Annotated in this window: 50 protein-coding genes and 7 tRNA genes (1 of these 57 cut by a window edge); 10 read left to right on the top strand and 47 right to left on the bottom strand. The window is 63.3% G+C overall.

The window, feature by feature from the left end:
- The 14 genes from purF to leuC form a co-directional block, all read right to left on the bottom strand.
- On the bottom strand, positions 1-580 hold the beginning of the coding sequence (purF, locus tag NY023_RS08260; protein WP_013971613.1) for an amidophosphoribosyltransferase. It extends 926 nt beyond the left edge of the window; the window shows 580 of its 1506 coding nt (coding positions 1-580); its start codon is at positions 578-580; the stop codon falls past the left edge of the window.
- Positions 581-622: 42 nt separating this feature from the next.
- On the bottom strand, positions 623-1180 hold the full coding sequence (locus NY023_RS08255; RefSeq protein WP_013971612.1) for a CvpA family protein: 558 nt from the start codon (positions 1178-1180) through the stop codon (positions 623-625).
- 288 nt (positions 1181-1468) lie between these two features.
- Positions 1469-2134: an SPOR domain-containing protein gene (locus NY023_RS08250; protein ID WP_013971611.1), complete on the bottom strand. Its 666-nt coding sequence runs from the start codon at positions 2132-2134 to the stop codon at positions 1469-1471.
- Positions 2118-3425, bottom strand: a complete 1308-nt coding sequence (gene folC / locus NY023_RS08245; protein ID WP_038409134.1) for a bifunctional tetrahydrofolate synthase/dihydrofolate synthase — start codon at positions 3423-3425, stop codon at positions 2118-2120. Before folC ends, NY023_RS08250 begins: the two co-directional genes overlap by 17 nt.
- Positions 3425-4318, bottom strand: coding sequence for an acetyl-CoA carboxylase, carboxyltransferase subunit beta (gene accD, locus NY023_RS08240; RefSeq protein ID WP_013971609.1), 894 nt, complete (start codon positions 4316-4318; stop codon positions 3425-3427). The genes folC and accD overlap by 1 nt, the downstream gene beginning before the upstream one ends.
- Before the next feature lie 221 nt (positions 4319-4539).
- Positions 4540-5160 (bottom strand): phosphoribosylanthranilate isomerase, encoded by a 621-nt coding sequence (locus NY023_RS08235; RefSeq protein ID WP_013971608.1) that lies wholly within the window; start codon positions 5158-5160, stop codon positions 4540-4542.
- 61 nt (positions 5161-5221) lie between these two features.
- The gene (truA, locus tag NY023_RS08230) at positions 5222-6082 is read right to left on the bottom strand and encodes a tRNA pseudouridine(38-40) synthase TruA (RefSeq protein ID WP_031325625.1); all 861 of its coding nucleotides are present in this window, start codon (positions 6080-6082) and stop codon (positions 5222-5224) included.
- A 195-nt stretch (positions 6083-6277) separates the two neighbouring features.
- Positions 6278-9004, bottom strand: coding sequence for a FimV/HubP family polar landmark protein (locus NY023_RS08225; protein ID WP_013971606.1), 2727 nt, complete (start codon positions 9002-9004; stop codon positions 6278-6280).
- Between the two features lie 71 nt (positions 9005-9075).
- The gene (locus NY023_RS08220) at positions 9076-10080 is read right to left on the bottom strand and encodes an aspartate-semialdehyde dehydrogenase (protein WP_038409132.1); all 1005 of its coding nucleotides are present in this window, start codon (positions 10078-10080) and stop codon (positions 9076-9078) included.
- A gap of 629 nt (positions 10081-10709) precedes the next feature.
- On the bottom strand, positions 10710-11822 hold the full coding sequence (gene asd / locus NY023_RS08215; RefSeq protein WP_023660790.1) for an aspartate-semialdehyde dehydrogenase: 1113 nt from the start codon (positions 11820-11822) through the stop codon (positions 10710-10712).
- A gap of 63 nt (positions 11823-11885) precedes the next feature.
- The gene (gene leuB / locus NY023_RS08210; RefSeq protein WP_013971603.1) at positions 11886-12968 is read right to left on the bottom strand and encodes a 3-isopropylmalate dehydrogenase; all 1083 of its coding nucleotides are present in this window, start codon (positions 12966-12968) and stop codon (positions 11886-11888) included.
- A 54-nt stretch (positions 12969-13022) separates the two neighbouring features.
- The gene (locus tag NY023_RS08205) at positions 13023-13787 is read right to left on the bottom strand and encodes a class I SAM-dependent methyltransferase (RefSeq protein ID WP_013971602.1); all 765 of its coding nucleotides are present in this window, start codon (positions 13785-13787) and stop codon (positions 13023-13025) included.
- Positions 13788-13936: 149 nt separating this feature from the next.
- Positions 13937-14581: a 3-isopropylmalate dehydratase small subunit gene (gene leuD, locus NY023_RS08200; protein ID WP_015269431.1), complete on the bottom strand. Its 645-nt coding sequence runs from the start codon at positions 14579-14581 to the stop codon at positions 13937-13939.
- Positions 14578-16011 carry a 3-isopropylmalate dehydratase large subunit gene (gene leuC, locus NY023_RS08195; protein ID WP_013971600.1) on the bottom strand — a complete coding sequence of 478 codons (1434 nt, stop codon included), beginning with the start codon at positions 16009-16011 and terminating at the stop codon, positions 14578-14580. The genes leuD and leuC overlap by 4 nt, the downstream gene beginning before the upstream one ends.
- Positions 16012-16142: 131 nt before the next feature.
- On the opposite strand from leuC, the gene NY023_RS08190 reads away from it, so the two are divergent.
- Both NY023_RS08190 and NY023_RS08185 read left to right on the top strand, forming a co-directional pair.
- Positions 16143-17021 (top strand): LysR family transcriptional regulator, encoded by an 879-nt coding sequence (locus tag NY023_RS08190; protein ID WP_003260272.1) that lies wholly within the window; start codon positions 16143-16145, stop codon positions 17019-17021.
- Positions 17022-17083: 62 nt separating this feature from the next.
- On the top strand, positions 17084-20380 hold the full coding sequence (locus NY023_RS08185) for a PAS domain S-box protein (RefSeq protein WP_044046923.1): 3297 nt from the start codon (positions 17084-17086) through the stop codon (positions 20378-20380).
- 93 nt (positions 20381-20473) lie between these two features.
- Here NY023_RS08185 and NY023_RS08180 read toward each other — a convergent pair whose 3' ends face one another.
- The gene (locus NY023_RS08180; RefSeq protein ID WP_003260273.1) at positions 20474-20917 is read right to left on the bottom strand and encodes an Hsp20 family protein; all 444 of its coding nucleotides are present in this window, start codon (positions 20915-20917) and stop codon (positions 20474-20476) included.
- Between the two features lie 199 nt (positions 20918-21116).
- Between NY023_RS08180 and NY023_RS08175 the strand changes: the two genes are divergently transcribed.
- A complete protein-coding gene (locus NY023_RS08175; protein WP_013970710.1) occupies positions 21117-22364 on the top strand; it encodes an IS256 family transposase in 1248 nt (415 codons plus the stop codon).
- 157 nt (positions 22365-22521) lie between these two features.
- On the opposite strand, the gene NY023_RS08170 is transcribed toward NY023_RS08175, so the two are convergent.
- The 11 genes from NY023_RS08170 to gltX all read right to left on the bottom strand — a co-directional run bounded on the left by NY023_RS08170 (position 22522) and on the right by gltX (position 28225).
- Positions 22522-23493, bottom strand: a complete 972-nt coding sequence (locus NY023_RS08170) for a tRNA dihydrouridine synthase (RefSeq protein ID WP_013971597.1) — start codon at positions 23491-23493, stop codon at positions 22522-22524.
- 51 nt (positions 23494-23544) lie between these two features.
- Complete coding sequence (locus tag NY023_RS08165; protein WP_013971596.1) at positions 23545-23979, bottom strand: acyl-CoA thioesterase; 435 nt, start codon at positions 23977-23979, stop codon at positions 23545-23547.
- A gap of 141 nt (positions 23980-24120) precedes the next feature.
- Positions 24121-25002, bottom strand: coding sequence for an alpha/beta hydrolase (locus tag NY023_RS08160; RefSeq protein ID WP_044046922.1), 882 nt, complete (start codon positions 25000-25002; stop codon positions 24121-24123).
- Between the two features lie 15 nt (positions 25003-25017).
- Positions 25018-25557 carry a TetR/AcrR family transcriptional regulator gene (locus NY023_RS08155; protein WP_013971594.1) on the bottom strand — a complete coding sequence of 180 codons (540 nt, stop codon included), beginning with the start codon at positions 25555-25557 and terminating at the stop codon, positions 25018-25020.
- 173 nt (positions 25558-25730) lie between these two features.
- Positions 25731-25806, bottom strand: a tRNA-Glu gene (locus NY023_RS08150).
- A gap of 42 nt (positions 25807-25848) precedes the next feature.
- Positions 25849-25924: transfer RNA gene (locus NY023_RS08145), tRNA-Ala, on the bottom strand.
- A gap of 60 nt (positions 25925-25984) precedes the next feature.
- A tRNA-Glu gene (locus NY023_RS08140) sits at positions 25985-26060 on the bottom strand.
- 41 nt (positions 26061-26101) lie between these two features.
- A tRNA-Ala gene (locus NY023_RS08135) sits at positions 26102-26177 on the bottom strand.
- A gap of 53 nt (positions 26178-26230) precedes the next feature.
- Positions 26231-26306 (bottom strand) — tRNA-Glu (locus NY023_RS08130).
- Between the two features lie 72 nt (positions 26307-26378).
- Positions 26379-26454: transfer RNA gene (locus NY023_RS08125), tRNA-Ala, on the bottom strand.
- A gap of 289 nt (positions 26455-26743) precedes the next feature.
- Positions 26744-28225 (bottom strand): glutamate--tRNA ligase, encoded by a 1482-nt coding sequence (gltX, locus tag NY023_RS08120; RefSeq protein ID WP_013971593.1) that lies wholly within the window; start codon positions 28223-28225, stop codon positions 26744-26746.
- 143 nt (positions 28226-28368) lie between these two features.
- Here gltX and NY023_RS08115 point away from each other — a divergent pair, with 143 nt between their 5' ends.
- Both NY023_RS08115 and NY023_RS08110 read left to right on the top strand, forming a co-directional pair.
- On the top strand, positions 28369-29424 hold the full coding sequence (locus NY023_RS08115) for an HlyD family secretion protein (RefSeq protein ID WP_013971592.1): 1056 nt from the start codon (positions 28369-28371) through the stop codon (positions 29422-29424).
- On the top strand, positions 29414-30964 hold the full coding sequence (locus NY023_RS08110; protein ID WP_024086525.1) for an MDR family MFS transporter: 1551 nt from the start codon (positions 29414-29416) through the stop codon (positions 30962-30964). Before NY023_RS08115 ends, NY023_RS08110 begins: the two co-directional genes overlap by 11 nt.
- Before the next feature lie 132 nt (positions 30965-31096).
- On the opposite strand, the gene uvrB is transcribed toward NY023_RS08110, so the two are convergent.
- Entirely contained in the window at positions 31097-33112 is a 2016-nt protein-coding gene (gene uvrB / locus NY023_RS08105) for an excinuclease ABC subunit UvrB (RefSeq protein ID WP_013971590.1), read from the bottom strand.
- A gap of 288 nt (positions 33113-33400) precedes the next feature.
- Here uvrB and NY023_RS08100 point away from each other — a divergent pair, with 288 nt between their 5' ends.
- From NY023_RS08100 to NY023_RS08090, 3 genes are all read left to right on the top strand, one after another.
- Positions 33401-34597, top strand: coding sequence for an amino acid aminotransferase (locus NY023_RS08100; RefSeq protein ID WP_013971589.1), 1197 nt, complete (start codon positions 33401-33403; stop codon positions 34595-34597).
- 62 nt (positions 34598-34659) lie between these two features.
- Positions 34660-34735 (top strand) — tRNA-Asn (locus tag NY023_RS08095).
- A 114-nt stretch (positions 34736-34849) separates the two neighbouring features.
- The gene (locus NY023_RS08090; RefSeq protein ID WP_023661446.1) at positions 34850-36136 is read left to right on the top strand and encodes a cytosine deaminase; all 1287 of its coding nucleotides are present in this window, start codon (positions 34850-34852) and stop codon (positions 36134-36136) included.
- Here NY023_RS08090 and NY023_RS08085 read toward each other — a convergent pair.
- From NY023_RS08085 to NY023_RS08005, 17 genes are all read right to left on the bottom strand, one after another.
- On the bottom strand, positions 36109-36525 hold the full coding sequence (locus NY023_RS08085; protein ID WP_013971587.1) for a cupin domain-containing protein: 417 nt from the start codon (positions 36523-36525) through the stop codon (positions 36109-36111). The two genes, NY023_RS08090 and NY023_RS08085, sit on opposite strands and share 28 nt — an antisense overlap.
- A 155-nt stretch (positions 36526-36680) precedes the next feature.
- Positions 36681-37241 (bottom strand): DUF1285 domain-containing protein, encoded by a 561-nt coding sequence (locus NY023_RS08080; RefSeq protein ID WP_023661447.1) that lies wholly within the window; start codon positions 37239-37241, stop codon positions 36681-36683.
- A 10-nt stretch (positions 37242-37251) separates the two neighbouring features.
- A complete protein-coding gene (locus NY023_RS08075) occupies positions 37252-37857 on the bottom strand; it encodes a DUF4823 domain-containing protein (RefSeq protein ID WP_013971585.1) in 606 nt (201 codons plus the stop codon).
- 66 nt (positions 37858-37923) lie between these two features.
- On the bottom strand, positions 37924-38892 hold the full coding sequence (locus NY023_RS08070; protein ID WP_013971584.1) for a GTP 3',8-cyclase MoaA: 969 nt from the start codon (positions 38890-38892) through the stop codon (positions 37924-37926).
- 153 nt (positions 38893-39045) lie between these two features.
- Positions 39046-39681: a TetR/AcrR family transcriptional regulator gene (locus NY023_RS08065; RefSeq protein ID WP_013971583.1), complete on the bottom strand. Its 636-nt coding sequence runs from the start codon at positions 39679-39681 to the stop codon at positions 39046-39048.
- 411 nt (positions 39682-40092) lie between these two features.
- Entirely contained in the window at positions 40093-40875 is a 783-nt protein-coding gene (locus NY023_RS08060) for a TatD family hydrolase (protein ID WP_013971582.1), read from the bottom strand.
- 30 nt (positions 40876-40905) lie between these two features.
- Entirely contained in the window at positions 40906-41892 is a 987-nt protein-coding gene (locus NY023_RS08055) for a DNA polymerase III subunit delta' (protein ID WP_013971581.1), read from the bottom strand.
- A complete protein-coding gene (tmk, locus tag NY023_RS08050; protein WP_013971580.1) occupies positions 41885-42517 on the bottom strand; it encodes a dTMP kinase in 633 nt (210 codons plus the stop codon). Before tmk ends, NY023_RS08055 begins: the two co-directional genes overlap by 8 nt.
- A 9-nt stretch (positions 42518-42526) precedes the next feature.
- Complete coding sequence (gene mltG, locus NY023_RS08045; RefSeq protein WP_013971579.1) at positions 42527-43729, bottom strand: endolytic transglycosylase MltG; 1203 nt, start codon at positions 43727-43729, stop codon at positions 42527-42529.
- Between the two features lie 4 nt (positions 43730-43733).
- Complete coding sequence (gene pabC / locus NY023_RS08040; RefSeq protein WP_013971578.1) at positions 43734-44549, bottom strand: aminodeoxychorismate lyase; 816 nt, start codon at positions 44547-44549, stop codon at positions 43734-43736.
- On the bottom strand, positions 44549-45793 hold the full coding sequence (fabF, locus tag NY023_RS08035; protein ID WP_044046921.1) for a beta-ketoacyl-ACP synthase II: 1245 nt from the start codon (positions 45791-45793) through the stop codon (positions 44549-44551). The genes pabC and fabF overlap by 1 nt, the downstream gene beginning before the upstream one ends.
- A gap of 188 nt (positions 45794-45981) precedes the next feature.
- Complete coding sequence (acpP, locus tag NY023_RS08030; RefSeq protein ID WP_013971576.1) at positions 45982-46218, bottom strand: acyl carrier protein; 237 nt, start codon at positions 46216-46218, stop codon at positions 45982-45984.
- 203 nt (positions 46219-46421) lie between these two features.
- On the bottom strand, positions 46422-47162 hold the full coding sequence (fabG, locus tag NY023_RS08025) for a 3-oxoacyl-ACP reductase FabG (RefSeq protein WP_003247160.1): 741 nt from the start codon (positions 47160-47162) through the stop codon (positions 46422-46424).
- 15 nt (positions 47163-47177) lie between these two features.
- Entirely contained in the window at positions 47178-48116 is a 939-nt protein-coding gene (gene fabD / locus NY023_RS08020; RefSeq protein ID WP_023661404.1) for an ACP S-malonyltransferase, read from the bottom strand.
- A 252-nt stretch (positions 48117-48368) separates the two neighbouring features.
- On the bottom strand, positions 48369-49379 hold the full coding sequence (gene plsX, locus NY023_RS08015) for a phosphate acyltransferase PlsX (protein ID WP_023661403.1): 1011 nt from the start codon (positions 49377-49379) through the stop codon (positions 48369-48371).
- 3 nt (positions 49380-49382) lie between these two features.
- Positions 49383-49565 (bottom strand): 50S ribosomal protein L32, encoded by a 183-nt coding sequence (rpmF, locus tag NY023_RS08010; RefSeq protein WP_003247154.1) that lies wholly within the window; start codon positions 49563-49565, stop codon positions 49383-49385.
- A gap of 13 nt (positions 49566-49578) precedes the next feature.
- A complete protein-coding gene (locus NY023_RS08005) occupies positions 49579-50106 on the bottom strand; it encodes a YceD family protein (RefSeq protein WP_012313431.1) in 528 nt (175 codons plus the stop codon).
- Between the two features lie 96 nt (positions 50107-50202).
- Here NY023_RS08005 and NY023_RS08000 point away from each other — a divergent pair, with 96 nt between their 5' ends.
- Positions 50203-50781, top strand: a complete 579-nt coding sequence (locus NY023_RS08000; protein WP_013971573.1) for a Maf family protein — start codon at positions 50203-50205, stop codon at positions 50779-50781.
- Between the two features lie 136 nt (positions 50782-50917).
- Here the strand turns inward: NY023_RS08000 and sppA are convergent, their stop codons facing one another.
- Genes sppA through rluC form a run of 3 tightly spaced genes read right to left on the bottom strand, consistent with a single transcriptional unit; the run spans position 50918 to position 53548 of the window.
- A complete protein-coding gene (gene sppA / locus NY023_RS07995; RefSeq protein ID WP_013971572.1) occupies positions 50918-51907 on the bottom strand; it encodes a signal peptide peptidase SppA in 990 nt (329 codons plus the stop codon).
- Between the two features lie 6 nt (positions 51908-51913).
- Positions 51914-52588, bottom strand: coding sequence for an HAD family hydrolase (locus NY023_RS07990; RefSeq protein WP_013971571.1), 675 nt, complete (start codon positions 52586-52588; stop codon positions 51914-51916).
- A 3-nt stretch (positions 52589-52591) separates the two neighbouring features.
- Complete coding sequence (gene rluC / locus NY023_RS07985; protein ID WP_013971570.1) at positions 52592-53548, bottom strand: 23S rRNA pseudouridine(955/2504/2580) synthase RluC; 957 nt, start codon at positions 53546-53548, stop codon at positions 52592-52594.
- 799 nt (positions 53549-54347) lie between these two features.
- Between rluC and rne the strand changes: the two genes are divergently transcribed.
- Positions 54348-57584, top strand: coding sequence for a ribonuclease E (gene rne / locus NY023_RS07980; RefSeq protein ID WP_044046920.1), 3237 nt, complete (start codon positions 54348-54350; stop codon positions 57582-57584).
- Positions 57585-57671: the final 87 nt, after the last annotated feature.

Below are 57671 nucleotides of genomic sequence, written 5' to 3'. Positions count from 1 at the left end.
GGCCGAACACCACCGGGCGGATGCCGTTGGGGTCACGGAAGCCGACGATGCCGTAGCCGGTGATCATCGCCACCACGGCGTAACCGCCAACGCAGCGGCTGTGCACGTGGGAAACCGCGGCGAACACGTCTTCTTCGGTCGGCTGCAGCTTGCCACGCACCGCCAGCTCATGGGCGAACACGTTCAGCAGTACTTCCGAGTCGGAGTTGGTGTTGACGTGGCGCAGGTCGGACTCGTAGATTTCCTTGGCCAGCTGCTCGACGTTGGTCAGGTTGCCGTTGTGTGCCAGGGTGATGCCATACGGCGAGTTGACGTAGAACGGCTGCGCCTCGGCCGAGGTCGAGCTGCCCGCCGTCGGGTAGCGCACGTGGCCGATACCGATGCTGCCGACCAGGCGCTGCATGTGGCGCTGCTGGAACACGTCGCGCACCAGGCCATTATCCTTGCGCAGGAACAACCGGCCGTCATGGCTGGTCACGATACCGGCAGCGTCCTGGCCGCGGTGCTGGAGGACCGTAAGCGCGTCATACAGCGCCTGATTGACGTTCGACTTACCGACGATACCGACGATGCCACACATGCGACGCAACCCCTACTTTGACGAAACTTGAGTGAATAGTGCTCAGGGCTTTGCCGGCCCGAGCAACTGTTCCTTGAACGGAAGATCAGCTGGAGTGCCGATCAGCCCACTAGGTGTCCACTGGCCGGTAAAACCCAGGATCAGGTTTTTCGACCAGTCGGCGACCAAGAGAAATTGTGGTATCAGGCGTGATTCCTGCCACCAGGTGTCTTGTTGAACCGGCCCCAGGCTGATCAGCCCGATGGCCACCACCACCAGCAAGGCCCCGCGCGCGGCGCCGAAGGCCATGCCCAGGAAACGATCGGTGCCGGACAGCCCGGTCACGCGAATCAGCTCGCCGATGAGGAAGTTGATCATGGCCCCCACCAGCAAGGTGGCGACGAAAAGAATGGCGCAGCCGGCGATGACGCGCATCGACGGCGTCTGGATGTAGCTTTCAAGATACACCGAGAGCGAACCGCCGAACATCCAGGCAACCGCACCGGCAATGATCCAGATGAGCAAGGACAAGGCTTCCTTGACGAAGCCGCGCTTGAGACTGATCAGTGTGGAGACGGCGATGATCGCGATGATCGCCCAATCAACCAAGGTAAATGCCACGGTGCTGCCTGCAGACGTTTGAGGCGGCGCATTTTAACAGAGCGGCGGGGGCTTGGGTAAGCGGAATGTCAGGTGATTAGCGCTACCCGGGCTTACGCGATCTTTGTGGGAGCGGCCTTGTGTCGCGAAAGGGCCGCAAAGCGGTCCCGGCGATTCTGGCTGTGTCGTTGAGATCTTGGGGCCGCTTCGCGGCCCTTTCGCGACACAAGGCCGCTTCCACATGGACCGCGCCGCTGCAAGACCTATAAAGAACCCGCGAATGAGCGGCAAAGCCGCCCCCCCGGGTTATCAGCTGCGCTCAGGCTGGAAGCGCACCACGAAGCCCTTGAGGCTGTTCTGGCGGTTGATGGCGTCGCGCACGCGCTCGGCCTCGGCCCGCTCGATCAGCGGCCCCACGTACACCCGGTTCATGCCACCCGCCGAGCGGATATAGGCGTTGTAACCCTGGCTACGCAAGGTTTGCTGCAGCTTTTCGGCCCCGGCACGGTTGGACAGGCTGGCCAACTGGATCGACCAGCTGACCGGCAGGCCATTGACGTCGATCTTCGATGGCGCCGCCGGTGCGGCCGGCTTGGCTGCCGGCTGAGGCTCGACCTTGGCCACAGGCGCCTGCGGCTTGGCAGGCTGAGGCTGGGGCTGCACCTGCACTTGAGGCTGGGTCTGCGGTGACGGTGTAATCGGCTGGCTGGGCGTGCTCGCCGGCGCGGTGGACTCGTCCACCACCACCGGTGGCTGTTGCGGCTCTTGCGCAATGGCCTGCGGCTCCGGCACCGCGACCGGCTCCACCTTCACTTCCGGCAGGCTTGGCATGGCCGGCGCCTGCGGGGCATCGACGCGCACCTGACGCATCTCGTCCTCGCGGGTGAACAGCATCGGCAGGAAAATTACCGCCAGCGCCACCAGCACCAACGCACCCACCATGCGCTGTTTCATCCCTTTATCCAGCACTGCCATCTACTCCACCCTCCTGGGCGTGCCGCTCCAGCCATTCCAGTGCCTGGGCAACACAGAAAAACGAACCGAACAGCAAGATCTGGTCATCCGCCGTTGCCTGCGCGCATTGCCCTTCAAGGGCAGCATCGACGCTGGCATAAGACTTCACCGCGGCGCCGACGTTCGTCAAGGCCGTGGCCAGCTCCGCAGCCGGGCGGCTGCGCGGGGTATCCAGTGGCGCCACTGCCCAGTCGTCGACCAGCCCCTGCAGCGGCGCGACAACACCTTCCAGGTCCTTGTCGGCGAGCAGGCCGAACACCGCCAGGCGGCGCCCCTTCAGCGGCCGGGCCGCCAGGCGCCGGGCCAGATACTCCGCGGCGTGCGGGTTGTGCCCGACATCCAGCAACAGTTCCACCGGCTTGCCCTGCCAGCTCAGCTGACGACGGTCGAGGCGACCCGTGATGCGGGTATCCAGCAGCGCCTGGCGAATCTGCCCGGCGTCCCAGGGCAGCCCCATCAGCAGGTAGGCCTGCAGGGCCAGCGTGGCGTTTTCCATGGGCAGGTCGAGCAAAGGCAGGCCAAGCAGCTCTACCGGCGCTCCATCAGCCGCAGTACCCCGCCAGTTCCAGCTGCCATCGGCAATGGCCAGGTCGAAGTCACGACCACGCAGGAATAGCGGCGCAGCCAGTTCGGCGGCCTTATCCAGCAGCGGCTGAGGCGGATCCAGGTCACCGCACAGTGCCGGCTTGCCCTGACGGAAGATGCCTGCCTTCTCGAAGGCCACCAGCTCGCGGGTATCACCCAGGTAATCGACATGATCGACGCCGATGCTGGTCACCAGGGCCAGGTCGGCATCCACCACGTTCACGGTGTCCAGGCGGCCACCAAGCCCCACTTCCAGTACCACGGTATCCAGCTGCGACTGGTAGAACAACCAGAACGCGGCCAGAGTGCCCATCTCGAAGTAGGTCAGGGAAATTTCGCCCCGCGCCGCCTCGACGGCGGCGAAGGCTTCGCACAGGCGCTCATCGCTGGCCTCTTGGCCATCGATCAGCACCCGCTCGTTGTAACGCAACAGGTGCGGCGAGCTGTACACGCCAACCTTCAACCCCTGGGCACGCAGCAGCGAGGCCACGAAGGCACAGGTCGAGCCCTTGCCGTTGGTGCCGGTCACCGTTACCACACGTGGCGCCAGCTTGCCCAGCGCCAGCCGGGCAAGCACCTTCTGCGACCGCTCCAGGCCCATGTCGATGGCCGAGGGGTGCAACTGCTCGAGGTAGGCGAGCCATTCGCCCAGGGATCGTTGTTTCATCACGCGACGGCAGCCGCCTCACGCGCTTGCTCCGGGGTTTCCTGGCCGGTCATCTGCGCCAGCAGGCGGGCCAGACGCGGGCGCAGCTCGCCACGAGAGATGATCAGGTCAATGGCGCCGTGCTCCAGCAGGAACTCACTGCGCTGGAAGCCTTCCGGCAGCTTCTCGCGCACGGTCTGCTCGATCACGCGCGGGCCGGCGAAGCCGATCAGTGCCTTCGGCTCGCCGACGATCACGTCACCGAGCATGGCCAGGCTGGCGGAAACACCACCGTATACAGGATCGGTCAGTACCGAGATGAACGGGATACCTTCTTCGCGCAGGCGCGCCAGCACGGCCGAGGTCTTGGCCATCTGCATCAGCGAGATCAGCGCTTCCTGCATGCGTGCACCGCCCGAGGCGGAGAAGCAGACCATCGGGCAGCGGTGTTCCAGGGCATAGTTGGCCGCGCGCACGAAGCGCTCGCCGACGATGGCACCCATGGAGCCGCCCATGAACGAGAACTCGAAGGCGCTGACCACGATCGGCATGCCCATCAGGGTGCCGCTCATGGAGATCAGGGCGTCCTTCTCGCCGGTTTGCTTCTGCGCGCCAGCCAGGCGGTCCTTGTACTTCTTGCCATCACGGAACTTCAGGCGGTCGACCGGCTCCAGGTCGGCGCCCAGTTCGGCACGGCCATCGGCGTCGAGGAAGATGTCGATGCGCGCACGTGCGCCGATGCGCATGTGGTGGTTGCACTTGGGGCAGACATCCAGGGTCTTTTCCAGCTCCGGACGATACAGCACGGCCTCGCAGGCCGGGCATTTGTGCCACAGGCCTTCAGGCACCGAGCTCTTCTTCACCTCGGAACGCATGATCGAAGGGATCAGTTTGTCGACTAACCAGTTGCTCATGCTTTCTTTCTCCAGTATTGGCAGGCGTGGTCCGGTGTCGCCGGCCCTACCCTGCCCTTGAGCTCAAAATCTTTATGAAACGATGATGGACCGGCCGCCGGGACTACCAGCGCGCCACCCCACCGCTAATGTGTTGTGTTGCCGCCACAGGCTCAGGCGGCTGCCCCGCAGGGCTGCGAAAGCTATGGACGATGGCGCGCAGCCAGCCGTCACATCTGCCATCACGCCTGTTTCACCGCACGCATGAAGGCCTCGATCTTCGCCGCGTCCTTGATGCCCTTGGCTTGCTCCACGCCGCCACTGACATCCACCGCGTATGGCCGCACCTGGGCGATGGCCTGGCCGACATTGTCGGCAGACAGCCCGCCGGCCAGGATGATCGGCTTGCTCAGGCGCGCAGGCACCAGCGACCAGTCGAACGCTTCACCGGTGCCTCCGGGTACGCCCGGCACGTAGGTGTCCAGCAGAATGCCGCGGGCACCAGCGTAAAGCCGGCAGGCCGCCTCCAGGTCGTCGCCCGGGCGTACGCGCAGGGCCTTGATCCAGGGGCGGTGGTAGCCTTCGCAGTCCTGTGGGGTTTCGTCGCCGTGGAACTGTAGCAGGTCCAGCGGAACCACTTCGAGGATCTCGTTCAGCTCGCAGCGCGAAGCATTGACGAACAAACCGACCGTGGTCACGAACGGCGGCAGCTCGGCAATGATCGCCCGCGCCTGGCGCACGTCCACGGCGCGCGGGCTCTTGGCATAGAAGACGAAGCCGATGGCATCGGCCCCCGCTTCGGCAGCGGCCAGTGCGTCTTCGATGCGGGTAATCCCGCAGATCTTGCTGCGAACATTGCTCATGGACAGCGAACCCTGCTTGTTACGGTGAAAGGCCGGATGTTAGCAAATGACTTTTCGCCCGTCAGTCTGCCAATGCTTCGTAACCGGTCAAAAAGTGTGGACCGATGTAACGCTTGGGCAGCGCGTACTCCTCGGGGTACTCCACCTGTACCAGGTAGAGGCCGTATGGGTGCGCCGTGACCCCACCTTCGCGGCGGTTGCGCCCTTCCAGCACCTCACGCGCCCAGGTGACCGGGCGCTCTCCGGCACCGATGGTCATCAGTACACCGGCAATGTTACGCACCATGTGGTGCAGGAAAGCCGTGGCGCGCACGTCCAGCACGATCATCTGGCCATGGCGGGTGACGCGCAGATGGTAGATGTGCTTGATCGGCGACTTGGCCTGGCACTGGCTGGCGCGGAAGGCACTGAAGTCATGGGTACCAAGCAGGTACTGCGCGGCTTCGGCCATGCGTTCGACATCCAGCGGGCGGTGGTTCCAGGTGACTTCCTCGGCCAGGTGGGCCGGGCGGATCGGGTCGTTGTAGATGACGTAGCGGTAACGCCGGGCGCAGGCCTTGAAGCGGGCATGGAAGTCGGCCGGCATCGGCCGCGCCCAGACCACGCTGATGTCATGGGGCAGGTTGAAGTTGGTGCCCATGGTCCAGGCGCGCTCATCGCGCACGGCGCGGGTGTCGAAGTGCACGATCTGCCCGCAGCCATGCACACCGGCGTCGGTGCGCCCGGCGCAGATTACCGAGATGGGCTCGTTGGCCACCTTGGACAGCGCCTGCTCCAGGGCCTGCTGGACACTGGGCACGCCACTGGCCTGGCGCTGCCAGCCACGGTAGCGCGCGCCTTTGTATTCCACGCCCAGGGCGATGCGGGAGTAGCCTTCGGCCGCGGACTCGGCGGCGGCGGTGTCGATGATGTCCAAGAGCATGAAACCTGTGGGGGTGTACGGAATGGCGGGGATTATAACGACAACGGCAGCCGTGTAGGGCTGCCGTTGAATATGCACCGCATTTGAGGGCCTCTTCGCGGGCTCGCCCGCTCCCACAGGTTACTCACAAGGTCGAAAATGTGTGGAGATCCTGTGGGAGCGGGCAAGCCCGCGAAGAGGCCGGCCCTGCTTACATCAGACCAACCGGGAGAGCATGTCCTCGGCCTCCTGACGCTGGCTGTCGTCGCCATCCTTGACCACTTCATCGAGGATGTCGCGCGCGCCCTGGTTGTCGCCCATGTCGATATAGGCGCGGGCCAGGTCAAGCTTGGTGGCCACTTCGTCGCTTCCGGAGAAGAAGTCGAAGTCCAGGTCGTCCAGTGGCTCGGGCTCGGGCTGGGCAGCCGCATCCTCGCTGGTGAAATGCGGCTCCAGCGACGGTGACTCGAGGCTCTGCGACAGCTTGTCCAGCTCAGCGTTGACGTCGTCCAGCTCCGAGGTAAAGCTCTTGGCTGCCGGCGAATCGTCTTCCAGCGACAGCGAAAGATCGAAGTCGGATGGCAGATCGAACTCGGAAAGCGGGTCGAACGCTGGCTCGCTGTCGAAGGCAGCCAACTCGGCGGCGACATCTACCGGGGTTTCGTCGACCGCAGCCGGGGCTGCCGGGGCAACCGGCTCGCTGATGTCGAGGTCGAAGTCGGACAGGTCCACAGCGGGCTGTGGCTCGGCCTGTGCCAGCATGGCCTCGAATTCGGCGTCAGCGTCGGCCTGTAGCTCGGCGTCCACCGCAAACGGCTCGTCTTCCGGCTGAACCGATTCCAGCACAGGTTCATCCAGTACCGGCTCTTCGACTACAGGTTGCTGGGCCACAGATTCGTCCAGCAGCGGCGCTGCCAGCGGGTCTTGCTCGGGCAGGTCGTCACCCAGGCTCAGGTCGAAGGCACTGTCCAGGTCCTGCTCGTCCAGGCCCGGCGCATCGAGGGTCGGCACTTCATCGAAGGCATCCAGCTCAGCATCCAGATCAACTTCGGGTTCGAGCGCTGCTTCAGGTTCCGCCAAGGCAACGGCCTCTGGTTCAATAGCCACCTCTGGCTCGACCGCCGGCACTTCCTCCGGCGCCACGTCGGCAACCACTGGCGTATCAGGCTGATCCTGCAACAGCTCCTGCACGTACTGCTCATCCATCTCGGCAGCCAGGGCCGCCGCGCCCAGGCCGACAGCGGCCAGGCCGAGCATGGCCGGGTAGCGCTCTTTCAGCCCGGCAACCGCTTCACTGTTCTGCTCACTGGCCGGCAACTTGCGCTCCTGCTCGACGAACGCGCTCTGGTCACCCTGGCGGGCGTACACATCCATCAGTTTCAGGCGCAGGTCGTCACGCTGCGGCGCGGCGGCCACGGCAGGTTCCAACAGGTCGGTAGCGCGGTTCAGGCGGCCTTCGGCCACGCATTGCTCGACTTCCGCCAGCAGCGCGGCATGGGGGTCGGCTTGCGGTTCAGGTTGCGCTTCGGAGGCGGGTGCCGCCGTTTTTTCCGCGGCGGTGGCGGCGGCAGCCGAAGCGGCGACCACGGCCGGCGACAGGGTCACGCTCGGCGCCGAGACTTCTACGCCATCGAAGCTTGCGCTATCGCTGTCAAAGCCTGCGCCCTGCTCTTCTTCCAGCGCCCGCGCCATGCGCAGGTGCTTTTCAGCCTCCTGCTGGGCCTTGCGCTTGCGCGCCAGCAACAGCAGCAGAAGCAACAGTACGAGGAAGGCACTACCGGCAATCAGCCCGAGCAGCAGCGGGTTGCCCATGATTTCGTCGACGACGCTACCTGGCTGGCCGGCGGCAGGTGCAGCTTCGGCGGCAGACACCGGTTTGGGTGAGGTATCGACGGTGTCAGGCGCAGGCTTAACGACCGGTTCGGCCGGTGCAGCCGCCCCCTGCGCTTCAAGGCGGGCCAGCTGGTTGTTCTTCAACTCGATCAGACGCTGCAGCTTGTCCAGCTGGCTCTGCAGGTCGGCCATACGGCTCTTGAGCTCTTCGTTGTCGCGACGACTGGTGTCCAGGCTTTCCTGGGCCACCGCCAGCTTGTCATTGAGGGCCTTGGCCTGGCCAGCACCGGCCTGGTTGCCCGGGCTGACCAGGCGCAGGTTGTCGCCCTGGGCGATACGCGCCGGAGCTGCCTCGGCGGCACCGCGGCGAGTGGCGTCCAGCTGGCGGGCACGCGGGCCCAGGCGACGGCCTTCACGCCAGGCAGCATACTGCTCGGCCACCTCGGCGGTCGCCTCGCCCTGCGGGATGTTCTGGATCTGCTGCTGGTCGGGCAGGCGCAACACCTGGCCAACCTTCAGCTGGTTGATGTTATTGCCGATGAACGCGTCCGGGTTCAGGGCCTGAATCGCGATCATGGTCTGCTGGATCGAGCCGCCCTGGGTATTGCGCGCGGCAATCTGCCACAGGGTGTCCCGGCGCTGGGTGGTATAGCTGCCGGCAGCGGTCACCGCTGGCGCGACATTGCCTGCCGCAGGCTTGTCGCCCTGGGCCTTGGCCTGGTCGAGCAACACGCTGTAGTCACGCAGCAGGCGGCCCTGCGGCCACATCACCTGGACCAGGAACTTTACCACCGGCTCCGGTAGCGGCTGGCTGGAGGTAACACGCAGCACGCTCTTGCCGTTGGGGTTGATCACCGGTGTGAAGGTTAGGTCTTCAAGGTAGGTTGGGAATGCCACCCCGGCCTTGCTGAAATCTTCCGGCGGCGCCAGGCTCGGTGCCACTTCGGCAGCGGTGAGGTCGCGCACGTCGAGCAGTTCGATCTCGGCGTCCAGGGGCTGGTTCTGTGCCGATTTGAGGGTCAGTTCCCCCAGGCCCAGGGCATTCGCCATGCCCGACGACAGCGCCGATGCTGCAGCCATGGCCAGAACCAGTTTGCGAATTCGAAGCATGACCTCTTCCCTTGTATGAAGCGTCCTGAAACCTGCATGCGGAGCAGGACAATAGTGCTCGCCAGTATCTTTTACGGCATGTGTTTAATCAACAATTGCGCCACTTGCACGGCATTGAGCGCGGCGCCTTTGCGCACGTTGTCGGTGGTCAGCCAGAGGTTGAGCTGCTGGTCTTCATCAACACCATGCCTTACACGACCAACATAGACCACGTCCTGGCCTACTGCGTCGCCTACCGGAGTCGGATAATCGTCGCGCTCCACCAGTTCGACGCTGTCAGCCGCCTCGAGGGCCTGGTTGACCGCCTCCAGGTCGACCGGGCGACGGCTCTGTACCGCCACACTGAAGCTATCGCCGAAAAACACCGGGACTTGAACGCAGCTCACGGAAATCTTCAGTTCAGGCAGGCCCAGCAGCACACGCAGCTCGCCGACCAGGCGGCGCTCCAGGGCGGTGTGGCCTTGCTCATCGGCGGCACCGACCTGCGCCAACATGTTGAACGCCACCTGGCGATCGAAGAAGCGCGGTTCCAGGGGCCGGGCATTGAGCAGCTCGGCAGTTTGCCGGGCGAGTTCGTTGACAGCTTCCCGACCTTGTGCGGACACCGCCAGCGCGGCCATCACCTGCACCCGTTCGATATCCAGCAGGCGCTTGAGCGGTGCCAGAGCAACGGCCAGGGCAACCGCGGCCGAGCACGGGCTGACGATGCGCGCGGGCAATGCCAGGTCAACCAGGCGTTCGGCGTTGGCTTCGGGCACCAGGGCCAGGGCGTCGTCCAGACCAGCGGACAGGTCGATGACCGTGCAACCTGCCTGCAGCGCCTTGCTGGCAAAGCTTCGGCTTACTGCGGCGCCTGCGGCGAAAAAGGCCAGCTTGGCCTGGGCAAAGTCGAAGCTGTCCACCTCACGTACCTTCAGCTTCTTGCCGGCGAACATCACGCTACTGCCCGCCGATTCCATGCTGGCCAGCAGGTGCAGGGTGGCAACCGGGAAATCCAGCTCTTCGAGGATCTGCACCAGGGCTTCACCGACGCTGCCGGTGGCGCCGACGACGGCGATGTCCAAAGGGTGTGTCATGGAAGGGATCCTTTTGCTGAAAACGGCGGGGGGCGGCACTTTACTCGGATTGTAGAGTTTTGTCTGTGCTGGCCCAAACATAGAGCTGCGCTGCGCTGCGCCGCTCTTGCTCTTGCTCTTGATCTTGCTCTTGATCTTGATCTTCGCGACTTCAGGAGGCCGAGCAGAGGTCTTGCGGAGGGAGGTGACGGGCACGGATGCCCGTCAAGCGCTGAGGCCCCATGGATGGGGCCTGCAGCGCGTACTCCCGGGAGCAAGGCCGGCGCGAGGGAACCCCGGAGCGCAGCGTAGGGGCCGGATGATGGGAGCGCAGCGTTTTTTGGTTACTTTTTGCCGCGTTTGGCAAAAAGTGACTGGCCGTAAGGGCGAAAAGGTGAGTCAGCGTCACCATCGCAAACGGACTGTTCGCCATATCAAAACCGTCGCTTAAGCTTTTTGGCTTTTTGGCCTTTTGGATGTGGGCATTCACATCGAGAAGGCATTCATTCGCGACGGCGGCACCTGAACTATCGCGCGCCTAGAAGCAAAAGCGAAAGCGAAAGCAGAGAAGAGCCGGGCCGGCCGGGATGGATCGGAAATAAAAAAACCCGCGCTGTCGCCAGCGCGGGTTTTCGGTCAGACCGGAGCGATCAACGCTCCAACAGAATCCGCAGCATGCGGCGCAGCGGCTCGGCCGCGCCCCACAGCAGCTGGTCACCTACGGTGAACGCGCCCAGGTACTGGGACCCCATGTTCAGCTTGCGCAGGCGGCCAACCGGGATGTTCAGGGTGCCGGTAACCTTGGTCGGTGTCAGCTCCTGCATGCTGATTTCACGCTGGTTAGGTACCAGCTTCACCCAAGGGTTGTGCTGGCTGATCATGCCTTCGATATCGGCCAGCGGCACGTCCTTGTTCAGCTTGATGGTCAGCGCCTGGCTGTGGCAACGCATGGCGCCGATGCGCACGCAGATGCCGTCGACCGGGATCGGGCTCTTGAAGCGGCCGAGGATCTTGTTGGTCTCGGCCTGGGCCTTCCACTCTTCACGGCTCTGGCCGTTCGGCAGTTCCTTGTCGATCCACGGGATCAGGCTGCCAGCCAGTGGCACGCCGAAGTTCTCGGTCGGGAACGCTTCGCTGCGCATGGTCTCGGCAACCTTGCGGTCGATGTCGAGGATGGCGCTGGCCGGGTTGGCCAGGTCATCGGCGACGGCAGCATGGGTAGCACCCATCTGCTTGATCAGCTCGCGCATGTTCTGCGCACCGGCACCCGAGGCCGCCTGGTAGGTCATGGCGCTCATCCACTCGACCAGGCCGGCTTCGAACAGGCCACCCAGGCCCATCAGCATCAGGCTGACGGTGCAGTTGCCGCCGATGTAGTTCTTGGTACCCGCGTCCAGCTGCTGGTCGATGACCTTGCGGTTGACCGGGTCGAGGATGATCACCGCGTCATCCTGCATGCGCAGGGACGAGGCGGCGTCGATCCAGTAACCCTGCCAGCCGGCTTCACGCAGCTTGGGGAAGACCTCGTTGGTGTAGTCGCCGCCCTGGCAGGTCAGGATAACGTCGAGGGTCTTGAGTTCTTCGATCGAATAAGCATCCTTGAGCGGAGCTGTATCCTTGCCCACGTTCGGGCCCTGGCCGCCAACATTGGAGGTGGTGAAGAACACCGGCTCGATGAGGTCGAAATCCTGCTCCTCCAGCATCCGCTGCATGAGCACGGAACCGACCATACCGCGCCAACCGATCAGACCTACACGTTTCATCGCAACTACACCTTTGCTAAAAGTGGGCCGCCACCGGGAATTTTGGGTGGCGGGCCAGAGAGATTACAGATTCCGCAGCGCTGCGACTACTGCGTCGCCCATTTCCTGCGTACCAACTTTGCGGCAGCCTTCCGAGAAGATGTCGCCGGTGCGCAGCCCCTGGTCCAGGACCAGGCTCACGGCCTTCTCGATCGCCTCGGCGGCAGCCGACTGATTGAAGCTGTAACGCAGCATCATCGACACCGACAGGATGGTCGCCAGCGGGTTGGCGATGCCAAGGCCTGCGATGTCCGGGGCCGAGCCGTGGCACGGCTCGTACATGCCCTTGTTGTCGGCATCCAGCGACGCCGAAGGCAGCATGCCGATGGAACCGGTCAGCATGGAAGCTTCATCCGACAGAATGTCACCGAACATGTTGTCGGTCACCATCACATCGAACTGCTTGGGCGCACGCACCAGCTGCATGGCGGCGTTGTCGACGTACATGTGGCTCAGTTCAACATCCGGGTAGTCCTTGGCCACGTCCTCGACCACTTCACGCCACAGCTGGCTGGAAGCCAGGACGTTGGCCTTGTCCACCGAGCACAGCTTCTTGCCGCGCACGCGGGCCATGTCGAAACCGACACGGGCAATGCGGCGCACTTCGCTTTCGCTGTACGGCAGGGTGTCGTAGGCCTGGCGCTCGCCGCCTTCCAGCTCGCGCTGGCCACGCGGGGCACCGAAGTAGATACCGCCGGTCAGCTCACGGACGATGAGGATGTCCAGGCCGGAAACGATCTCTGGCTTGAGCGACGAGGCATCGGCCAGTTGCGGGTAGAGGATGGCCGGGCGCAGGTTGGCGAACAGGCCCAGTTGCGAACGGATTTTCAGCAGGCCGCGCTCGGGGCGAATGTCACGCTCGATCTTGTCCCACTTCGGCCCGCCCACGGCGCCCAGCAGCACGGCATCGGCCTTGCGCGCACGCTCCAGGGTCTCGTCGGCCAGCGGCACGCCGTGCTTGTCGATGGCGGCGCCACCGATCACATCGTGCTCCAGGCTGAAGCCGAGCTGGAACTTGTCGTTGGCCAGCTCCAGCACCTTGACCGCCTCGGCCATGATTTCCGGGCCGATACCGTCACCTGGGAGAATCAGAATCTGCTTGCTCATGCTTTCCTCTATCCAATCACGCGGTGCGGCCAAGCGGGCCCCACCGAAAAGTTCTTAACGCTCGGCCCACAACACCAGCACATCGGTGCTGAACGAACCATCGGCCTCGATCTGGTAATACTGCCGTACTTCTTCACCCATGGCTTGCTGCAATTGGCGAATTGCCACGCGCATTGGCTCGGGGGTGCGCATGCGCTCGACCCAGCTGGAAAACTCCAGGCGCAGCGGCTGGCGAGTGTGGCTGCGCACATGCAGGCCAGCCTCGCTGACCTGGCGTTGCCATTCGGCAGCGGAATAATCGCGCACGTGGCTGGTATCGCGCAGTACTTCGACCGTTTGCAGGTAGGTGTCGAGCAGAGGGCTGCCCGGCGACATGACGTCGATGAACGCCGCCACGCCCCCCGGCTTGAGCACTCGGCGCACTTCGCGCAGGGCCAGGCCCAGGTCGCTCCAGTGGTGGGCCGAGTAGCGGCTGAAGACGAAGTCGAACGAGGCGTCGGCGAATGGCAGGCGTTCGGCAACACCGCGCTCGGTGGTGATATTGGCCAGGCCGCGCTCGGCGGCGGCACTGGCGACCACGTCGAGCATGGCTTGCGAGAGGTCGTAGGCGACCACTTCGGCAACCAGAGGGGCGACATGGAAACTGACATGACCGGCACCGCAGCCAAGGTCGAGCACGCGGGCATGGCCCCGCCCTGCCAGCGCGTCTTGCAGCAGGCCGAATTCACTGCCTTGGGCGTGCACGGCGCTGCTGAGATAGGCGCTGGCCTGTTCGCCGAACTGGCGTTGGACCACATCGGTGTGCTGGGTGCTGGTCATGTCTCGATCCTTTTGGTCTTTCTGCTGCCTGTACCGGCCCTTTCGCGGGTAAACCCGCTCCCACAGGACCTCTACAGGTTTCGAATCCTGCGCTGTACCCGTGGGAGCGGGCGTGCCCGCGAAGAGGCCGGTACTGTCACCTGCAAACTTCAGGCATCACGGAACAGCCAAGGCTGCCCGGCGCGATGCTTGCCCTCGAAGGCCTTGATCGCATCGCTGTCCTGCAGGGTCAGGCCGATGTCGTCCAGGCCGTTGAGCAGGCAGTGCTTGCGGAACGCATCGATCTCGAAGTGCAGCACCTTGCCATCCGGACGGGTCACCGCCTGCGCCTGCAGGTCGATGGTCAGCTGATAGCCCGGGATGGCTTCGACCTGCTTGAACAACTCGTCGACTTCCTCGTCGCTGAGGATGATCGGCAGCAAGCCGTTCTTGAAGCTGTTGTTGAAGAAGATGTCGGCAAAGCTCGGCGCGATCACGCTGCGGAAGCCGTACTCGTCCAGCGCCCATGGGGCGTGCTCACGGCTGGAGCCGCAACCGAAGTTCTCGCGCGCCAGCAACACGCTGGCACCCTGGTAGCGTTCGTGGTTGAGCACGAACTCCTTGTTCAGCGGGCGCTTGCTGTTGTCCTGGTAAGGCTGGCCCACATCCAGGTAACGCCACTCGTCGAACAGGTTGGGGCCGAAGCCGGTGCGCTTGATCGACTTCAAAAACTGCTTGGGGATGATCTGGTCGGTGTCGACGTTGGCACGGTCCAACGGTGCGACGAGGCCAGTGTGCTGGGTAAAGGCTTTCATGCTGCGCTCCCTTGGATCAACTCGCGGACATCGATGAAGTGGCCGGTCACCGCGGCGGCGGCGGCCATGGCCGGGCTGACCAGGTGGGTACGGCCACCGGCACCCTGACGGCCTTCGAAGTTGCGGTTGGAGGTGGACGCGCAGTGCTCGCCGCTCTCCAGGCGGTCCGGGTTCATCGCCAGGCACATCGAGCAGCCTGGCTCACGCCATTCGAAACCGGCCTCGAGGAAGATCTTGTCCAGGCCTTCGCGCTCGGCCTGGGCCTTGACCAGGCCCGAGCCCGGCACCACCAGCGCCTGCTTGACGTTGGCAGCGACTTTGCGGCCCTTGGCGATTTCGGCGGCAGCGCGCAGGTCTTCGATACGCGAGTTGGTGCACGAACCGATGAAGACGCGGTCGAGCTTGATATCGGTGATCGCCTGGTTGGCGGCGAGGCCCATGTACTTGAGGGCACGCTCGATCGAACCACGTTTGATCAGGTCAGGCTCGGCAGCCGGGTCCGGCACGCGCTGGTCGACAGCGAGGACCATCTCCGGCGAAGTGCCCCAGCTGACCTGCGGCTTGATTTGCGCAGCGTCGAGCTCGACCACGGTGTCGAACACCGCGTCAGCGTCGGAGACCAGGCCTTTCCAGGCTTCGACCGCCTGCTTCCACTGCTCGCCCTTCGGCGCGTACGGGCGGCCTTCGACATAGGCAACAGTGGTGTCGTCCACCGCCACCAGGCCTACGCGGGCACCGGCTTCGATGGACATGTTGCAGATGGTCATGCGGCCTTCCATCGACAATTCGCGGATGGCGCTGCCAGCAAATTCCATGGCGTGGCCGTTACCACCGGCGGTACCGATCTTGCCGATCACGGCCAGGACGATGTCCTTGGCGGTTACGCCGGCAGGCAACTGGCCTTCCACGCGCACCAGCATGTTCTTCATCTTCTTGGCGACCAGGCACTGGGTAGCGAGCACGTGCTCCACTTCGGAGGTGCCGATGCCGTGGGCCAGGGCACCGAAGGCGCCGTGGGTAGAGGTGTGCGAGTCACCGCAGACCACAGTCATGCCAGGCAAGGTGGCACCCTGCTCCGGGCTGATGACGTGGACGATGCCTTGACGCTCGTCATTCATCTTGAATTCGACGATGCCGTATTCGTCACAGTTCTCGTCGAGGGTCTGCACCTGCAGGCGCGACACCTGGTCGACGATGGCCTCGATACCGCCCTTGCGCTCTGGCGTGGTCGGCACGTTGTGGTCAGGCGTGGCGATGTTGGCGTCGATGCGCCAAGGTTTGCGGTTGGCCAGGCGCAGGCCTTCGAAGGCCTGGGGCGACGTCACTTCGTGGATGATGTGACGGTCGATGTAGATCAAGGACGAGCCGTCATCACGGCGCTTGACCTCATGGGCTTCCCAGAGTTTGTCGTAGAGCGTTTTGCCAGCCATCAGACTGTTCCTCATCAGCGTCTTTCTATGCCAAAGACCCCTTGGCTTGTGCGGTCGATGCTAGGGGGTTAGATTGAATAACTCAAATTCATAATTTTTATGCTTTGGATAACCAACAGGAATGCGACCCCATGGATCTGGCCAACCTTAGCGCCTTCATCGCGATTGCCGAAACCGGTAGTTTTTCCGGGGCGGCCGACCGCCTGTTCCTGACTCAACCGGCCGTCAGCAAACGCATCGCCGGACTGGAACAGCAACTGGATGTGCGCCTGTTCGACCGGCTGGGCCGCGAGGTGACCCTGACCGAGGCGGGCCGCGCCCTGCTTCCCCGCGCCTACCAGATCCTCAACGTCCTCGATGATACCCGGCGCGCGCTGACCAATTTGACCGGGGAAGTGAGTGGTCGGCTGACCCTTGCCACCAGCCACCATATCGGCTTGCACCGCCTTCCCCCGCTGCTGCGGGCCTTCACCCGGGAATACCCTGCAGTGGCGCTGGATATTCAGTTCATGGATTCGGAAGCGGCCTACGACGAAATCCTCCATGGCCGCGCGGAGATTGCCGTTATCACCTTGGCACCCGAGCCGCACCACTTGGTCAAGGCCGTGCCGGTATGGGACGACGCCCTGGACTTCGTCGCCGCTCCCGAGCACCCGCTGGCCAACAACCAAGCGGTCAGCCTGGCCGACGTCGCCCGCCACCCGGCCGTGTTCCCCGGCGGCAACACTTTTACCCACCACATTGTTCAGCGCCTATTCGAAAGCCAGGGCCTGACGCCGAACATCGCCATGAGTACCAACTATCTGGAAACCATCAAAATGATGGTGTCCATCGGCCTGGCCTGGAGCGTGCTGCCGCGCACCATGCTCGACGAACAGGTTGCACCCATCGCATTGCCGGGCATACAGCTGTCTCGCCAGCTAGGCTACATTTTGCACACGGAGCGTACGCTTTCGAACGCGGCCAGGGCATTCATGGCCCTGCTCGACAGCCACGCGGGGCCCGCTTGACCGGTCGTCAGCCCGGTATTGCCACCTCCAAGGACGCGTCATACGCCAAAGGTCTGGTACCGATGCCCAAATCAGCGAATCGCTTTTTGCGCCTGCCGCGCATACCAGCGGCCGACCCTCAGGAGTCGGAACAGGCCTGGCAGAACGCCCCACAGTTGCTGGCCGCACTCAACGGCGCGCGGCTGGGTGCCTGGCTATGGGATATCGACAGCGGCCGGGTGAGCTGGTCACGGGGCACCCAGGCCCTGTTCGGCTTCGACCCGCAGCGCCCGCTCCCCGCGGATATCGACTACCTCGACCTGCTGCCGGAGGAAGACCGTGCGCGCACACGCCAGGTGTTCCAGGCAGTGTTCAACGGCGAACCGGTGGAACAGGCCATGCGCCACCGTATCCGCTGGCCGGACGGCAGCCTGCACTGGCTGGAGATCAACGGCAGCCTGACCCACGACCCGAACGGCCGGCCGCAGATGATCGGGGTGATCCGTGAAATCACCCGCCAGCGCGAGCGGGAAACGGCGTTGATCAATTCGGAAAAACGCTTCGCTACCCTGTTCCACCTCAGCCCCAATGCCATTTTGCTCACCCGACGCCACGACGGCATGATCTTCGAGGTCAACCAGCACTTCGAAGACATGTTCGGCTGGCCCGGCAGCCAGGTGATCGGCAAGACCAGCCTGGAGCTTGGCCTGTGGGCAAACCCCGAACAGCGCCACCAGTTGCTGGAGTCGACCCGTGGCAACACTGGGCCTTTGATAATGGAAGTACAGTTCCGCGCTACCAGCGGCAAGGTGCATGACGGCATCCTCTGTACCCAGGGCATCGAACTGGAGGGCGGGACCTTCCTGCTCAGCACCTTTATCGATACCACCGAGCGCAAGCGTGCCGAGCAGGCCTTGAAGGACAGCCAGGAGCGCCTGGACCTGGCCCTGGATTCGGCACAGCTGGGCACCTGGGACTGGCATATTCCCAGCGGCATGCTGTACGGTTCGGCGCGCGCCGCACAGCTGCACGGCCTGCCGCCCATCCCGTTTCACGAATCGTTCGACGCGTTTTTCGAAGGGGTCCCGGAGCAAGAGCGCAATTCGATGCGCCAGGCCTACCGTAGCCTGCGCGAAGGACCTGCCGGCAACTACCAGATCACCTACCGGGTACAGCTGGAAAAAGGCATTTCGCGCTACATCGAAAGCCGCGCCCGGCTGTACCGCGACGAGCAGGGCAACCCGCTGCGCATGGCTGGCACTTTGCTCGACATCACCGACCAGGTGGAGCGCGAACAGCGCCTGAGCGCTTCGGAAGAGAAGTTCGCCAGCCTGTTCCAGGTAAGCCCCGACCCAATCTGTGTCACCCGCCAGGACACCGGGCAGTTCATCGAGATCAATCCGGCGTTCACCCAGACCTTCGGCTGGAGCACCGAGCAGGTGATCGGCCGCACCGCCGAGGAAATCGGCCTGTGGGCGGAGTCCATCGAGCGCGCGCAACGCATAGAGCGGGTAATCCGCGAACAGGCCCTTAGCAACGTCGCCGTAGTGGTCAACCACCGCAATGGGGCACCGCTGACCTGCGTGATTTCCAGCCGCCTGATCACCGTCGATGACCAGCCTTGCAGTGTTACCACCCTGCGTGACATCACCCAGCAGCAGCGCGCCGAGGCGGCGCTGAAGTCCAGCGAGGAGAAGTTTGCCAAGGCCTTCCACTCCAGCCCTGACGCCATCACCATCACCGAACGCTACAGCGGTCGCTACCTGGAAATCAACGACGGTTTCTGCCGCCTGACCGGCTACAACGCCGCCGACGTGGTCGGCCGCACGGTGTACGAGATCGGCATCTGGGCCGACGACAAGCAGCGCAGCGCCCTGCTGGCCGAGTTGCGCGAGCGTGGCCGGGTGCATCATCGCGAGATGCTCGGGCGCAACAAGCGCGGCGACATCCTCACCGTGGAAGTGTCGGTGGAGCCGATCACCCTCAATGAGGTGGACTGCCTGCTGGTGACCGCCCGCGATGTCAGCCAGCTGAAAAACGCCCAGGCACAGATTCGCCACCTGGCCTACCACGACCCGCTGACCAACCTGCCCAACCGCGCCCTGCTGATGGACCGCCTGAGCCAGCAGATCGCCCTGCTCAGGCGCCACAACCTGCGCGGCGCCCTGCTGTTCCTCGACCTCGACCACTTCAAGCACATCAACGACTCGCTGGGCCACCCGGTGGGCGACACGGTGCTGAAGATCATCACAGCGCGGCTGGAAGCCAGTGTGCGCCTGGAAGACACCGTGGCGCGCCTGGGTGGCGATGAGTTCGTGGTATTGCTCAGCGGCCTGGAAGGCAGCCGCGAGCTGGTCGAAGAGAAAGTCCGCGGGCTGGCCGATACCCTGCGCGAACTGCTGGCCGAGCCGATGTCGCTAGATGGCCAGCGCCTGCAGGTAACACCCAGCATCGGCGTGGCGCTGATCCCTGACCACGGCGCCACCCCGGCCGACCTGCTCAAGCGTGCCGATATCGCCCTGTACCGTGCCAAGGATTCCGGGCGCAACACCACCCAGCTGTTTCATACCACCATGCAGAAAGCTGCCAGCGAGCGCCTGCGCATGGAGAACGACCTGCGCCTGGCCTTGGCCCGCGGCGAGTTGGCGCTGCACTTCCAGCCGCAGGTGGATGCGCGCGACAACCGCATCGTCGGTGCCGAGGTGCTGCTGCGCTGGCATCATCCGCAACTGGGTCAGCAACCACCGGCGCAATTCATTCAGGTGCTGGAAGAAAGCGGCCTGATCCTGGAGGTTGGCAGCTGGATCCTCGACGAAGCTTGTGATGCCTGCGCGCGCATGCTCGGCGACGGGCTGATCGACGCCGATGATTTCAGCTTGTGCGTGAACATCAGCCCACGGCAGTTCCGCCAGAACGACTTTGTCGGGCGGGTGCTGCGCAGCCTGGACGATTACCGCCTGCCACGGCGAATGCTGACGCTGGAAATTACCGAAGGCATCGTCATCCAGAACTTGGAGGACACCATCAGCAAGATGCGCGAGCTGAAGCGCTACGGGGTGAGCTTTGCCATGGATGACTTCGGCACCGGTTATTCCTCGCTGACCTACCTGAAACGCCTGCCAGTGGATGCGCTGAAGATCGACCAGACCTTCGTGCGCGATGCGCCGGAAGACCCCAACGACGCCGAAATCGTCCGCGCCATCGTCGCCATGGCTCGCAGCCTGGATCTGACGGTGATTGCCGAAGGGGTGGAGCTGACCGAACAGCTGGAGTTCCTTGAACGGCTGGGGTGCCACCTGTACCAGGGGTACTTGCACAGCCGACCGCTGCCGTTGCCGGAATTCCGGCAGATGTTGCTGGAAGCGCCGGCAGATTACTGAAACCGATGCAGATGCGATTCCTGTGGGAGCGGCCTTCAGGCGATCACAATAAAAAGGGCACCCCTGGGGGTGCCCTTTTTCACATCTACACGATCAGTTCAGCGCTGGCTTGTCGCCGTTGATCGGAATGCGCTTGGCCTTGGCCTCTTCAGGCACGATGCGCAGCAGGTCGATGCTGAGCAGGCCATTGGCCAGGCCGGCGGCCTTGACTTCGATATGGTCGGCCAGGCGGAACGACAGCTTGAAGGCGCGTTGCGCGATACCCTGATGCAGGTAGGTCACTTCAGCAGGGCCATTGTCGCGCTTGCCACCGGTCACGGTCAGGACACCTTTTTCAACCTGCAGGTCGAGGTCCTCTTCCTGGAAACCGGCTGCAGCAACCACGATACGGTAGTGGTCATCGCCATGCTTTTCCACATTGTAGGGCGGGTAGCTGCTACCGGCCTCGTTACGTGCCGCGGATTCGAACAGGTCGTTGAAACGGTCGAAACCAACGGAATGGCGGAACAGTGGAGCGAGAGAGAAAGCGGTAGTCATGGTCATGAACTCCTGAGATTCAGCAAGTAAGTCATTACGCGACCCGACTTCGGCATCGCGTACTCAAGAGATATGGCCGGGGGAAATGCTTTCAAGGGGGGAGCAGAAAAAATCTGGATTCCTGCGTTGGGCTTGACGGCCTCTTCGGAGGGTGTCAGAAATTTTGTGTTCGGGCATAACATGAGTAAGAGGTGCATGTATGCCAACCAAAAAGAAACCCCTGCGTGACCTGCCCAAAATCCCCAAAGAGCTGCTGGAGCAGTTCGGTGAGGGTTTGATGACCGCAGAAGCTATCGAGGATGCCTCTGCGGCGTTCAAAAAGGCCCTGATTGAGCGAGCTCTGCATGCCGAGCTCGGCCACCACCTGGGTTATCCGCCGGGCGCGCAGCGCCCAGAGGATGAAACCAACCAGCGTAACGGTAAGAGTGGCAAGACGGTTTTGACCGGCGATGGCCCTCTTCGTTTGGAAATTCCCCGAGATCGAGACGGCAGCTTTGCACCCATTCTGATCCCTAAGCACGAGCGGCGGTACACCGGCTTCGATGACAAGATCATCGCCATGTACGCCCGAGGCATGACGGTCAGAGAGATCCGAGCCTTTCTGTCCGAGCAGTATGGAACCGACGTTTCGCCCGATTTCATCAGCTCTGTGACAGATGAGGTCATGGAGGAGATTGGCGCGTGGCAACAGCGACCACTGGAGCCGATGTACCCGGTCATTTTCTTCGATGCGCTGCGGGTGAAGATTCGCGAAGAAGGCCTGGTGCGCAACAAGGCCATTTACCTGGCACTGGGCGTTCTACCCGACGGGACGCGCGATATCTTGGGCATCTGGATCGAGAACACCGAGGGTGCGAAGTTCTGGATGAAGGTCTTTAACGATCTCAAGACGCGTGGTGTCGAAGATGTGCTGATTGCCGTGACCGATGGTCTCAAAGGCATGCCAGAGGCCCTCAGCGCCGTGTTTCCAGAGACGACGCTGCAGACGTGCATCGTGCACCTGATCCGCAACAGCCTCGACTTCGCGGCCTGGGACAAGCGGCGGGCTCTGGCCAAGGAGCTGAAGCCGATTTACCAAGCCATCAATGCTGAAGCGGCTGAGCAAGCACTCGATGAATTTGAAAGCGGGCCGTGGGGCGAGAAATATCCAACGGTGGTGGCTGCCTGGAGACGCGCCTGGGATCGAGTGATTCCATTTTTCGTCTTCCCTCCGGCCATCAGGAAGGTGATTTACACTACCAACGCCATCGAGAGCATCAACGCCCAACTACGCAAGGTCATCAAGACTCGCGGGCATTTCCCGAATGATGACGCAGCGACCAAACTGATTTGGCTGGGATTGCGCAACATAACAGCCAATTGGGGAAAACCGGCCCATGATTGGAAAAGCGCGATGAATCAATTTGCGATTCTGTACGGAGATCGGTTCATCAGGCCAACCTGGTGAAAATCAGGGCCTGCCTGGCGGCAGGCCATTACCGGCCCGAACACAAAAAAACTGACAGTCCCCCTCTTCGCGGGTAAACCCGCTCCCACAGGGAGCTCACACATTCCAAAACCTGCGCCGAACCTGTGGGAGCGGGTTTACCCGCGAAAGGGCCGGATCAGGCAACACAAGCCTCCAGGGAAACCGCCTCACCCCCCAGCAACCTGCTGATCCGCGCACAGTCATCCTCCCGCCGCAATTCGGCAAACAGCACAACCGCTTCGGGATAACTGCGGGTCAGCATCGCCAGCCACTGCTTCATCCGCCCGGGTGCATAGCGCGGCGACAACTTGGCCTGGGCCTGACGCCAGAACTCGCGAAGCAACGGCAGCAGGTCGTCCCAGCTCATCGGCTGGTACTCCCGCCCGTCACGCGCCGCGGCAATCTGCAGCCCAAGATCGGGGCGCGAAACCAGCCCACGACCCAGCATGATATCTTCGGCGCCACTGACCTCACGACAGCGCCGCCAGTCGTCCACGGTCCAGATCTCGCCGTTGGCGAACACTGGCACCTTGACCACATCCTGCACCCGCGCCACCCACTCCCAGTGGGCCGGGGGCTTGTAGCCCTCGACCTTCGTCCGCGCATGCACCACCAGGTGCGCCGAACCACCTTCGGCCAGCGCCGTGGCACACTCCAGCGCGCCATCGGGGCTGTCGAAACCCAGGCGCATCTTCGAGGTGACCGGGATATGTGCGGGCACGGCACGGCGCACTTCACGCACAATGGCGTGCAGCAGCTCCGGCTCCTTGAGCAGCACCGCTCCACCGCGCGACTTGTTCACGGTCTTGGCCGGGCAACCAAAGTTCAGGTCTATCACCGGCGCGCCCAACTGGCAGGCCAGCGCGGCGTTTTCCGCCAGGCACACAGGGTCCGAACCCAACAACTGCACGCGCATTGGTACCCCTGCAGCGGTCCGTGCGCCATTGCGCAACTCGGGCGCCAGCTTGTCGAACGAGGAAGGCGGCAGCAGGCGGTCGCACACGCGAATGAACTCGGTGACGCACCAGTCGATACCGCCCACGCGGGTCAGCACGTCGCGCAGGATTTTGTCGACCAGCCCCTCCATGGGGGCCAGGGCAATTTGCATGTCAGGTTCTCGGCGGAAAAAGCCGGCAGTCTAACAAAAATTGCCGGTGTTTCAGGCGCCGATCAGCGCCGGGCCGTAACCGTCGAGGAACTCCGCCGGCATGCGCTTGGGCTTGCCGCTGGACAGCTCGATGCAGGCAAAGGTGGTCTGGGCGCGCAGCAAAGTCACGCCGTCGCGCGGGCGCTTGAGCTGGAAGCGCCGGGTCATGCGCAGGCGCTGGTCCCAGTTGATGATCCAGGTGGCCAGTTGCAACTCGTCATCCTCGTAGGCAGCGGCCAGGTAGTCGATTTCGTGGCGCACCACGGCCATGGCCCGGTCCAGTCGGCGATATTCGGCCAGGTCCAGGCCCAGGCGTTGGGAGTGGCGCCAGGCGCAGCGCTCCAGCCAGGTAACGTAGACCGCGTTGTTGGCGTGGCCGAGGCCGTCGATATCCTCGTTGCCGACGCGCAGGTCGATGACGAAAGGTGTTGCCAGGTCCCAGCTCATGTTCGCTTCCTTGGAGCAAAAGTGGATTTAGCAGGGACCGCCCAGGGAAAGTCCAGCCCTTCTGCACTTGCCTGCGGGGCTACGCGGTCCCTGTAGGAGCGGCCTTGTGTCGCGATGGGGCGCGCAGCGGCCCCAAAAATCTCAGTCCCGACACAGATTGCCGGGGCTGCTGCGCAGCCCATCGCGACACAAGGCCGCTCCTACAGGCACCGCGCCAGCCCGGGCCAGCAGCTCCAGCACCGCTTCACTCAGGCGCGGGTCGGACAGCACGCGCTGGTGTCCACCCGCCTCAAGCAGCATCAGGCGGCTATCGAACCAGGCCTTGTGGATAACCCGGGCCTCATCGGCTGCGACCAAGGCATCATCGGCGGCATGCGCCACCAGCCCGGGCAACTCCAACTGGTAACCCGTCACATCCAGCCGCGCAATCTGCATGCCCACATCCCGCTCCACCTGGCGAATGAATGCAGCCCGCGCCCGCGCCGGCAGCCCCAGACGATGGGCAAAGCCACGCAGTACGCCCAATAGCCGCGCCGGGGCAGCGATGCTGACCGCTGCCTCGGTACGCAGCCCCATCTGCAAGGCCAGCAATACACTGGCGCCGCCCATGGAATGGCCAATAACCGCGCGCAGCGGCGGCAGCTCGGCGGCAGCTTCCAGCAGCGCTCGGGCAAACAACACCACATTTGCCTGTTCGCCAGGCGAACGGCCATGCCCCGGCCCCTCCAGCGACACCACCGTGTGCCCCGCCTGCACCAAGGTTTCGATCAACGCGGCAAACTGGGTCGGGCGCCCCTCCCAGCCGTGCATCATCAGCACGGTCGGCCCCTTGCCCCAGCGCAAGGCCGACAAGCCGAAGCGCAAAGTGATGCGCTCGGCGCTGGCCAGCACGGGCAACTCCCAATCCCGTGGCGGCAGGTTGCGAGGGGTCATGAAGGCACGGCGCATCCTGCCCGCGACATGCTCGGGGGCCAGGCGGCCCAAGGTTCCATTGACACCACGAATCCAGCTCAGGGTAGTCATCGCCATGCTCCAGGCTCAAAGCACCGCCGATTTGGCGGCGCGCAGAATACGATCGGACAGTTCGCTGGTGCCCAGGGCACGGGCAAGCGCCAGGCCACCAACCATCAGGGCCAGGTCGGCCAATGCCTTGTCGGCGTCCTCGGGGCGGTCGACCATGGCGGCTGCCATCAACTCGATGTGCTCGGCCAGAACCTCGCGGAAGGCCTCTGGCAGGCGCTGCATCTCGCCCAGCGAATTGGGCAGCGGGCAGGCATGCACTTCGGCATCACGGTGCTTGCGCGACAGATAGAAAGCACTGGCCAACGCCCGCCGCCCGGCACCATCGAGGCTGGGGTCGATCTGTGCGAGCAAGGCGCGGCGCTCGCCCAGCAACTGGCGGAACGCTTCGAGCATCAACTCGTCCTTGCTGTCGAAGTGGGCGTAGAAACCACCGACGGTCAGACCTGCCGCACCCATGACCTGGCTGACGCTGGGCTCGGCCGGGCCGTGCTGGATCAACGCACTTCGCGCCGCCTCGAGAATGCGCTCGCGGGTTCTGCTCTTCTTGTCGCTCATCAGGCCACTCGCCGATCAAAATATGATGATCGAAATATTATTCGCATAATATTTTTTGGCAAGCAGAATCTGTAGCCGCCTGTCGGTCGCGAAATTTTGATTAGGGGAGAAAAACAAAAGGCCCATTCAATAATCGAATGAGCCTTCAAAGTCCCGCAAAACGCGGGTAAACGTGGCGTCCCCTAGGGGACTCGAACCCCTGTTACCGCCGTGAAAGGGCGGTGTCCTAGGCCACTAGACGAAGGGGACGTAACCTTCGTGCCGATCCGCTTACGCGAACCGCGGCAGAAATGGTGGAGCTAAGCGGGATCGAACCGCTGACCTCCTGCATGCCATGCAGGCGCTCTCCCAGCTGAGCTATAGCCCCGAAACAAAAGGCTCATCAGTAATCGACGAGCCTTTAAAGCCCTGCAAAACGCAGGAAAAGTGGCGTCCCCTAGGGGACTCGAACCCCTGTTACCGCCGTGAAAGGGCGGTGTCCTAGGCCACTAGACGAAGGGGACGTAACCTTCGTGCCGATCCGCTTTCGCGAACCGCGGCAAATTGGTGGAGCTAAGCGGGATCGAACCGCTGACCTCCTGCATGCCATGCAGGCGCTCTCCCAGCTGAGCTATAGCCCCGGATTTCTAGCCTCTCGGCCCAGCGACATTCTGAAACATCGCTTGTGCAAAACTGGCGTCCCCTAGGGGACTCGAACCCCTGTTACCGCCGTGAAAGGGCGGTGTCCTAGGCCACTAGACGAAGGGGACGAACCTTCTTACCTTCAAGACCCGGTTGCTGGACCCGGTCTTGCCCGACAGCCTTGGCTGCCAGGCGGAATTTGGTGGAGCTAAGCGGGATCGAACCGCTGACCTCCTGCATGCCATGCAGGCGCTCTCCCAGCTGAGCTATAGCCCCACAATGTCGCTTTGAACCGAAGCGCTGGCTGGGTGCCTGGCGTTTCGTTTTCGTTCATCGCTGTGGACGGGGCGCATATTAAGATCGGATTGCAGGGCTGTCAAACGAATTTTTCAAAATATTCAAAAAATTTTTCACAGATAACAATCACTTACCGCCCTCCCCTTGCCAAAACCGAACAGTGAGCCCTGTGGGAGCGGGTTTACCCGCGAATGCGACGGAAAACGCACCATCGTATTCGCGGGTGAACCCGCTCCCACAAGTTCGGCTTGTGGCCTCGGGACCACTGTCAGGCGATAGAGGCCAGCAGCTTTTCCCACTCTTTGTTTTCTTTCTTCGACACACCACCCAGCAGGTCCAGGGCCTGGCGCAGGCGGTAGCGGGTCAGGTCCGGGCCAAGGATTTCCATCGCGTCCAGTACCGAAACCGAGCTGGCCTGGCCGGTAATGGCGGCAAACATCAGCGGCATGGCATCACGCAGCTTCAGCTCCAGCGCCTCGACCACCGCCTGGATGCAACCGGTGATGCGCTCTTTTTCCCACTGACGCAGGCTTTCGAGCTTCCACAGGATCAGCTGGATCACCTGGCGTACCTGGTCGGCCGACAGCTTCTTGCTTTCGAACAGCTTGACGTCCAGCTTCAGCGCGCCTTCGAAGAAGAACCCGCCCAGCGGGGCAACCTGGCTGAAGGTTTCCACCCGGCCTTGCACGTGTGGGGCGATCTTCATCATGTAGTCGCTGTTGAACGCCCACTTCTGCAGGCGCGCGGCGAACTCCTCGACCGGCAGTTCGCGCAGCCACTGGCCGTTCAGCCAGGACAGCTTCTCGATGTCGAAGATCGGGCCGCCCAGCGAGATACGCGACAGGTCGAAGTGCTCGACCATCTCGGCCAGCGAGAACTTCTCGCGCTCGTCTGGCATCGACCAGCCCATGCGGCCCAGGTAGTTGAGCATCGCCTCGGGCATGAAGCCCATGCGCTCGTAGAAAGTCACCGAGGTCGGGTTCTTGCGCTTGGACAGCTTGGACTTGTCCGGGTTACGCAGCAGCGGCATGTAGCACAGCTTGGGCTGTTCCCAGCCGAAGTATTCGTACAGCTTGATCAGCTTGGGTGCCGATGGCAGCCACTCTTCGCCGCGCAGCACGTGGGTGATGCCCATCAGATGGTCGTCGACCACGTTGGCCAGGAAGTACGTCGGCAGGCCGTCGTTCTTCATCAGCACCTGCATGTCCATGCGGTCCCACGGGATCTCGACATCGCCACGCAGCATGTCCGGTACCACGCACACGCCTTCGCTCGGCACTTTCATGCGGATAACGTGCGGCTCGCCAGCGTCCAGGCGGCGCTGCACTTCCTCGGCGCTCAGCAGCAGCGCGCGGCCGTCGTAGCGCGGGGTTTCGCCACGGGCTTGCTGCTCGGCGCGCATCTGCTCCAGCTCTTCGGCGGTGCAGAAGCAGTAGAAGGCATGGCCGGCGTCAACCAGCTCCTTGGCGTACCTGGCGTAGATTTCGCCACGCTCGCTCTGCCGGTAAGGGCCGTGCGGGCCGCCGACGTCCGGACCTTCGTTCCATTCGATGCCGAGCCAGCGCAGGGCATCGAAGATCTGCTGCTCCGACTCGCGCGTGGAGCGCAGCTGGTCGGTGTCTTCGATGCGCAGGATGAACTCACCGCCGTGCTGCTTGGCAAAGCAGTAGTTGAACAGGGCGATGTAGGCAGTGCCGACATGGGGGTCGCCGGTAGGCGATGGCGCGATACGCGTGCGTACGGTGGTCATGGAGAGTCTCGAACGAAAGATGAAACAAAGGCGGGATGTTAGCAGGAGGCAGGCACCGGGCTCCAGCAATGGCGCGAACGTCACTTGTCGACTGGCCATGTGCCGCTGTTAAATTTATTTACATTTCTGGAACGATAGTCCTCATGCCTGCCCAACTCAAACGCCGCCTGCTGGTCTTCTTCACCTTGGTGGCCGTCATCGCCCTCGCCTTCCTGGGCCACTGGTACTTCAAGGGCCGCTTCTACGAAAGCACCGACAACGCCTACGTACAGGGCGAGATCACCCGCATTTCCAGCCAGTTGGGCGCACGCATCGACGAGGTGCGGGTCGAGGACAACCAGCACGTCAAAAAAGGCGACCTGCTGGTGCGCCTGGAGGCCGCCGACTTCGAACTGGCCGTGCAACGCGCCCGCGCCGCCCTGGCCACCCGCGAAGCTGAGCAGGTGCAGGCGCAAAGCCGCCTGACGCAGCAAGCCAGCCTGATCGCCGCCGGCCAGGCCCAGGTGGCGGCCAACCAGGCTACATTTGACCGCTCGCGCCTGGACCTGAGCCGTGCCGAGAAGCTGCGCAAACCAGGTTTCGTATCGGAAGAACGGGTCACCACCCTGTCCGCGGACAGCCATGTCGCCGGCTCGCAGGTCGACAAGGCCCGTGCCGACCTGCAAAGCCAGCGCCAGCAAGTCAACGCATTGACCGCCGAACTCAAGCGCCTCGACGCGCAGATCGCCAACGCCCGCGCCGACCTGGCACAAGCCGAACTGAACCTGACCCGCTGCGAAATCCGCGCACCGATCAGTGGCAGTATCGGCCAGCGCAACGCGCGTAATGGCCAGGTGGTACAGGCCGGTGCCTACCTGCTGTCGATCGTGCCGGACGAAGACATCTGGGTGCAGGCCAACTTCAAGGAAACCCAGATCGGCCGCATGCAGCCCGGCCAGCGTGCCGAGCTGCTGTTCGACAGCTACCCCGACACACCGATAGAAGGCCGGGTCGACAGCCTTTTCGCCGCCTCCGGCGCGCAGTTCAGCCTGCTACCGCCCGACAACGCCACCGGCAACTTCACCAAGGTGGTGCAGCGTATTCCGGTCAAGCTGACCTTCCGCGCTGACAACCCGCTGCACGGGCGCATCCGCCCTGGCATGTCGGTGACCGCCACCGTCGACCTGCGCAGCGAAGACGAAGGCCACAATGGCCGGTGACCAGCTGCTCAGGCCAACCGCGGAGCCGACACGGCGGGACTGGATCGCGGTAATGAGCGTGATGCTCGGCGCCTTCATGGCGGTGCTGGACATCCAGATCACCAACTCGTCGCTCAAGGACATCCAGGGCGCACTGTCGGCGACGCTGGAGGAAGGCTCGTGGATTTCCACCTCTTACCTGGTCGCGGAAATCATCATGATCCCGCTCACCGCCTGGCTGGTGCAGCTGCTGTCGGCGCGGCGCCTGGCCGTGTGGGTATCCGGCGGCTTCCTGTTGTCGTCGCTGTTATGTTCGATGGCCTGGAACCTGGAGAGCATGATCCTGTTCCGCGCCCTGCAAGGTTTTACCGGCGGTGCGCTGATCCCGCTGGCCTTCACCCTGACCCTGATCAAGCTGCCCGAACACCACCGCGCCAAGGGCATGGCCATGTTCGCCATGACCGCCACCTTCGCCCCCTCCATCGGCCCCACCTTGGGCGGCTGGCTGACCGAGAACTGGGGCTGGGAGTACATTTTCTACATCAATATCCCACCGGGCCTGGTGATGATCGCCGGCCTGCTGTACGGGCTGGAAAAGAAGGACGCGCACTGGGAACTGCTGAAAAGCACCGATTACGCCGGCATCCTCACCCTGGGCCTGGGGCTTGGCTGCCTGCAGGTGTTCCTGGAGGAAGGCCACCGCAAGGACTGGCTGGAATCGCAGCTGATCGTCGGCCTGGGCAGCATCGCCCTGGTCAGCCTGATCACCTTCGTCATCCTGCAGTTTTCCAAGCCACACCCGCTGATCAACCTGCGCATCCTCGGCAACCGCAACTTTGGCCTGTCGAGCATCGCCAGCCTTGGCATGGGGGTGGGCTTGTACGGGTCGATCTACCTGCTGCCGCTGTACCTGGCGCAGGTGCAGGGCTACAACGCCTTGCAGATCGGCGAGGTGATCATGTGGATGGGTATCCCGCAGCTGTTCCTGATCCCATTGGTGCCGCAACTGATGAAAGTGGTGTCGCCCAAGGTGTTGTGTGCCCTGGGGTTCTGCCTGTTCGGCGCCGCCAGTTTCGGCTCGGGGGTGCTCAACCCGGATTTTGCAGGGTCGCAGTTCAACCATATCCAGATCATCCGTGCCATCGGCCAGCCAATGATCATGGTGACCATTTCGCTGATCGCCACGGCGTATATACAGCCGCAGGATGCGGGTTCGGCGTCGAGCCTGTTCAATATCCTGCGTAACCTGGGCGGTGCGATCGGCATTGCGCTGCTGGCCACCCTGCTGGATGCACGGACCAAGGTGTATTTCGATTACCTGAGGGAGGCAGTGGTGCCGAGCAACCCGCAGGTGGCGGAACGGTTGGCGCAACTGGCGGAGCGGCTGGGCAATGACAATGCGGCGCTGGGCAAGTTGAGCGAGATCACTCACCAGCAGGCGTTGATCATGGCCTATAACGATGCGTTCCACTTTGTGGGGATCGGGTTGGCGGTGAGCATGGTGGCGGTGTTGTTGACCCGCAAGTTGCCGGAGGGGCTGAAGGCTGGGGAGGCCCACTGAATGGGTTGTCGCCTGAGCCGGCCTCTTCGCGGGTAAACCCGCTCCCACAGGTACTGCGCAGAGCTCAAGGATTACAACGATCCTGTGGGAGCGGGCTTACCCGCGAAGAGGCCAGTGCAGGCAGTAAAGAAATCAGCTGGTGATCAACCGCTCACGCAGCTGGGCAATCTCGTCGCGCAATTGCGCCGCGGCCTCGAACTCCAGATCGCGGGCGAACTGCATCATCTTCTCTTCCAGCTGCTTGATGCGCTTGGTGATCTCGCCCGGCGTGCGCAGCTCGGCCTCGTAACGGGCGCTCTCCTCCGCTGCCTTGGCCATGCCCTTGCGCTTCTTGCTGCGCGCGCCGGGCACGGTCGCGCCTTCCATGATATCGGTGATGTCCTTGACCACGCCTTTGGGCACGATGCCATTGGCCTGGTTGAAGGCGATCTGCTTCTCGCGACGACGCTCGGTCTCGTCGATGGCGCGCTGCATGGAACCGGTGATGTTGTCGGCATACAGGATGGCCCGGCCATTGAGGTTACGCGCAGCACGGCCGATGGTCTGGATCAGTGAGCGCTCGGAGCGCAGGAAACCTTCCTTGTCGGCATCGAGGATCGCCACGAGCGACACCTCGGGCATATCCAGGCCCTCACGCAGAAGGTTGATGCCCACCAGCACGTCGAAGGTACCCAGGCGCAAGTCGCGGATGATCTCCACCCGCTCGACGGTGTCGATGTCCGAGTGCAGGTAACGCACCCGCACATCGTGGTCGGCCAGGTAGTCGGTGAGGTCTTCGGCCATGCGCTTGGTCAACGTGGTGGCCAGCACCCGCTCGCCCTGTGCCACGCGCTTGCGGATTTCCGACAGCAGGTCATCCACCTGGGTAAGCGCCGGGCGTACTTCCACCTGTGGGTCGACCAGGCCGGTGGGGCGCACCACCTGCTCTACCACGCGCCCGGCGTGCTCGGCCTCATAGGGGCCCGGGGTGGCGGAGACGAAGATGGTCTGCGGGCTGACGTCCTCCCACTCGTCGAAACGCATCGGCCGGTTGTCCAGCGCCGAAGGCAGGCGGAAGCCGTACTCGACCAGGGTTTCCTTGCGCGAGCGGTCGCCCTTGTACATGGCGCCGACCTGCGGAACGCTGACGTGGGATTCGTCGATCACCAGCAGCGCATCGGGCGGCAGGTAGTCGTACAGGGTGGGCGGCGGCGCCCCGGCCGGGCGCCCGGACAGGTAGCGCGAGTAGTTCTCGATGCCGTTGCAGTAGCCCAGCTCCAGGATCATCTCCAGATCGAAGCGGGTGCGTTGCTCCAGGCGCTGGGCCTCGACCAGCTTGTTGGCCTTCTGTAGGTACTCCAGGCGGTCCTTGAGCTCTTCCTTGATGCCTTCCACCGCCTCCAGCAGGGTTTCCCGCGGGGTGACGTAGTGGCTCTTGGGGTAGAAGGTGAAACGCGGCAGTTTGCGGAAGACCTCGCCGGTCAGCGGGTCGAAGGCTGCGATGTTCTCCACCTCGTCATCGAACAGTTCGACGCGGATGGCCTCGAGGTCCGATTCGGCCGGGAAGATGTCGATCACATCGCCGCGCACGCGGAAGGTGGCGCGGGCAAAGTCCATCTCGTTGCGGGTGTATTGCAGGTCGGCCAGGCGGCGCAGCAGCGCGCGCTGGTCGAGCTTGTCGCCGCGGTCCACGTGCAGGACCATTTTCAGGTAGGTCTCGGGGCTGCCCAGGCCGTAGATGCACGACACGGTGGTGACGATGATCGCGTCACGCCGCTCCAGCAATGCCTTGGTCGCTGACAGGCGCATCTGCTCGATGTGGTCGTTGATCGAAGCGTCCTTCTCGATGAAGGTGTCGGACGACGGTACGTAGGCTTCAGGCTGGTAGTAGTCGTAGTAGGAAACGAAGTACTCCACCGCATTGTTGGGGAAGAATGCCTTGAATTCGCCATAAAGCTGCGCGGCCAGGGTCTTGTTCGGCGCAAGCACCAGGGTAGGCCGCTGCACCTGCTGAATGACGTTGGCGATGCTGAAGGTCTTGCCCGAGCCAGTCACCCCGAGCAGCGTCTGGTGCGACAGCCCCGCCTCGATACCTTCGACCATCTGGCGGATGGCCTCGGGCTGGTCGCCGGCCGGCTGGAAACGGGTGACGAGCTGGAACTCGGACATGACGGACCTCGCGGTGTTGCAGCAACTGTAAATTTAGCCAGTAGTCTATACCCAAATGCGCCCGCCGGGGGGCAGTTTCAAGGCACAGCTGTGAGCGCTTGTTACGGTGGACCCGGCAATTAGACCAATGGTCGAAAAATATTTGCGCAAATGACCTGAAAAGCGATGCCGGACTGTCGCGGTGACCGGTCGGTATCACTATACTGACTCCCCGTTTGTGCACCGCTTCAGTGCATTCGGGCTGGAGCGTGTACGTCCTATCACACTCCAATCAGAGCCAAGGTAACAATGAGCCTGTTTTCCGCTGTCGAGCTGGCACCCCGCGACCCTATTCTGGGCCTCAACGAAGCATTCAACGCCGACCCACGTACCGACAAGGTCAACCTGGGCGTGGGCGTATATTGCAATGAGGAAGGCCGCATTCCGCTGCTGCGCGCCGTGATCGAAGCCGAGACCCAGCGTGCCGCCCAGCACGCCTCGCGCGGCTACCTGCCGATCGACGGTATCGCCACCTACGACCAGGCTGTACAAAAGCTGCTGTTCGGCGCCGAGTCGCCACTGCTGGCCGCTGGCCGCGTGGTTACTGTGCAGGCCGTCGGCGGTACCGGCGCACTGAAGATTGGCGCCGACTTCCTCAAGCGTGTGTCGCCAAACGCCGTGGTTGCCATCAGCGACCCGAGCTGGGAAAACCACCGTGCGCTGTTCGAATCGGCCGGCTTCCCGGTGCAGAACTACCGCTACTACGACGCGCCGACCAACGACGTCAACCGCGCCGGCATGCTCGAAGACCTGAACAACCTGCCGTCCGGCTCGATCGTGGTGCTGCACGCCTGCTGCCACAACCCGACCGGCGTCGACCTGAACCTGGACGACTGGAAAAACGTCCTGGAAGTGGTCAAGGCCAAGGGCCACGTGCCATTCCTCGACATGGCCTACCAGGGCTTCGGTGACGGCATCGCCGAAGACGCCTTCGCCGTGCGCCTGTTCGCCGAGTCGGGCCTGGAGTTCTTCGTGTCCAGCTCATTCTCCAAGTCGTTCTCGCTGTACGGCGAGCGCGTCGGTGCGCTGTCGATCGTCACCGCCTCCAAGGACGAGAGCACCCGCGTGCTGTCGCAGGTCAAGCGCGTGATCCGCACCACCTACTCCAACCCGCCGACCCACGGTGCAACCATCGTTGCCACCGTGCTGAACAGCGCCGAACTGCGCCAGATGTGGGAAACCGAGCTGGCCGAAATGCGCGAGCGCATCCACGGCATGCGCAAGCAGATGGTTTCGCTGCTGGCCGAATATGGCGCCAACCGCGACTTCAGCTTCGTTGGCCGCCAGGTTGGCATGTTCTCGTACTCGGGCCTGACCGTCGAACAGGTCGCCCGCCTGAAGAACGAGTTCGGCATCTATGCGCTGGACACCGGCCGCATCGCCGTGGCCGCGCTGAACCAGAGCAACATCCACGTAGTGACCAAAGCTATCGTGCAGGTGCTGTAACTCATTGTTTTGCCTAGGGGTGGCTTGACTTCCCCTGGGCAATCAGTAAGATACGCACAGATTCCGCGATAGCTCAGTCGGTAGAGCAAATGACTGTTAATCATTGGGTCCCTGGTTCGAGTCCAGGTCGCGGAGCCAAAATTTGAAAACCTCCAGATGCGCAAGCACTGGAGGTTTTTTGTTGCACTTATCCCCTCATGCCAGCGCACGGCTGCTGTATCGTCCCAGATCCCTCGACGAGCACAGGCAAGCATGAAAGCCAACGATTTCACCCAGAACGCTCAGCAAGCGGTAGCAATCGCCGCCAACCAGGCCCTCTTGGCAAGCCGACAAGCAACGTTCGCCGTGGGTGGCTGCATCATCGAAAATGCCACTGGCAAGGTACTGATCGCCCTGCACAACCGCGTGCTGGAGCCCTCTGCCAGCCAGGCGCAACCCGCATTCAGGCTCCGCGACCCAACGGGGCATGGTGAGCGCCGGCTGGTCGACTGGTATTTCGACAACCAGCAGCGCCTTGCCCTCCCCCCCACGCATGAACTGACCGTCATCACCACGCTCGACCCCTGCGCCATGTGCGCAGGTGCCTTGCTGACTGCCGGCTTCAATGTTGCCGTAAGTGCGCTCGACACCTTTGCCGGCGTCAATCATGACGGCCGTTTCGAATTCCCCGGCCTGCCGGCCGCACTTCGTCTGCGCGCGCAAGCCACGTGGGGCTACTATGCTGTCGGCAACCCTTTTGATCGCGACTATGTCGGGCCGCCGCAAGGGCCGGTCTACGCTGGCGAACGCATCGACGCCGCAACGATGTGCCTTACCCGTTCGTTGTTCGAGGCCAGCGTGAACCACGTGCACGACGAAAGCAGCAACGCCGGCCTCCCGCCATCTGCCCTGAAAGACCCGATCACCCTACCCAGCCGGAGCCTGGTACGCCAGGCCCTGGCGGGCTTGAGCCCATGGAGCCTGCGCAGCAAAAGTGCAGATCCTCGCCTGCCCGGCATCGAACTGGCCGCGCCATTGGTCGACACAGCTCTCGCGGCAGATACGTGCAACGCCGTAGCCTTGCTGGACCCATTCGGCAATCTGCTGTCCTGCCTGGGCGGTGACGAAACGCGCTCCCCCATTCGCACTGCGTTCATGGAGACCACTCGCAGCTACGCCGCGCTGCGCTGGAACCTGATGAACCATGACGACCCACAGGTCCGCGACGAAGCACACCAGCATCTCACCCACCCCCGTTACTGCACATTCGTCCTGCTCCGTTTTCCGGACCCAGCCGGCAGCGAGGCGGTCATGACCCTTGGCGCGTATGGCTCCACCATGGAACGGCACACCGCGCCGTCCTTCCCCTCAAGCCTGCAATATGTATTGCTGCCAACAGGCTGCACTGCCAAGGATGTTGCGCGACTGGCGCAGAATCTGCCGCCGTTCTACACGAGCAACGTGCAGGTCGCGCCTTGCCAGGTACTGGACCCGAACCTGATGCAGGAAGTTACAACCCGGCTGGGGCAGGCTCAGCGCTCCGAGCCTGCTGCCGGATAGGGCAATGTGACCGCACTGCCTTCATCCACCAGGCTCCAGACCAGCAACTTGGCTGACTGCTTCTGACTGGCGTTGCGCGACACGCTGTGCACGGTACCCGGGGCTTCGTACCAATATTCACCGGCCTTGTAGGTTTTCTCCGGCTCGTTATCGAGCTTCGATACCACTGCCCCTTCCAGCACGTAGGCCATCACTGCGCCCGGGTGCTGATGCGCGGGTGATGCCTGGCCGGGGGCGTAGCTGACGGTGAGCATCACGGCGCTCTTGCCGGGGGCGTTCGAGGGTTGTTGCTGCTGCAGGACCTTGACTTGGTCGGCAGCGTCGCCGTGCGCCCAGGCAGGGGTTTGAGCGACGAACAGGGCAAGAAGGATGATGCTAAAGGGTTTCATGGGGGCTTCTCCTGGATGGCAATTGCCTGCAGGTTAGGCCTGTGGGGCAGAGAGACAAATGACCAATTCGGGGAAAAACCAAGAGGCCGATCATTGCCTGTGCCGTCCTCTTCGCGGGCTTGCCCGCGAAAAGGCCGGTGCAGGCACCAGATATCTCAGCTGCTACGCCCGATCGGATAAAACTCACCGTGGCTCCAGACCCCAAGCCACTCTTCCCCGTCGATCTCACGCGGCACCGCCAGCTCTACCAACTGGTAGAACACATTGCGATGAATCAGCGCCTCGAGGTTGCTGCGCATCAGCACATACGGCGATGGCTCCTGCGTGACCGGGTCGATCACCACGCGCAGCGGGTTGGCCGGCCCGGCTTCGACCTGGTCCTCGACATTGCTGGTGAAGCGCAGCACCTGCTGCTCACCCTCACCTTCCACATCCAACGCCACAGCCACGAACGGCGCATCGTCGACGCGGATGCCCACCTTCTCTACCGGGGTAATCAGGAAGTAGTCATCGCCATCGCGGCGGATGATGGTGGAAAACAGCCGCACCATCGGCTTGCGACCGATCGGCGTTCCCAGGTAATACCAGGTGCCATCACGGGCGATGCGCATGTCGATGTCACCGCAGAAGTCCGGGTTCCACAGATGTACCGGCGGCAGGCCCTTGGCCTTGGGAATCTGCGCCAGAAGATCATTGGCCTTGCCGGAATCGCTCATCACGCTTGCCTCATTCACTCACACCCAGAAGGCTACGAGCGTACTCGCGCATCGGCGCGCCTAGCAAATCCTCCGGAGTTTTATCGTGGAACGTCAACAAACCGCCACGACTCTTGATACGTGCAGTGTCGATCAGGTAGCGGGTGCTGGTTTCGATGAGCATCATCTGCACCACGCCGGTGTCCCAGCCCAGGCGGTCGACCGCTTGTTCGTCATACCACTCGTCGCCATTGCCGATACGGTCGTCGGTGCGCGCGAAGCGGGTGTACAGCACGTAGTCGGCACCCACCGAACGCGCCTGGGCAATGGCCTCTTCCAGGCCCAGTGGCCCTTGGGCGCGACGTACCAGCGGGAAATATTCGACGAAGCTCTTGTAAGCCTGCTCGGCCACCGCGTTCTGCCGCGGCACCGGTCCCTTGCCCGGAGGCACGAACGCGCCCTGGCCGATGAAGATGAACGAATCGGGCTGCAGGCGGATCGACAGGGTGCGACGGGTATCGCTGTGGTCCAGCAGACCGGCATCGCTCATGTGGTAACGGACGCCCTCGCCCATATCGCTGACATTCATGCAACCGCCCAACGCCATCAGCGCCAGCAGCAAAACCAGGCTACGCATCTTTCCTCCAAGGGCCGGCGACGAAAAACCGGCGAATAGCTGGCGGATGCAGCTTTTGCGCCAGCTTCAGCCGCCAATCACCTTCATCACCATCACATCGCCGGAGAACGCCAGGTCCTGCTTGTCTGCCAAGGCCTTGACCAGCAAGCGCTGCAGCGCCGGCAGCGCCTGATGGCGCGGTTTTTCCAGAAGGTCGCCGACGAAATGACGATTGCCCGACGACAGGCAGCCATGCAGCCAGCCCGTGGAAGACAGGCGCAGCCGCGAGCAGGTGCGGCAGAACGGTACGCTTTCGTTGGCGATCGCGCCGAAGTGGCCTCTGCCGGGCACCTGATAACGCAAGGCAGTGGCGTCCAGCGGAGCATCGACCTGAACGTAGGCATGCTTGCCAGCAATCAGTGCGAGCAGTTGGTCGAGGCCGACGAACTGCTGCAGAAAGACGTTTTGGTCACGCGCCAGGTGGCCCATGCGCATGAGCTCGATGAAGCGCAGTTCGAAGCCGCGCTCAAGGCAATAATCCAGCAGCGGCAGCACCTGATCGAGGTTGTGCCCGCGCATCGGCACCATGTTCACCTTGATCTGCATGCCCATGGCGCTGGCCCGCTCCATCCCCGCCAGCACGCTGGCCAGGTCGCCGCCCCGGGCAATACGGCGGAACGCCTGAGGGTCGAGGGTGTCGAGGGAAACGTTCAATCGGCGGATACCTGCCGCCTGCAACTGGGGCAACTTGCGCGCCAGCAACTGGCCATTGGTAGTCATCGAGATATCGTCAAGGTCGAGCTTGGCCACGGCAGCCAGGAAAGCATCCAGACGCGGACTGACCAATGGCTCACCGCCGGTGATGCGCAAGCGTTCGATGCCGGCGGCTTCGATCAGGTAGGCCACGCCACGAGCCAGTGCCTCCGCCGACAGTTCGTCCTGTGCTGCCACGAGGCGCTTGCCGTCTGGCACGCAGTAGGTGCAGGCATAGTTACAGGCAGCCGTCAGGCTGACGCGCAGGTTGCGAAAACGCCTGCCTTGACGATCGACGATCATGAATGACTCCGGCATGGATGATGGGGGCTGGCAAAACCTGACTCATAAATCAGGTTTTTGCAAGCCCTGCACATCGCCGAAATAGGTAGGAGCAGCCTTTCGCAGCACAAGGCTGCTGCTACCGGTACTGCGTATTACCTGAACGCGGATGCTTCAGTTCGAAGGTTCCGGGTCGCGCTTGCGCTTGTTGCCCATGCGCACGCCAATGTCCATCAGGAACTGGAAGAAGCCTTCCTGGTCCTCCAGCACATTGCTCCAGAACGGCGAGTGGTAAAGCGCCACGGCGCCGTGCACCAGCGCCCAGGCGGCGCAATAGTGGAAATACGGCGGCACGTCTTCGAGCTTGCCTTCGCTGATACGGCCCTTGATCAGCTGGGTCAGGCGGTCGAAGTTGGAGGCACGTATGCTGTGCAGCTGTTCGACCATTTCCGGTACCTGGTTGCCCTTGACCACCTTTTCTTCCAGGCGGTCGAACAGCCGGTAACGCTGCGGATCGCGCATGCGGAACTCGAAGTAGGCTCGCGACAGGGCTTCCTTGTCGCGATCGACGTCGGCCGAATGCAACAGCCCGTTCAGGTCGCGCTCGTAGTCGAGCATCAGGCGCAGGTAGATCTCCGCCTTGGACTTGAAGTGCTTGTAGATCGTGCCTTTGCCGATGCCCACGGCGTCGGCGATCATCTCGACGGTGACGCTGTCTTCCCCCTGTTCGAGAAACAGCTTGAGCGCGGTGTCGAGGATTTCCTGTTCGCGACGGCGAAACTCACGGACCTTACGAGGTTCTTTCTGCATAGGAAGGACTGGATGACAATCGAAGCGGTTTATTATGCCTAACTTGCAAGAAATTGCACGGATCATCCAAGCATGTCTGTGTTTCACGATGCTTATGGCCATGCGCTGCGGGAGGAATGAAACGTGGACGTATTCCAAATTTGTTTAAAAATCGATCAATATGCACTGGCACTGCGCCAAAGCTGACTAATACTTGAAGTGTTGGCGCGGCGCATCCCCCCCAAGTGGCGCGCCGATAAAGGTGCTCAGGGACCGCGTACCTTTGTTTTACTCCTAATGGTCTTAACCCGGATTCCCCCCCCAGAACCCGGGTTTTTTTTGGGTGTTTCGAGGGGAAATGAAGCCGGGGGTTCAGGTTTGGGGTTGGTGGGGATTGCATGAGGAACACCAGGCGCCCGCCACCCCTTCGAGTCAGGCCACCCGCGCCAACGGGAACAAGCGCTTGAAGTTGGCAGTGGTCTGTTCGGCCAACTGCTCATAACTGGCCCCGCGCAACGAAGCCACGTACTCCGCCACCTCACGCACATACTGCGGCAAATTCGGCTTGCCGCGATACGGAATCGGCGCCAGGTACGGCGAATCCGTTTCCACCAGCAAACGATCGACCGGCACCTGCCGCGCCACTTCACGCAGGGCATCGGCATTGCGGAAGGTAACGATGCCAGACAACGAAATGTAATACCCCAGGTCCAGCGCCGCCTTGGCCATGTCCCAGTCTTCGGTGAAGCAGTGCAGCACGCCGGCCTGCGGCAGGTTGGCCTCGCGCAGCAGCGCCAGGGTATCGGCACGCGCCGCACGGGTATGCACGATCACCGGCTTGCCGGTCTGCCGCGAGGCCTCCAGGTGCAGGCGGAACGAGGCTTGCTGCAACTCGGCTGCTTCCGGCTCGTAGTGGTAATCCAGCCCGGTTTCGCCAATCGCCACCACATGCGGGTGAGCCAGCTCGCGCAGCAGCCATTCCAGCGCCGGCGTTTCGCCCGGCGCCAGGTCCAGCGGGTGCACGCCCACCGAGCAATCGACATCGGCGTAACGCTCGCTCAGCGCCTTCACCGCACCAGCATTCTCGGCACTGACGCCAATACACAGGAAATGCCCGACCCCGCGCTCACGCGCCGCCTGCAGGGCAGCATCGAGGGAGCCCTGATGGGCGCTCAGGTCAAGGCGGTCGAGGTGGCAATGGGAATCTACGAGCATGGGATAACGACACACATGATAAAATGAAAATCAGCGGGCGCCCGGCAACTGCAGCCAGTGGGCCAGCAGCGATTCAAGCAGCAGGGCGCGGTTGAGGTTGGCCTTGCCCAGCACCTTCTGGCGCTGCTCCAGGATCCATGCCTGCACCTCCAGCACCTTGGCCTGGTGGCTCTTCTGCGCCAGGTACTGCACCACCTTGCGCATATCGGCCAAGCCTAGCCCTTCCTCGTCCTGGGTCAATTGGTAGCGCAGAATCAGGTGCGCCCAATCGCAGAACCAGTCGAACAGCAGCAACAACGGCACACCGTTCCAGGCATCGGCCAGCTGGCTGGGCGATTGCTGCTGCTTGAGCAGCTTCTTCACCCCGTCGGTGACCAGCGCACGCTGCTCTCGCACGCCTTGCGCCTGCAAGCTGACCGCCATCAGCGGCGAACCGGCAGCCAGGGTCAGCAACTCGTCGCGCTCGGTCTCGTCACTGTCGGGCAGCGCGCCGGCCAGCCAGGCTTGGCTCTGGGCCAGGCTGGGCTGCGGGCAGGCGACCTGCTGGCAACGGCTCTTGATGGTCGGCAACAGACGGCTGGGCTGGTGGGTGACCAGCAGCAACACGGTATCACCGGAGGGTTCTTCGAGGCTCTTGAGCAGGGCGTTGGAGGCGTTGACGTTCATCGCCTCCACCGGCTCGATCAGTACCACCTTGCGCCCACCCAGCTGCGCGGTCTGCACCACGAAGGCCACCAGCTCGCGTACCTGATCTACCTTGATAGGCTTGTCAGCTTCTTCGGGCTCGAGTACGAAGTTGTCCGGGTGGCTGCCGGCCTTGAGCAGCAGGCAGGACTTGCACGCGCCACAGGCCTCCAGGGCCTGGGGCTGCTGGCACAGCAGGCGGGCCATCAGGCGCTCGGCCAAGGCCCGCTTGCCGATACCCTGCGGCCCATGCAGCAGGTAGGCGTGAGCGTGCTGGCTGCGGCCGGCCAGCTGCTGCCAGAGGGCCTGCTGCCAGGGATAGGCTTCAGCCACGGCAACGCTCCACGATGCCTGGTAGCAACGCATCGATGGAGCGCTGCACGGCCTCCAGAGGCTGGGCGGCATCAAGCAGGGTATAGCGCTGTGGTTCGCGGCCGGCGCGCTGCAGGTAGGCCTGGCGCACTGCTTCGAAGAACGCCTGGCCTTCCTGCTCGAAACGGTCCAGGCGGCCGCGGGCGGCGGCGCGGGCCAGGCCCACTTCGACCGGCAGATCGAAGACCAGAGTCAGGTCCGGGCGCAGGTCGCCCTGGACGAATTGCTCCAGGATGGCGATACGCTCGACTGGCAAACCACGCCCGCCGCCCTGGTAGGCGTATGTCGCATCGGTAAACCTGTCACACAAGACTACGGCCCCGCGGGCCAGCGCCGGCCGGATCACCTGCGCCAGGTGCTGGGCACGCGCAGCGAACACCAGCAACAGTTCGGTGTCGGCCGCCATGCTTTCAGCGCTGGGCGCCAGCAGCAGCTCACGCACCTTTTCGGCCAGCGGCGTGCCGCCGGGCTCACGGGTCAACACTACGTCCAGGCCCTGCTCGCACAGGCGCGCAGCCAGGTAGTCGCGGTTGGTGCTCTTGCCCGCACCTTCCGGGCCTTCCAAAGTAATAAACAAGCCGCTCACAGGCAGTCCTTAATGTTGTTCGTCAGGCATCGGCCGTTCGGCCGCTTGCGCGCCGCCGGCAGGGGCGTCCTGCACAGGCGGCTGGTCGGGCGCTGGCTGCGCGGTAGACTCGTCGGCAGGGGCTTCGGGTTGTTCGGCCTCGTCGGTACCTGATTGTGGTTGTGGCTCTGGCTGCGATTGCGGCGCGGGGCTGGAGCGGTAGTCCGCACGGCGCTTGAGCTGGAACTCGCGCACCGCCGAGTTGTGGTCGTCGAGGTCGTCGGAAAACACGTGGCTGCCATCGCCACGGGCAACGAAGTACAGGCTGGTGCCATCGGACGGGTTGAGCGCCGCGTGAATCGCTTCGCGACCGACCATGGCGATCGGGGTCGGCGGCAGGCCGGTGATGGTGTAGGTGTTGTAGGGCGTCGGCTCGCGCAGGTCGGCGCGGGTGATCTTGCCGTTGTAGCGCTCACCCATGCCGTAGATCACCGTCGGGTCGGTCTGCAGCATCATGCCCAGGCGCAGGCGCCGCACGAAAACGCCGGCGATCTGCCCGCGCTCCTGGGGAATGCCGGTCTCCTTCTCTACCAGCGAAGCCATGATCAGCGCCTGGTACGGGTCGCGGTATGGCAGGTCGGTGGTGCGCTCGGCCCACTCCTTGGCCAGCACTTCGTCCAGGCGCATGTAGGCCTGCTGCAGCAACTCGACGTCGCTCATGCCGCGCACGAAGCGGTAGGTGTCCGGGAAGAAGCGCCCTTCAGGGAACACACCGGTATGGCCGAGCTTGTCCATCACTTCCGAATCGGACAGCCCGTCCAGGGTGTGCTTGATCTTTTCATGCTTGGCCACGGCCGCGCGCACCTGGCGGAAGGTCCAGCCTTCGACCAGGGTGAGGTTGTACTGCACCACGTCGGCCCGACGCCAGGCATCGAACAGCTGCTCCACGGTCATGCCGGGGGTCAGGCGATACTCACCGGTGTGCAGAGGGGTGCCAGCCATGTTGAAACGCCAGTACAGACGCAACCAGACGGCGTCGTCGAGCAACCCTTCGTTCTGCATGCGATAGAACATGCGGTTGGGGGTGGTGCCATTGGGCACGTCCAGCAGGCGCTCCTGCGTCACGTGCAGAGGCTGCTCCAGGACCGAGTTGACCTTCCAGGCCGACCAGCCCACGGCAAGGCCGGCGAGGATCAAGCCCATTTCCAGCAGCAGCAGGAATTTACGTCTCACGAATTCAGGTTTCCAGTAACGTACGGGCAACGGCCTGCAGTTTACGGGTGAGCGGGCCCGGCGACCAGTTTAGCTCGGCAACGCCTCGCACGGGCCAGACACCGTAGACGCTGTTGCAGACAAATACTTCATCTGCCTGCTCCAGAGCGTCGAACGGCAGATCGCAGACCTGCACCGGGATGCCCTGCAGCACTGCCTGTTCCAGCAACGCGCCCCGCATCACGCCAGCGACGCCACAGCGGCTGAGGTCAGCCGTGAACAGCGCGCCATCGCGCACCAGGAACAGATTGCTGTACACACCTTCGATCACCCTGCCCTGCCCATCACGCATCAGGCCTTCGGCATGTTCGCTGTCCTGCCATTCGGCACGGGCCAGCACCTGCTCCAGGCGGTTGAGGTGTTTGAGGCCGGCCAGCAGCGGTTGTTCCCCAAGCCGGGTCTGGCACGGAAACAGTCGCACGCCCTGCTCGGCATTGTCGACAGGATAGCTGGGCAACGGGCTGCCCTGCAGAATACGCCGCGGCGCGGCACCGGCAACCGGTGCGTAACCGCGCTGGCTGTCACCACGAGTAAGGATGAGTTTGGCTACACCATCACCGAGCTGGCTGGCATAGCGCAGGAGTTCGTCGCGTACCAGCGCCAGGTCGGTACTGATCGCCAGGCGCTGGCAACCCAGCGCCAGGCGTGCGAGGTGGCCGTCCAGCAAGCTGGGCCGGCCGTCGCGCACGGCGATGGTCTCGAATAGCCCATCGCCGTAGGCCAGGCCGCGGTTCTGCAGGTTGACTGCAGCCGCCGGCTGGCCATCGATCCAGCTTTGCATCAACCGGCGAACCGGCGGAATACCAGCGAACCGTTGGTACCGCCAAAGCCGAACGAGTTGGACAGCACCACATCGATCGGCATGCTGCGCGCTTGGTGCGGCACGAAGTCGAGGTCGCAGCCTTCGTCCGGCTCGTCCAGGTTGATGGTGGGCGGAGCCATCTGGCTGTTGATTGCCAGCACGCTGAAGATCGCTTCTACGGCACCGGCGGCGCCCAACAGGTGGCCGGTCATCGACTTGGTCGAGCTGACCGCCAGCTTGTAGGCATGCTCACCGAACACGCGCTTGATCGCCGCCACTTCGGCCACGTCGCCAGCAGGGGTCGAGGTGCCATGGGCGTTGATGTAGCTGACCTCTTCCGGCTGGATGTCGGCATCGCGCAAGGCGTTGGCCATGCAACGGGCAGCACCTTCACCAGTGTCGGGCGGCGAAGTCATGTGGTAAGCGTCACCGCTCATGCCGAACCCGACCAGTTCGGCATAGATGGTCGCGCCGCGGGCCTTGGCATGCTCCAGTTCTTCGAGCACCAGGGCACCAGCACCGTCGGACAGCACGAAGCCGTCACGGCCCTTGTCCCACGGGCGGCTGGCACGGGTCGGCTCGTCGTTGCGAGTGGACAGTGCGCGGGAGGCGCCGAAGCCGCCCATGCCCAGGCCGCAGGCAGCCATTTCGGCACCGCCGGCGATCATCACGTCGGCTTCACCGTAGGCGATGTTGCGCGCAGCCATGCCGATGCAGTGGGTACCAGTGGTGCACGCGGTGGCGATGGCGTAGTTCGGCCCTTGAAGCCCCAGGTGGATCGACAGGAAGCCGGAGATCATGTTGATGATCGAGCCAGGCACGAAGAAAGGCGAAATACGACGCGGCCCCGAGTCGTGCAGGGTGCGGCTGGTTTCTTCGATATTGGTCAGGCCGCCGATACCCGAGCCCATGGCCACGCCAATACGCTGGCGGTTGGCGTCGGTGACTTCCAGGCCGGCATTACGCACTGCCTGGAACCCGGCCGCCAGGCCGTACTGGATGAACAGGTCGAGCTTGCGGGCCTCTTTGGCCGACAGGTATTGCTCGACCTCGAAGCCTTTCACCGAGCCGCCAAAACGGGTGGAGTAGGCAGACAGATCCGTGTGTTCGATCGGACCGATGCCACTGCGGCCAGCCAGAATGCCCTGCCAGGTGCTCGGTACATCAGTACCCAGTGGCGACAGCATACCCATACCGGTGACCACGACGCGTCTACGCGACACAGTACTCTCCTTTTCTAATGACAGAGTTTCTTGCCATTGCATTCAAGCGATGGAATGAAATGGCAACAAGCTCTTGATACCCGGTGAACGAGACCATCCTGCAAAACGCAGGGTGCTCGCAAAGAAAAAACCGCACGCCGGCAAAGGCAGTGCGGTTTTTCCCGACAAGAAGCGTCGACTACAGCGTCTTAGGCCTGGTGGGCTTTGACGTAGTCTACAGCAGCTTGAACGGTAGTGATCTTCTCGGCTTCTTCGTCAGGGATTTCGGTCTCGAATTCCTCTTCCAGAGCCATCACCAGCTCAACGGTGTCAAGCGAATCGGCACCCAGGTCATCGACGAAGGACTTCTCGAGAGTCACTTCCTCTTCCTTGACGCCCAGTTGCTCGGCGACGATTTTCTTGACGCGTTCTTCGATGGTGCTCATACCTAGTTTTCACTCCTAATGGACATATGTCAGGCAGCTGGCCGGTGGCTAATTTTATAGAAAGACGTTCGCTTTTCAAGCTCAACGCACCTTCACACCAGTCACCACACCCGCTGCCTGGAATCTGGTTGCAGCTTTATAACGGATTTTAGGCTCGCAGTATGACTCTTTTTTTACGAAATCCGTCACATTGAGTTGCAGTGTTACATGTACATCCCGCCGTTGACCGGCACGGTAGCGCCGGTTACGTAGGCTGCGCCGTCGGATGCCAGGAACGAAACCACCTTGGCAATTTCGTCGGCCTGGCCCAGGCGGCCCAGCGGGATCTGGGTCTGCAGGGCTTCGCGCTGCGCTTCTGGCAGCTCGCGGGTCATGTCGGTGTCGATGAAGCCCGGGGTCACCGAGTTGACGGTGATGCCACGCGAGCCCACTTCACGCGCCAGGGCGCGGCTGAAGCCTTCCAGGCCGGCCTTGGCGGCCGCGTAGTTGGCTTGGCCGGCGTTGCCCATGGCACCGACGACCGAGCCGATGCTGATGATACGGCCCCAACGTGCCTTGGTCATGCCACGCAGCACACCCTTGGACAGACGGTAGAGGCTGTTCAGGTTGGTATCGATCACGTCGAACCACTCGTCGTCCTTCATGCGCAGCATGAGGTTGTCACGGGTGATACCGGCGTTGTTGACCAGGATGGCCGGTGCGCCGAACTGCTCGCCGATGGCGGCCAGCACAGCTTCAACCGATTCGGCGCTGGTCACGTTCAGTTCCATGCCGGTACCGGTGATGCCGTGTTCTTTCAGGGTGGCAGCAATGCGCTCGGCGCCGGAGGCCGAAGTGGCGGTGCCGATCACGGTCGCGCCCTGGCGGCCCAGCTCGAGGGCAATGGCCTGGCCAATGCCACGGCTGGCGCCGGTGACCAGTGCAACTTTACCTTGCAGGCTCATGCAAGCTTCTCCAAATCAGGCCAGTGCCGCGCGGGTGGCGGCGACGGCGTCAGGGGTATTGAGGTTGTAGGTGGTCACGCCATCGGCGCAACGCTTGTTCAGGCCGGCCAGGACCTTGCCCGGGCCGCACTCGACCAGGTTGACCGCACCGTTAGCGGCCAGGGTCTGCACGCATTCGACCCAGCGCACTGGCTGGTACAGCTGCGCCAGCAGGTCGTGCTTGAGGGCATCGAGGTCAGCGGCAACGGCAGCGGTCACGTTCTGCACCACAGGAATTTGCGGGGCGTGCCACTCAATGGCGTTGACCGACTCGGCAAAGCGCTCGGCAGCCGGCTTCATCAGCGCGCAGTGCGACGGCACGCTGACCGCCAGCGGCAGGGCGCGCTTGGCACCCTTGGCCTTGCACAGCTCGATGGCGCGATCGACGGCGGCCTTGTTGCCGGCGATGACCACCTGGCCTGGCGAGTTGAAGTTGACCGCGCTGACCACCTGGTCTTCGGCCGCTTCGGCGCAGATTTCCACGACCACGGCGTCGTCCAGGCCAAGAATGGCGGCCATGGCGCCATGTCCGGCCGGCACGGCTTCCTGCATCAGCTGGCCCCGGCGCTCAACCAGGCGCACGGCATCTTTCAGGCTCAGGCTGCCGGCGGCAACCAGGGCGCTGTATTCACCCAGACTGTGACCGGAGACGAAGGCCGGCCTGGCACCACCCTCCTCCAGCCACAGGCGCCACAGCGCGATGGAGGCGGTGAGAATGGCCGGCTGGGTCTTGTCGGTCTGGTTGAGTTGCTCTTCCGGGCCTTCCTGGACCAGCTTCCACAGGTCGTAACCGAGTGCCTCGGACGCTTCCTTGAAGGTTTCGATGATCACTGGCTTCTCGGCGCCGAGCTCGGCGAGCATGCCCAGCGACTGGGAACCTTGACCGGGAAAGACGAATGCGAGAGATGCAGACATTGAACAAGCCCTTATGATCTTGTCGTCGGATAGGGTGCGCCGGCTTTGGACCAGGCGCGGAATCTGAAAGCTTGGATGGATACACAGACCAAGCGGTCACATTTAAGCACTTCAGCGGCGATATGCCTAAGGTCTTTATTCCTTCAGCACCGGCCTCTTCGCGGGTAAACCCGCTCCCACATGGGCACCACAGACCTGAAGGTTATGGGGCACCTGTGGGAGCGGGTTTACCCGCGAAGAGGCCGGCACAGGCTACAACAGCAGGTCCTCGAGCCGCCCATGCAAGCGCTGCGGCAGGTTTTCCTGGATCTCGATCAACGCCCGCTGGATGGCACTCTGGAAGCCCTGCACCCCCGCCGAGCCATGGCTCTTGATGACGATGCCCTGCAACCCCAGGAAACTCGCGCCATTGTGCCGCGCCGGTGCCAAATCGGCCTGCAGGCGTTTGAGCAGCGGCATGGCCACAGCCCCGGCCGCCCGCGACAACACACCACCCTTGAACAGCTGCTCGATGCGCGCACCAATCATTGTCGCCAGCCCCTCGCTCGACTTGAGCAGGATGTTGCCGACGAACCCGTCGCACACCACCACATCGGCTTCGCCGCGATATAACCCGTCACCTTCGACGAAGCCTATGTAGTTGAGCCCGCGAGCGTTCTGCAACAGGCTGGCCGCCAGCTTGACCTGCTGGTTGCCCTTGATGTCCTCGGTACCGATGTTAAGCAGCGCCACGCGCGGCCGCTGCACACCCAGGGCCTGGGCGGCCACCGAGCCCATCACGGCGAACTGGTAGAGGTTCTCGGCGCTGCAGTCGACGTTGGCGCCAAGGTCGAGCAACTGGCAGTAACCGGTCTGGGTCGGGATCGCCGCCACCATGGCCGGCCGGTCGATACCCGGCAGTGTCTTGAGCACGAAACGCGAGAGCGCCATCAGCGCCCCGGTATTGCCAGCGCTGACGCAGGCCTGAGCCTTGCCGTCGCGCACCAGTTCGAGGGCGATGCGCATCGACGAGTCCGGCTTGCCGCGCAGCGCCTGGGATGGCCGCTCGTCCATACCGATTACCTCGCTGGCGGCCACGATTTGCAGGCGCGCGCGATCCGCAGCCGCAAGGCCGCTGACAAGATCTTCGAGGAGAGAGGGTTGACCGACGAGGGTCAGGTGCAGCGAGGGGGTAGCCGAAAGGCAGGCAATGCTAGCCTGGACAATGCTGCGGGGACCGAAGTCCCCGCCCATTGCGTCGATCGCGATGATCTGAGCGGACAAGGATTACTCGTCAGCGCCCTTGTCGACCACTTTGCGACCACGGTATACGCCTTCTGGCGAAACGTGGTGACGCAGGTGTACTTCACCGGTGGTTTTCTCTACCGACAGCGCGTTTTCCGACAGGGCGTCGTGCGAACGGCGCATGTCACGGGCAGAGCGGGATTTTTTGTTCTGCTGAACAGCCATAATTGATTAACTCCTAAACGTTTGGGTCACGCTTTAACTGCGCCAAAACACTGAACGGGTTGGACCGCGATACCTCGTCCTTGCTCGATTCGGGCTCGTCTGCGCCCGCCGGCTGCTGGCATTCTTCCGGATGATGAGCAGGCACGATTGGCAAGGCGAGCAGAAGCTCCTCCTCGATCAATGCCTGCAGATCCAAAGGATCTTCGCCCAGTTCCAGCACGTCATAGCCTTTCGGCAACGACTGGGTATTCGCACCCTCCTTCACCACGGCGTATGTACATTCGCTGTGGATCGGCAGGGTGACCAGCTCAAGACAACGCTGGCAAACCATCTTGACCTCGACGTCCAGCTCGCTGTGGATAACCACCACGTGCTGTTCATCTCGTTCAAAATCGAACTTCGCCTGCACCGTACCGACATTGTCGGAAAGCGGGTCGCAGAGTCTTTCCAAATCAGCGAGCTGCAGCGAACCGTTAAGGGTTACGCCACGATCGGCTAATTTGCGCGGGTCAACGTGAGGTGGAATCGGGTCATTCAACATAGGCGCAGCATTCTAGGGATGCCCCCCGCCCCTGTCAAAGGAAATTCGGCGGCATCGTGCGTGATAGAATTTGTTCAACCGATTCAGGAGTCTACCATGCTTCCTCTGTTACTGGCTTCCAGCTCTGCCTACCGCCGCGAACTGCTTGCACGCCTGCGCCTGCCCTTCACCTGGGCAAGCCCCGATATAGACGAGCGACGCCTGGATGACGAACCGGCGGCGGAGCTGGTGCGGCGGCTGGCCAGGCAAAAAGCCGAGGCCCTGGCAGGCAGCCACCCCGGGCACCTGATCATTGGTTCGGACCAGGTTGCGGTGCTGGGCGAGCAGGTACTGGGCAAGCCGCATACCTTCGAGCGGGCCTGCGAGCAGCTGCTGGAGTGCAGCGGGCAGCAGGTGAGCTTCCTGACCGGGCTGGCGTTGCTGAACAACGCCACCGGGCACTGCCAGGTGGACTGCGTGCCGTTTACCGTGACCCTGCGCGAACTGGACCGGCAGCGGGTGGAGCGCTATGTGGCGGCGGAGCAGCCGCTGGACTGCGCCGGCAGCTTCAAGGCCGAGGGGTTGGGAGTGAGCCTGTTCCAGAGCACGCACGGGTGCGATGCGACCAGCCTGATCGGGCTGCCGCTGATTAGATTGGTGGATATGTTGACCAGAGAAGGGGTGGTGATTCCCTGAGATTTTGGGGCCGCGCTGCGGCCCTTCGCGGGCACGCCCGCTCCCACAGGCGTGTCGCAACCTGCGGGCCTTGCACGATCCCTGTGGGAGCGGGCATGCCCGCGAAGGGGCGCAAAGCGCCCCCGGCAATCCCGGATCAGCGCAACTGCGGCCCCTGGAAGCCCATCCACATCGCCAAGCGTTCAGCCACGCTGGCGCCAACGCGCTTGGAGAAGCGATCGAGCGCCGATTCCTGCACGGTGAAGTCCACCAACTCCTTCTCACCCACAATCTCGCGCGCCACATAGCTGGCACTGCCCAGCCCATCCACCAGGCCCAGCTCCTTGGCCTGCTCGCCCGACCAGACCAGGCCACTGAAGAGCTCCGGATGCTCCTTGTCCTTCAGGCGCTCACCCCGCCCCTGCTTGACCATGGCAATGAACTGCTGGTGCGTGGTATTCAGTACGCCCTGCCAGAACTCGGTCTCTTCCGGCTTCTGCGGCGAGAACGGATCGAGGAAGGCCTTGTGCTCACCTGCAGTGTAGGTACGCCGCTCCACACCCAGCTTCTCCATGGTGCCGACGAAGCCATAACCGGCCGCCGTCACACCAATCGAGCCCACCAGACTGGCCTTGTCGGCATAGATCTCGTCCGCCGCACTGGCGATGTAGTAGGCCCCGGAAGCCCCAAGATCAGCGATGACCGCATACAGCTTGATGGCCGGATATTCAGCCCGCAGACGGCGGATTTCGTCATACACGTAACCCGACTGCACCGGGCTGCCTCCCGGGCTGTTGATGCGCATCACCACAGCCTTGGTCTTGCTGTCCTTGAACGCCTCGCGCAGGCTCTTGACGATATTGTCGGCGCTGGCTGGCTCCTGGTCGGCAATCACCCCGCGCACCTCGACCAGCGCGGTATGGCTGGCACTGCGCGACGCTGCCTTGTCCATGTCCATCAACGGCGTAAACAGGATCAGGATGCCGAACAGGTAGACGAAGGTCAGCAACTTGAAGAAGATCCCCCAGCGTCGCGCCCGGCGCTGCTCCTGAACGCCTGCCAGCAGGGTCTTTTCCAGCAGTTTCCAGCTCTTGCGCTCTTCGCGCTCCTCGGGTTCGGCCTCGGGGGCTTTCCATTCGTCTGCCATGCTTACCTACCTTGGAAATGGAATTGCGGAACCACCCAGCCACTCACGCAACTGGGAAAAATGATCGATGCACACCTGCGGACCAAACTCGGCCAGTGCCTGCAGCGACATGGCACCATAGCCCACGGCCACCGAATGCATGCCGGCATTGCTGGCCATCTGCAGATCGAATGCCGAATCGCCAACCATCAGCGCACGCCCTGCTTCGACACCGCAATGCCCGAGAATTTCCTCGAGCATCAGCGGGTGCGGCTTGCCGCGAGTTTCGTCGGCGGCGCGAGTGATGTCGAAGAACTGCTCCCAGCCATTGGCCTTGAGCACCCGATCCAGCCCACGACGCGCCTTGCCGGTGGCCACCGCCAGGCGGTAACCCTCGGCACGGAAGGCATCCAGCGACTCGACCACACCCTCGAACAGCGGCGAGGGCTGCTGGTCCAGGGCCATGTAGATATCGGCATAGTGCTGACGAAACTTTTCGACCTGAGCAGGCGCCAGGTGCGGGTACAGGGTGTGGATCGCCTCGCCCAGGGCCAGGCCGATGATGCCCTTGACCGCATCCTCGCTGCTTTGCGCCTCACCGGCACGCTCGGCGGCGGCGTTCATGGCCTCGACGATACGCCCGATCGAGTCGGCCAGGGTGCCGTCCCAGTCGAAGATCAGTAGCTCATAGCCTTTTTTCATGGATCAGGACGCACTCAGACGCTCAACGGTTTTCGCCCAGACTTCATCCACCGGCGCCTCGAGCTTCAGCTCGCCACCGTCCGGCAGCGGCACGGTCAGTGCGTAGGCATGCAGGAACAGGCGCTTGCCGCCCAAGTCGCGAATTTCACGACTGAAGTCTTCGTCACCGTACTTGCTGTCGCCAGCGATCATATGCCCGGCATGCAGGGTGTGCACACGGATCTGGTGGGTACGGCCAGTGATCGGGCGCGCCTCGACAATGGTGGCGAACTCGCCGAAGCGGCGCAGCACACGGAACAGGGTCAGTGCCTCCTTGCCCTCGTCGTTCACCTCGACCATGCGCTCGCCGGAGCGCAGGTTGCTCTTGAGCAACGGCGCGCTGACCTGCTTCTTCGAGGTCGGCCAGTGGCCGCGCACCAGCGCCATGTAACGCTTGTCGACACCGTCGCCGCGCAGCGCGGCGTGCAGGTGGCGCAGCATGCTGCGCTTCTTGGCGATCATCAGCAGGCCGGAGGTATCGCGGTCCAGGCGGTGCACCAGCTCCAGCTCCTTGGCGTCCGGGCGCAACTGGCGCAGCGCCTCGATCACGCCGAAGCTCAGGCCGCTGCCGCCATGCACGGCGATGCCGGCCGGCTTGTTCATCACGATCAGCGCCTTGTCTTCGTAGACGATGGCCGCTTCCAGGCGCTGCAACAGGCCCTGGGCTACCGGCGCCGGCTCGTCACGTTCCGGCAGGCGGACGGGCGGTACCCGCACGATGTCGCCGGCCTGGATCTTGTACTCCGGCTTGACGCGGCCCTTGTTGACCCGTACTTCACCCTTGCGCAGGATGCGGTAAACCAGGGTCTTGGGCACGCCCTTGAGGGCCGTGATGAGGAAATTGTCGATGCGTTGGCCGGCAAGCTCCGGCGCGACTTCGATCAGCTGAACGCCGGAAGTCGGAGGGGTATTGGTCGTCATGGCGGGATCATAACAATTTTTTATGGAATTGAAGCACTTAATCATTGCTGCTATAGTCGCGAACGCCGCCAAAAGCGGCAGGCCAGCGGCACCAGGCTCCTAGCCGGTCCCTGACCAACGCAATTCTCCAGGACGCGAGGCCGTCCTACGGGGTTTTCGCCAGTTTACCGAATTGCCTGGAATCGCCACCAGCGCTGTGTAGAGAAGACCGAAAAAAAACGACAAGTGCGGTGTTTCACCTGCTTACCCGATTCTTTTCGCTGCACCTCTGCCCGCCCCGTCGCTTCCACGCAACGCCCGGCGAATGCTTCGGAAATACCTGCCTTGGACATGAATGGCGCCAGCGCAGTACCTGCGCTGGCGAAAAATGCAACCCGTTGCGGATTCAGCGCGCGGCAGCACCCGAATTATCAGGGATACGTGCAGGGTGGAGATGCACAGCCCTCGGACCGTGTAGCACCGCGTCCGGCCCACCAGCCCACTGAACGGCTGGCGAGCGGATAAGGTCCTGAACAGATGCCCCCGGGCGTCCACGGCTGACGGTTGATTCCTCCTCCTGACTGAGTGCACAAGGCCCGCTTGGTTGATTCGGATTCCAATTCGAAGCCACCGGGGCCTTGTTGGCACCGCAGCAAACAGGACGCGTCGTCGCGACAACGGCAGGCTGGGCAACCGGCTGGTGCCGAACGTTGCTCGACACGGGGGTGGCCCGGCCACCCTTTGCGCACCTTGGCACCGACCATGAGACGTCGTGTGTGCCGAACGCCGTTTCCGGCAGCCCGGAAACCGACGGTACAACATGAAAAGAATGCTGATTAACGCGACTCAACCCGAAGAGTTGCGTGTAGCCCTGGTGGACGGCCAACGTCTCTACGACCTGGACATCGAGTCCGGCGCGCGCGAGCAGAAAAAGGCCAACATCTACAAAGGCAAGATCACCCGCATCGAACCCAGCCTCGAAGCCGCCTTCGTCGACTTCGGCTCCGAACGTCACGGCTTCCTGCCGCTGAAAGAAATCTCCCGCGAATACTTCAAGAAAGCCCCCGAAGGGCGGGTCAACATCAAGGAAGTACTGAGCGAAGGCCAGGAAGTCATCGTCCAGGTCGAGAAGGAAGAGCGTGGCAACAAAGGCGCCGCCCTCACCACCTTCATCAGCCTGGCCGGCCGCTACCTGGTGCTGATGCCGAACAACCCGCGCGCCGGTGGCATCTCCCGCCGCATCGAAGGCGAAGAGCGCAACGAACTGCGTGAAGCCCTGAACGGCCTGACCGTGCCGGGCGACATGGGCCTGATCGTGCGTACTGCCGGCCTTGGCCGCAGCAGCGAAGAAATGCAGTGGGACCTCGACTACCTGCTGCAACTGTGGACCGCCATCAAGGAAGCGTCCCAGGACCGCGCCGCGCCATTCCTGATCTACCAGGAAAGCAACGTCATCATTCGCGCCATCCGCGACTACCTGCGCCAGGACATCGGCGAAGTGCTGATCGACAGCATCGATGCCCAGGAAGAAGCCCTGACCTTCATCCGCCAGGTCATGCCGCAGTACGCCAGCAAGGTCAAGCTGTACGAAGACAGCGTGCCGCTGTTCAACCGCTTCCAGATCGAAAGCCAGATCGAGACCGCCTTCCAGCGCGTGGTCGACCTGCCGTCCGGCGGTTCGATCGTGATCGACCCGACCGAAGCCCTGGTGTCGATCGACATCAACTCGGCGCGTGCCACCAAAGGCAGCGACATCGAAGAAACCGCCCTGCAGACCAACCTGGAAGCGGCCGAGGAAATCGCCCGCCAGCTGCGCCTGCGTGACATCGGTGGCCTGATCGTCATCGACTTCATCGACATGACCCCGGCGAAAAACCAGCGCGCCGTCGAAGAACGTGTTCGCGAGTGCCTGGAAGCCGACCGCGCCCGCGTCCAGGTCGGCCGCATCTCGCGCTTCGGCCTGCTGGAAATGTCCCGTCAGCGCCTGCGCCCTTCGCTGGGCGAAAGCAGCGGCATCGTCTGCCCACGCTGCTCCGGCACCGGCATCATCCGTGACGTCGAATCGCTGTCGCTGGCCATCCTGCGCCTGATCGAAGAAGAAGCCCTGAAGGACCGCACCGCCGAAGTTCGCGCCCAGGTGCCGATCCCGGTGGCAGCCTTCCTGCTCAACGAGAAGCGCAACTCGATCACCAAGATCGAACTGCGCACCCGTGCGCGCATCATCATCCTGCCGAACGATCACCTGGAAACCCCGCACTTCGAAGTCCAGCGCCTGCGCGACGACAACCCGGAAGTGCTGAGCAACCAGTCCAGCTACGAGATCGCCGCCGCCGAGGCCGAAGAAGCGCCGCAGCCGACCGCCACTCGCACCCTGGTTCGCCAGGAAGCCGCGGTCAAGACCGCCCCGGCCCGCGCCAACGCGCCGGTACCGGCCACCGTCGAAGAACCGCAGCCAGCCGCACCGGTCGCCCCTGCCCCGGTCGCCCCGGAGCCAAGCCTGTTCAAGGGCCTGGTGAAGTCGCTGGTAAGCCTGTTCGCCGGCAAGGAAGAGCCTGCCGCCGCGCCGGTTGTCACTGCCACCGAGAAGCCGGCCGCCGAGCGCAGCCCACGCAACGAAGAACGCCGCAACGGCCGCCAGCAAAGCCGCAACCGCAACGGCCGCCGCGACGAAGAGCGCAAGCCGCGTGAAGAGCGTGCCGAGCGTGCACCTCGTGAAGAACGTGCTCCGCGCGAAGAGCGTGCACCACGTGAAGAACGCGCCCCACGCGAAGAGCGTCCACCGCGTGAAGAACGTGCTCCACGCGAAGAGCGTGCTCCACGCCAGCCACGCGAAGACCGCCGCGGCAACCGTGGCGAAGAGCGCGTGCGCGAACTGCGCGAGCCACTGGACGCCACCCCTGCCGAGCGTGAAGAACGTCAGCCGCGCGAGGAACGTGTAGCCCGTGAAGAACGTGCCCCGCGTGAAGAGCGTGCACCTCGCGAGGAACGCGCACCACGTGAAGAGCGCGCACCTCGTGAAGAACGTGCTCCACGTGAAGAACGCGCACCTCGCGAAGAACGTGCTCCTCGTGAAGAGCGCGCACCTCGTGAAGAACGTGCTCCACGCGAAGAACGCGCCCCTCGCCCACCACGCGAAGAACGTCAGCCACGCGTAGCCGAAGAAGCGGCCGAGCAGGCTGCCGAGCTGGCCGAAGAGCAACTGCCGAACGAAGAGCTGCTGCAGGACGAACAGGAAGGCACCGATGGCGAGCGCCCGCGCCGCCGTTCCCGTGGCCAGCGTCGTCGCAGCAACCGTCGTGAGCGTCAGCGCAACGCCAACGGCGAGCTGATCGATGGCAGCGAGGAAGAAGGCAGCGAAGAGCAGCCACGACAGCACCAGGCCTCCGAGCTGGGTGCCGAACTGGCCGCCGGCCTGGCCGTGACTGCCGCTGTCGCCAGCAGCAACATCAGTGCCAACGCCGAAGCCCAGGCCAACCAGCAGGCCGAGCTTGCCACCGCCGAAGTCGCCCAGCCGGTCGAGCAGGCTGAGAAGTTCGAGCAGGTCGAAGCTGCCACCAAGGCTGAAGAAGTGGCCGAGGCCCCAGTGGTCGAGCAGCCGGTCAGCGAGCCTGTAGCCGTGGTCGAGGCAACTGCCGAGCCAGTGGTCGAAATCGCTCCGCAGCCAGCGGCCGAGGAAGCACCTGCTGCCGAACCGGTAGTGGTTGCCGAAGCACCGGTAGAAGCGCCTGCCGTCGAGGCCGGTGAAATCGAGCAGGCCCCGGCCGTGATCGAAGCCGCTCCGGTTGCCGAGCAACCTGCCCCGGTTGTCGAAGCCCAGCCAGAAGTGGTGGCCGAGCCTGCCCCAGTGGCCGTCGAGCCTGCACCGGTCGAAGCCCCTGCGGCAGTGGAGCCTGCCACTGTCATGCTGGCCAACGGCCGTGCGCCGAACGACCCGCGTGAAGTGCGTCGCCGCAAGCGTGAGGCCGAGGCTGCCGCCAAGGCCGCACAGGAAGCTGCCGCAGCCACCGAGGAGCCAGCCCTGGAAGCCAGCGATGAGCAAAAGCCTCATCACGGTTGATAGCCAAGGCTGAATGAAAAAGCCCCGCCAGTTCACACTGGCGGGGCTTTTTCTTGGCTGGACGTTTTTCCTGTACCTGCCTCTTCG

It is taken from the genome of Pseudomonas sp. NBB, assembly GCF_032701105.1.
GTDB lineage: Bacteria > Pseudomonadota > Gammaproteobacteria > Pseudomonadales > Pseudomonadaceae > Aquipseudomonas > Aquipseudomonas asiatica.
This window is presented reverse-complemented; position numbering and strand designations above follow the sequence as displayed.

What these genes read in the sequence shown, in the direction of transcription:
- NY023_RS08000 (WP_013971573.1), top strand. Translation starts at nt 50,203, where the DNA reads ATGCTTCCTCTGTTACTGGCTTCCAGCTCTGCCTACCGCCGCGAACTG.
- pabC (WP_013971578.1), bottom strand. Translation starts at nt 44,549, where the DNA reads ATGCAAAGCTGGATCGATGGCCAGCCGGCGGCTGCAGTCAACCTGCAG.
- NY023_RS08165 (WP_013971596.1), bottom strand. Translation starts at nt 23,979, where the DNA reads ATGAGCTGGGACCTGGCAACACCTTTCGTCATCGACCTGCGCGTCGGC.
- NY023_RS08005 (WP_012313431.1), bottom strand. Translation starts at nt 50,106, where the DNA reads ATGTTGAATGACCCGATTCCACCTCACGTTGACCCGCGCAAATTAGCC.
- NY023_RS08080 (WP_023661447.1), bottom strand. Translation starts at nt 37,241, where the DNA reads ATGAGCGATTCCGGCAAGGCCAATGATCTTCTGGCGCAGATTCCCAAG.
- rluC (WP_013971570.1), bottom strand. Translation starts at nt 53,548, where the DNA reads ATGACGACCAATACCCCTCCGACTTCCGGCGTTCAGCTGATCGAAGTC.
- NY023_RS08170 (WP_013971597.1), bottom strand. Translation starts at nt 23,493, where the DNA reads ATGCAAATTGCCCTGGCCCCCATGGAGGGGCTGGTCGACAAAATCCTG.
- NY023_RS08250 (WP_013971611.1), bottom strand. Translation starts at nt 2,134, where the DNA reads ATGGCAGTGCTGGATAAAGGGATGAAACAGCGCATGGTGGGTGCGTTG.
- leuC (WP_013971600.1), bottom strand. Translation starts at nt 16,011, where the DNA reads ATGGCTGGCAAAACGCTCTACGACAAACTCTGGGAAGCCCATGAGGTC.
- NY023_RS08115 (WP_013971592.1), top strand. Translation starts at nt 28,369, where the DNA reads ATGCCTGCCCAACTCAAACGCCGCCTGCTGGTCTTCTTCACCTTGGTG.
- NY023_RS08070 (WP_013971584.1), bottom strand. Translation starts at nt 38,892, where the DNA reads ATGATCGTCGATCGTCAAGGCAGGCGTTTTCGCAACCTGCGCGTCAGC.
- NY023_RS08175 (WP_013970710.1), top strand. Translation starts at nt 21,117, where the DNA reads ATGCCAACCAAAAAGAAACCCCTGCGTGACCTGCCCAAAATCCCCAAA.
- acpP (WP_013971576.1), bottom strand. Translation starts at nt 46,218, where the DNA reads ATGAGCACCATCGAAGAACGCGTCAAGAAAATCGTCGCCGAGCAACTG.
- NY023_RS08205 (WP_013971602.1), bottom strand. Translation starts at nt 13,787, where the DNA reads ATGACCAGCACCCAGCACACCGATGTGGTCCAACGCCAGTTCGGCGAA.
- uvrB (WP_013971590.1), bottom strand. Translation starts at nt 33,112, where the DNA reads ATGTCCGAGTTCCAGCTCGTCACCCGTTTCCAGCCGGCCGGCGACCAG.
- NY023_RS08235 (WP_013971608.1), bottom strand. Translation starts at nt 5,160, where the DNA reads ATGAGCAATGTTCGCAGCAAGATCTGCGGGATTACCCGCATCGAAGAC.
- NY023_RS08160 (WP_044046922.1), bottom strand. Translation starts at nt 25,002, where the DNA reads ATGACTACCCTGAGCTGGATTCGTGGTGTCAATGGAACCTTGGGCCGC.
- NY023_RS08225 (WP_013971606.1), bottom strand. Translation starts at nt 9,004, where the DNA reads ATGCTTCGAATTCGCAAACTGGTTCTGGCCATGGCTGCAGCATCGGCG.
- fabD (WP_023661404.1), bottom strand. Translation starts at nt 48,116, where the DNA reads ATGTCTGCATCTCTCGCATTCGTCTTTCCCGGTCAAGGTTCCCAGTCG.
- NY023_RS08190 (WP_003260272.1), top strand. Translation starts at nt 16,143, where the DNA reads ATGGATCTGGCCAACCTTAGCGCCTTCATCGCGATTGCCGAAACCGGT.
- truA (WP_031325625.1), bottom strand. Translation starts at nt 6,082, where the DNA reads ATGCTCTTGGACATCATCGACACCGCCGCCGCCGAGTCCGCGGCCGAA.
- NY023_RS08075 (WP_013971585.1), bottom strand. Translation starts at nt 37,857, where the DNA reads ATGCGTAGCCTGGTTTTGCTGCTGGCGCTGATGGCGTTGGGCGGTTGC.
- NY023_RS08220 (WP_038409132.1), bottom strand. Translation starts at nt 10,080, where the DNA reads ATGACACACCCTTTGGACATCGCCGTCGTCGGCGCCACCGGCAGCGTC.
- NY023_RS08110 (WP_024086525.1), top strand. Translation starts at nt 29,414, where the DNA reads ATGGCCGGTGACCAGCTGCTCAGGCCAACCGCGGAGCCGACACGGCGG.
- accD (WP_013971609.1), bottom strand. Translation starts at nt 4,318, where the DNA reads ATGAGCAACTGGTTAGTCGACAAACTGATCCCTTCGATCATGCGTTCC.
- folC (WP_038409134.1), bottom strand. Translation starts at nt 3,425, where the DNA reads ATGAAACAACGATCCCTGGGCGAATGGCTCGCCTACCTCGAGCAGTTG.
- NY023_RS08180 (WP_003260273.1), bottom strand. Translation starts at nt 20,917, where the DNA reads ATGACTACCGCTTTCTCTCTCGCTCCACTGTTCCGCCATTCCGTTGGT.
- NY023_RS08060 (WP_013971582.1), bottom strand. Translation starts at nt 40,875, where the DNA reads ATGCTCGTAGATTCCCATTGCCACCTCGACCGCCTTGACCTGAGCGCC.
- NY023_RS08155 (WP_013971594.1), bottom strand. Translation starts at nt 25,557, where the DNA reads ATGAGCGACAAGAAGAGCAGAACCCGCGAGCGCATTCTCGAGGCGGCG.
- NY023_RS08185 (WP_044046923.1), top strand. Translation starts at nt 17,084, where the DNA reads ATGCCCAAATCAGCGAATCGCTTTTTGCGCCTGCCGCGCATACCAGCG.
- fabG (WP_003247160.1), bottom strand. Translation starts at nt 47,162, where the DNA reads ATGAGCCTGCAAGGTAAAGTTGCACTGGTCACCGGCGCCAGCCGTGGC.
- NY023_RS08085 (WP_013971587.1), bottom strand. Translation starts at nt 36,525, where the DNA reads ATGAAACCCTTTAGCATCATCCTTCTTGCCCTGTTCGTCGCTCAAACC.
- rne (WP_044046920.1), top strand. Translation starts at nt 54,348, where the DNA reads ATGAAAAGAATGCTGATTAACGCGACTCAACCCGAAGAGTTGCGTGTA.
- rpmF (WP_003247154.1), bottom strand. Translation starts at nt 49,565, where the DNA reads ATGGCTGTTCAGCAGAACAAAAAATCCCGCTCTGCCCGTGACATGCGC.
- NY023_RS08100 (WP_013971589.1), top strand. Translation starts at nt 33,401, where the DNA reads ATGAGCCTGTTTTCCGCTGTCGAGCTGGCACCCCGCGACCCTATTCTG.
- leuD (WP_015269431.1), bottom strand. Translation starts at nt 14,581, where the DNA reads ATGAAAGCCTTTACCCAGCACACTGGCCTCGTCGCACCGTTGGACCGT.
- NY023_RS08065 (WP_013971583.1), bottom strand. Translation starts at nt 39,681, where the DNA reads ATGCAGAAAGAACCTCGTAAGGTCCGTGAGTTTCGCCGTCGCGAACAG.
- asd (WP_023660790.1), bottom strand. Translation starts at nt 11,822, where the DNA reads ATGAAACGTGTAGGTCTGATCGGTTGGCGCGGTATGGTCGGTTCCGTG.
- NY023_RS07990 (WP_013971571.1), bottom strand. Translation starts at nt 52,588, where the DNA reads ATGAAAAAAGGCTATGAGCTACTGATCTTCGACTGGGACGGCACCCTG.
- gltX (WP_013971593.1), bottom strand. Translation starts at nt 28,225, where the DNA reads ATGACCACCGTACGCACGCGTATCGCGCCATCGCCTACCGGCGACCCC.
- leuB (WP_013971603.1), bottom strand. Translation starts at nt 12,968, where the DNA reads ATGAGCAAGCAGATTCTGATTCTCCCAGGTGACGGTATCGGCCCGGAA.
- sppA (WP_013971572.1), bottom strand. Translation starts at nt 51,907, where the DNA reads ATGGCAGACGAATGGAAAGCCCCCGAGGCCGAACCCGAGGAGCGCGAA.
- NY023_RS08090 (WP_023661446.1), top strand. Translation starts at nt 34,850, where the DNA reads ATGAAAGCCAACGATTTCACCCAGAACGCTCAGCAAGCGGTAGCAATC.